The organism is Cronobacter sp. HA18003, from assembly GCF_011605905.1.
Taxonomy (GTDB): Bacteria; Pseudomonadota; Gammaproteobacteria; order Enterobacterales; family Enterobacteriaceae; genus Cronobacter; species Cronobacter sakazakii.
This window is the reverse complement of record NZ_JAANQO010000021.1, coordinates 514353-572023: the sequence shown is the minus strand read 5'-3', so window position 1 is coordinate 572023 and position 57671 is coordinate 514353. Positions and strand designations below refer to the sequence as shown.

Sequence of the window (57671 nt, the reverse complement as noted above, 5' to 3'; positions counted from 1 at the left end):
TACTCAGCCGAAACACTGGCGTCTCGGTGCCTGGGCGGATGACTCCGGCAGCAAATATACCGGGCGTTATCAGAGCGGTCTGGCACTTTATCTGGATAATCTCACCTCGTTTAACGATATGTCTTATATCGCTTATGGCGGCGGGCTTAAAAATGAGGATGGCAGGCGCAGCGATAACGTCTCGGCGTTTTACTCAGTCCCGTGGGGGTACTGGCAGCTTGAGCTGTATGGCAGCAAATACCGCTATACCCAAACTATTCATGACAGTGTCTCCCGCTATCTCTATAGCGGCATTGAAAAATACCTCAGCGCGCAGCTTAGCCGGGTTATTTACCGCAGCGCCAGCCAGAAAACCACGCTGGCGATAAAGGCTTTCCGCCGTCATTCCACCTATCTGCTTAATGATGTGGAAATTGAGGTGCAGCGGCGAAAAACCAGCAACTGGAAGCTGTCGCTGGAACATCTGGCATATCTCCCGTTCGGACAGATCAAAGGCAGTCTGGGCTACCAGAAAGCCGCGCACTGGTTTAATGAACAAGAGGATGCCGAAGAAATGGTCGGCAACGCCGATGCGCAGGCGCGCATTATTACGCTCGGCGTTGATGGCGCGTTCCCGTTCAGATTTGGCGATGTCGCGATGAGTTATGAGCCGCACTTTATGTCTCAGACATCGCCGGATCGCCTGACGCAGCCGGATAAATTCACGATCGGCAACCGCTGGACGGTGCGCGGTTTCGATGGCGAAACCACCATTTATGCTGATAAAGGCTGGTATCTGCGCAACGACATTAATCTCAATCTGCCGCAGTGGGGAATGCAGCCCTATCTTGGCGTTGATTACGGCGAAGTAAAAGGCTCGAAAAATGATTACTGGAGCGGCAAGCAACTGGCGGGCGCGGCGCTTGGCGTACGCGGCGTAAAAGGCAAATTTGGCTACGATTTCTTTGCCGGCGTGCCGCTTATGAAACCGCAGGATCTGCATACCAGTCCTTTCACGCTCGGTTTTGCCGTGCAGTGGCAATACTGACTCCATCTTGCTGGCGCGATGTGTAAAATTACAGCAGAACGCCAGCGAAATTTTGCCTTTTGCCGCTCAGCCTGCACACTTAGAAGATCACTATTTTTAAGGGGCAGCGTATGTGGTTTCAACAAACCCTGACATTAAAAGCCAGACCGCGGGGTTTTCATCTCATCACGGATGATATCATCAGCCAGCTTCCCGCGCTTTCACAGGTGAAGACCGGGCTGCTGCATCTCTTGCTTCAGCACACTTCAGCCTCTTTAACGCTTAATGAAAATTGCGATCCTTCGGTGCGTCGCGATATGGAGCGTTATTTTCTGGGCACTGTACCGGATAACGGGCATTACGAGCATGATGCTGAAGGACCAGACGATATGCCGGCGCATATCAAATCTTCCACGCTTGGCGTTTCCCTGACATTACCGGTTAAGCAGGGACGCCTGCTGCTCGGCACCTGGCAGGGTATCTGGCTTGGAGAACACCGTAACCATGGCGGTTCGCGGCGCATAGTCGCGACGCTTCAAGGAGAATCCTTATGACTAATTCTGATTTGCTGGATTACTGCATGAACAAACCGGGCGCTGAACAGAGCGAACATCGGGAGTGGAAAGCGGCGCAAATTAAAGTCGGCGATGTGATGTTTGCGATGGTGCACGAGGTTAACCAGCGTCCTGCCGTGTCACTGAAAACCAGCCCGGAGCTGGCGGAACTCTTGCGTCAGGAACACAAAGACGTGTTTCCCAGCGCACAGCTGAATAAAGCGCACTGGAGCACGGTCTTTCTGGATGGCGACCTGCCGGATTCGCAGATTTACTATCTGGTTGATGCGTCGTATCAGCAGGCGCTGGGTCTGTTGCCAGAGCATATTCGCCAGCAACTGTCGGTATGAACGCTGGCAAGCGACGCTATTTCGCGATGCCTGACAGCGCGTTATGTGATTGAGTGACTAAGGGTGCCGGTCACCAGATCCAGCAGCCTGATCGTCAGGAACTGAATGCGCGCGCGCAATGCGATCTCACTGCTGTTAGCGTGGATCTGCGCGATCGTTTTCTGTTTATTCAGCAGCGCAGTCATATCGTCTTCACTGATAAGCCCCTGCGCCCGATCCAGCAGCGCCTGAGCGGTTAACTCCGCGCTGGTTTTGATAAATGTCTCTCTGTCGCTCAGGCCCTGTTTCAGGAGGCCAAGACATTCATCCACCGCGATTTTCCCGGCCTGCTTCTGAAATGGCGGCGATGCCAGTAGCTGGCTGACGGCGTTAATTAGCGTACTCATGAACACTCTCCTCTACTCACAGGGCGAAGCGGGGCGTCTGCATTCGCCCCGGACCGCTTCGAGATAAGCCAGCCGGGCCTGATCACGCCAGAGCGCGGCCTGTGCTGGCGTAAAAGGGCGATGCTGTCTCAGTAGCCGGGCATGATCTTCCTGATAGACAGACTGCAACAGGCGCAAATTATCGGTGCGCAGCGGATCACCCAGGCTTTCGGCATACGTGAGGGCTGCAGCAAAGCGCAACTGCAGAGTGTGGTCAGCGTCTTCGAGCGCGGCGGTGTCCAGCACTCCCGAGGGCGCGGTAAAATCGTCGATAAACTGCAAATGTGCCGCCATCAGGTCAGTTAACTGCGCATGCGCGCGTGGTTGATAATTTCCTACCAGACTACACGCTGAAATGAGCACCGCCAGAAAAAGCAGCCACCCCGGAAGATAGCGCGTTAGCGTTGATATGCGCGGCATGAGATCCCCCTGCGTTTGCCCGCTCTGTATGAATTCAGCAGCAGACCGTGGCGCGCGCAAATCATCTTTGCTCACGCACTTCGCAAGAAACCTCATCAGAAATAAGTGAGGGGAAATGAGGCGCGTCGGGCCGGACGACCCGACGCGTAAGGGTTACTTCAGAAGCGGTTTCAGGAAGCGAGCGGTATGCGAGGCTTCGCACTCCGCCACGGTTTCCGGCGTGCCGGAAACGAGGATCTCGCCGCCGCCGCTGCCGCCTTCCGGGCCCAGATCGACGATCCAGTCGGCGGTTTTAATAACATCCAGATTGTGCTCAATCACCACGATCGTGTTGCCCTGATCGCGCAGCTGATGCAGTACCGCCAGCAGTTGCTGGATATCCGCAAAGTGCAGACCGGTGGTCGGCTCATCGAGAATATAGAGCGTCTGCCCGGTGCCGCGTTTTGAAAGCTCACGGGCGAGCTTGACGCGCTGCGCTTCACCACCGGAAAGCGTGGTGGCGGACTGGCCGAGACGAATATAAGTCAGACCGACATCCATCAGCGTTTGCAGCTTGCGCGCCAGCGCCGGCACCGCGTCGAAGAACTCACGCGCTTCTTCGATGGTCATATCCAGCACTTCATGGATGGTCTTGCCTTTATATTTGATCTCCAGCGTTTCGCGGTTATAGCGTTTGCCTTTGCACTGATCGCACGGCACGTAGATATCCGGCAGGAAGTGCATCTCAACTTTGATAACGCCATCGCCCTGGCAGGCTTCACAGCGGCCGCCGCGCACGTTAAAGCTAAAGCGCCCTGGCGTATAGCCGCGAGCGCGCGCTTCCGGCACGCCCGCGAACAGTTCACGCACTGGCGTAAAGACGCCCGTGTAGGTCGCCGGGTTCGAGCGTGGCGTGCGGCCAATCGGGCTTTGATCGATATCGATAACTTTATCGAAATGCTCCATGCCCTGAACGTCGCGATACGGCGCCGGTTCGGCGATCGTCGCGCCGTTGAGCTGGCGCTGGGCAATCGGGAACAGGGTATCGTTGATAAGCGTCGATTTACCGGAGCCAGAAACGCCAGTCACGCAGGTAAAGAGCCCAACCGGCAGCGTCAGAGTGACATCTTTCAGGTTGTTGCCGCGCGCACCGGTCAGCTTCAGCACTTTTTCCGGATCGGCTTTCACGCGCTCTTTCGGCACTTCAATCTTGCGCTTACCGCTCATGAACTGGCCCGTGAGCGATTCCGGCACCGCCATGATCGCGTCAAGCGGGCCTTCTGCGACGACCTGGCCGCCGTGTACGCCCGCGCCCGGGCCGATGTCGATCACGTGGTCGGCCGCGCGGATAGCGTCTTCATCGTGCTCCACCACAATCACGGTATTGCCAAGATTACGCAGGTGAATCAGCGTACCGAGCAGACGTTCGTTATCGCGCTGGTGCAGGCCGATGGACGGCTCATCCAGCACATACATCACGCCGACCAGGCCCGCGCCAATCTGGCTCGCCAGACGGATGCGCTGCGCCTCGCCGCCCGAGAGCGTTTCCGCTGAACGGGAGAGCGTCAGGTAGTTCAGACCGACATTCACCAGGAATTTCAGGCGATCGCCAATCTCTTTCAGCACCTTTTCCGCGATTTTGGCGCGCTGGCCGGAGAGCTTCATATTATTGAAGAACTCCATCGCGTGACCGATGCTCATATCGGAAATGGTCGGCAGCGCGGTGTTTTCGACAAACACGTGGCGCGCTTCGCGACGAAGACGCGTGCCTTCGCAGGTGGCGCACGGGCGGTTGCTGATAAATTTCGCCAGCTCCTCACGCACCGCGTTGGATTCGGTCTCTTTGTAGCGGCGCTCCATATTGTGCAGCACGCCTTCAAACGGATGACGACGCACGGACGTATCGCCGCGATCGTTCATATATTTGAATTCGATGGTTTCTTTGCCGGAGCCGAACAGCACCGCTTTCTGCACTTTATCGCTGAGCGTATTCCACGGCGCTTCGACGTCAAACTTATAGTGTTCCGCCAGCGAGCGCAGCATCTGGAAATAGTAAAAATTGCGGCGATCCCAGCCGCGGATGGCACCGCCCGCGAGCGACAGCTCGCCGTTCTGCACCACGCGATCCGGGTCAAAATATTGCTGCACGCCAAGACCATCACAGGTCGGGCATGCGCCAGCCGGGTTGTTAAACGAAAACAGGCGCGGCTCAAGCTCGCGCATACTGTAGCCGCAAATCGGGCAGGCGAAGTTGGCGGAGAACAGCAGCTCTTCCGCTTTTTCGTCATCCATATCCGCCACGACCGCCGTACCGCCGGAAAGCTCAAGCGCGGTTTCAAACGATTCGGCCAGGCGCTGCGCTAAATCTTCACGCACTTTGAAGCGGTCCACGACCACTTCGATGGTGTGCTTCTTCTGCAATTCCAGCTTCGGTGGATCAGAGAGATCGCACACTTCGCCATCGATACGCGCGCGGATATAGCCCTGGCTTGCCAGGTTTTCCAGCGTCTTGGTGTGCTCGCCTTTACGCTCTTTAATGACCGGCGCAAGCAGCATCAGGCGCTTGCCCTCAGGCAGCGCCAGCACGTTGTCGACCATCTGGCTGACGGTTTGTGCCGCAAGCGTAACGTCATGATCCGGGCAGCGCGGTTCGCCGACGCGGGCGTAGAGCAGACGCAGATAGTCGTGGATTTCCGTGATAGTCCCCACGGTAGAACGCGGGTTATGAGACGTCGATTTCTGCTCGATGGAAATAGCAGGCGACAGCCCTTCGATATGATCGACATCCGGCTTTTCCATCAGCGACAAAAACTGACGCGCGTAAGCGGAAAGCGACTCGACATAACGGCGCTGCCCTTCGGCGTAGAGCGTGTCGAAAGCCAGCGAAGATTTGCCGGAACCCGACAGCCCGGTCACGACGATCAGTTTGTCGCGCGGAATGACGAGATTGATATTTTTGAGATTGTGGGTGCGGGCGCCCCGAACTTCTATCTTATCCATTCACCTTTCCTGGATTTGAACGCTAATGCCTGGGTGTTTGAAGGACAACCGGTGGCCAGAAACGGTTAATTATGACACAATTTAACCTGAATGGATATCCAGTATTTATTTGCAACTGTGTATACTGTGTGAACATTTCCTGAAGCCGTCTCGCAGCTATCAACATTGAAGGCTGACGTGGTAGAATGGAATGTTTACACTATTAAGAAATGTTTTCAGGAGACACGATCATGGCCAGCAGAGGCGTAAACAAGGTGATTCTCGTCGGTAATCTGGGGCAGGACCCGGAAGTACGCTACATGCCGAACGGCGGGGCCGTGGCGAACCTGCGCCTGGCAACGTCCGAATCCTGGCGCGATAAGCAGACCGGTGAGATGAAAGAAGTGACCGAATGGCACAGCGTCGTGCTGTACGGCAAGCTGGCGGAAGTCGCTGGCGAATACCTGCGCAAAGGCTCGCAGGTGTACATCGAAGGCCAGCTGCGTACCCGTAAGTGGCAGGATCAGAGCGGTCAGGATCGCTACTCTACCGAAGTTGTGGTTAACGTCGGCGGCACCATGCAGATGCTGGGCGGCCGTCAGGGCGGCGGCGCAGGCGGCAACATGGGCGGCGGTCAGCAGCAGGGCGGTTGGGGTCAGCCTCAGCAGCCGCAGCAGCAGGGTGGCGGCGCGCAGTTCAGCGGCGGCGCACAGTCCCGTCCGCAACAGCAGGCGCCAGCGCCTTCTAACGAACCGCCGATGGATTTCGACGACGATATCCCGTTCTGATAGCGCGGCGTTCCGCACGGAATGCCTCCCTTCAGAAAGTGTTGAAAAGCTCTGCTCCGGCAGGGCTTTTTCTTTATGGTTTCGGCTGAGGCTGTTAAGTGCTTCGGGCCGATTCCCGCCAGGCACAGTTGTCTGTACCGTTGGCACAATGCTCCTCTTACTGACGATTAACGGCACCCGATTTTTCTCTGCTGGCACGATTAAACCGCCGACAAATGAAGGGCATGACGCTTTTCCGCGATGCGGCGCTAAATCTCGCCGCCGGAATGCCGATATAGGTTGCATGAAGTCTTCATACGTTCCGTACGTTTTCGGCAGGGATGATGCCCCACAGTGCAGGTTAGCCCATGTCAGAAAGAGATCGCGACCAACTCCTTAGCCAGGCGACCGACCAGTACTGGCAACACATTATTCCGATCGTCTGGCTGGCGTTGCTGATTCATGTCGGACTGATTTTCCTGTTTCTGTCGATGAGTATTCCGACGCTCGCCATTTTTAATATTTTCAGCGTGATGGTTTATATCCACTGTCTGAATGAAATAGAGCATTACCGGTATCTGTATGTCGGTACGCTGATGAGCGTGGAAATTCTGGCGCATGCCGTTGCCACTACGGCGTTGCTGGGCTGGGAGAGTAATTTTTACCTGTTTGTTTTTTCGCTGATCCCCATCGTGTCGTTCAGCTTTCAGCAGGTGCCGGTCCGGCGCGCGCTGTTCCTGGCCGCGATCGCGGTGCTTGGCACGGTGGGTTACGCGCTGCGACATTACACCGGTACGGCGTCCGGGTTAAGCCCGTCAGTGCTGAACGGCATCGGCATTGCGAACGCCGTGATGGCGATTGGGCTGTTAACGTACACCACGCTACGTTCGGTCGAATTCACCCACACGATGAAATTCGATCTCTTTAATACGGCGAGCCGCGACAGCCTGACGAACCTCTATACCCGGCGTCACTTTATGCATCAGGTTTCGCTGCTCGATAAACAGGTGGGCAGTCATAACGTAACGCTGTTGCTGCTGGATATCGATCATTTCAAGGCCATTAATGACAGTTGCGGTCACAGCTATGGCGACATGATTTTGCAGCGCATCGCGCGGGCGATTACCGACAACGTGCGCGAAAGCGACATCGTGGCGCGCTGGGGCGGCGAAGAGTTTCTGGTAATGATGCCGGATACATCACTGGCAGATGTCAGACGTGTGGCGGAGCGGCTGCTGACGCGCATTCAGGAGTGGGTTGGCCAGACGGATAAAAATCCGCGAGAAGTCACCGCGACGCTTGCGATCAGCGCTTTCGGCAAAGATGAAGAGTTTGAAAAAGCGCTCAATCGCGCTGACAAAATGTTGTACGCCGGTAAGCAACAGGGGAGAAACCGTCTGGTTATCGCCGATTAACATGCTGATTTTAAAATTAAAAAAAGCCAAAGATAACCCCGGGTTACTCCTTAGTTAGCATTTTCCTGATGGGGGTGAAGTGCCATGCTCTGCGATTCCTTCCTGTGCGACGGCGTTTATTGACGAGCCCGCCAGTTGCCGCCCGCAGGTGAATTTCACACAGGGAATGCAAGCGATGACACAGGAACCGAATCCGTTTACCGCCGCCTGGAGCCGTAACGGCAATCTGCTCTGCCACGGTCACTGGATTATTACGTTTGAAGAACGCCCGGTGACGCTGCCGCAACACTGGCAGGATAAGGCGATGAACACCTGGGGGATCTACTCGATTATCGATCCCGAGGACGAAACGTTCGCCGACGGGCTGGAAGAAGAGGAGTGGATTGTCGAGAACGTCGAGTGGCTGACAGACTGGTTTTTCGATAACCATATTCCGCTGGAGGAGCATTATTACCGCGCCTTCTGGCGGGCTATCAATAAAGCGGACTGGCGCTGTACCAGTTGCGCCGGTTGTATGTAAGGGCCTGGCAGAAAATAAAAAAGCCCCTGATACAGGGGCTTTAATGAAGACGGTGAGGTTATCAGGTCACGACCATCGGCCATTCTGGCGGCGTGTGGCTCATCACTTCCACCATTACGTCTTTCATATTGTGCCAGATGGCGTGGAAGTCGATGCTGACGCCGAGCAGGCCCGTCGCGAAGACGCAGGACGCGGCGATACCCAGCCCGCTGCTGATCACCGCCAGCGCCTGGTAGTCGGATTTGCGAAACTGAATATTAAGCGTGCTGGCAAGAAACATTAAAACCGCACCCAGAAGTTGCCAGCGCATCAGTACCATGCTGGCGGTAAGCGTAGCCATGAAACCAGTCCTTAAAAAGCGTTCTGCCGCGCGGTGGCCGGAACGCGGCAGGCCTGGCGCGGCGCTAAAATTTAACGTGACGGCAAGCATGTAAACTTGCACACTAAGTGTGAACTGTATCACATTTGTTGTTTTATTCGCCAGTCTGGCGGGCGCGCTTTGGTGAAAAAAAGCGCACGATCCACGAGATCGCCGGCAACCGTTCGCAATAAAAAATGGTCGAAAAGAAAGCAGTGAAAAAATCCACCAACGGATTTAACTAATGCATAAATTTTCATTTCGACACAAAAAAACGCCGCCCGTACATTTTTTCGGCAGCTTTGATTAATTTAACTTAAAACGCTTTCTGAAGTGGTTGATGAATTTTTAGCACGGTTATCAACGCGGATATTTCACTTAAGAAAAATTAAATAGCCATTCCCTATTTTCCTTATGGCAAATTTTAATGTTTCGCGTGAAATATTGGATGGATAACTGGAAATGGCTATTGCCAATGCGTGCTGATTGATGCAACGTAAACACCTGTTTGCGATGTGTCTCATCAGGCGATTAATGTGACACAGAAAGCAGGGATATGAGGCCATAATGAATTTCAGGGCACGACGTCAGGCGTTGCGAATCTCAGGCATAATCATGGTGGTCTTACTGCCTGTGATGCTTGCGCTTTGGGCCGCCCATCATCGCGCGGTCAACGAGACGCGGGCGCACCTGGATACCTTCGCGCAGCTGGTCCTCAACCGTACCGAGCTGGTATTAAGCCATGTCGATGAAGCCCGTAATGAAGCCGAAAAATATCAGGGCGAAATATGCTCCTCTGCGCATCAGCGTAATATGCTGGATATTTCACGCGGGCAAATTTATATCGAAGATCTCATTTACGCCCAGGGTGATGAACTATTATGTTCCCCTCTGTTCGATCAGCCTTTTATTCTCTCGCCTGCGAATTACACGCGCTCGCCGGATATCGCCATTTATTATTATCGTGACACGCCATTCTTTTCCGGTCACAAAATGGTTTATTTGCGTAAAGGGAATTATGTCGCGGTGGTTAACCCGCTCTCCTTTAGCGAAATATTATCTAATGATGACACTATCACTTATGGCGTGTATGACACCGTCACCCGGGAGTTTTTTTCGGTAAGTGACAAAGCTGACGCCCGTGCGCTCGCGCCTTTTGCGCGTTCAGAGAATACGGATTTCCAGAAAGATGGCCGTTTCTGGTCGATAGTGCTTTCTGGTAAGCGCCCGATTGCCGTCGCCGTTTCCACCAGCGACGCCTGGTTCTGGCAGGCGTGGCGGCATCAGATGTCGGTCATGCTGCCCCTTGGGCTTATCATGGGCGGTTTGCTGGTTTTTCTCGGCTCGCGCACCCGTCACCGTTTTAACTCGCCGAGCCGCCAGCTTCAGCGCGCGTTGCATAAACGCGCGCTGCGCCTGCATTACCAGCCGATTATGGATATCAAGCACGGCATGTGCGTCGGTGCGGAAGCGCTGCTGCGCTGGCCCGGCTATAACGGTCAGGTGATGAGCCCGGCGGAATTTATCCCGCTTGCCGAGAAAACCGGCATGATCGCGCAGGTTACGGATTATGTAGTGGAAGAGTTATTTAATGACCTGGGCCATTTCCTGGCGACCCACCCGCAAATTTATATTTCCATTAACCTTTCGGCATCCGATTTTCATTCGTCGCGCCTGATAGCGTTAATCGAAGGGAAAAATAACCAGCATGGCGTACGCGCGCAGCAAATCAAGATTGAAGTGACCGAGCGGGGCTTTATTGACGTGCCGCGCACCACCCCGGTTATTCAGGCGTTTCGCCAGTCAGGGTTTGAGATTGCGATTGACGATTTCGGCACCGGATATTCCAACCTTCATAATCTCTATTCGCTGAACGTCGATATTCTGAAAATTGATAAGTCGTTTATCGATACCTTAACCACCAACAGCACCAGCCATCTGATTGCAGAGCATATTATCGATATGGCCCAGAGCCTGCGGCTGAAAATTATCGCCGAGGGCGTGGAAACCGCCGAACAGGTGGGCTGGTTGTTAAAGCGTGGAGTGCAATATTGTCAGGGGTGGCATTTCTCAAAAGCGCTGCCGCGTCAGGAGTTTGTCGCCTGGCTGCAACAGGATGACGCCCGGGCGATGCCGGGCTGGCAGAACTGCGCCGTTAATCGTCAGGCGCTCTGACGATAATCGCTCGGCGTGCGGTCGAACTGACGGCGGAATATCCGCGAAAACGTCTGTTGCGACACATAGCCATAATCCATCGCAATATCAAAAATCGGTCGCCGGGTCGTACGCAACTCCTGCGCCGCCAGTTGCAAACGCCGCTTGCGAATATACTCACCCAGCGTCTGATGCATCACAGTGCGGAACATCCGCTGTAAATACCATTTCGAATAGCCCGACTTCTTTGCCACCACATCGATATTCAGTGGCTGGTCAATATGCTCATCAATCCATTGCGTCAGTGCGTGGATAATTTCCTGATGTGACATAAGCCGTCCTCTTCCTCTGTTTTGGGTTAGCCGTTCTTCTGGTCGGCGAGTATAATTCCTCAAGTTAACTTGAGGTAAAGCCCCCGATGGAAAAGAAAGCACCCAGAATCAAATCGCTGCTGACGCCGGGCGAAGTCGCGAAGCGCAGCGGTGTTGCCGTCTCCGCGCTGCACTTCTATGAAAGCAAAGGGTTGATTAAAAGCACCCGCAACAGCGGCAACCAGCGGCGTTACCGGCGCGACGTGCTGCGTCAGGTGGCGATCATTAAAATCGCCCAGCGTATCGGCATTCCGCTGGCGACGATTGGCGAGGCTATCGGCGTGCTGCCTGAAGGGCATAATCTGAGCCCGAAGGCCTGGAAGCAGCTCTCCACGCAGTGGCGCGAGGAGCTGGACCGGCGTATTAAAACGCTAACCGCGCTGCGTGACGATCTGGATGGCTGCATTGGCTGTGGTTGCCTGTCGCACCGCGATTGCCCGCTGCGCAACCCCGAAGACCGTCTGGGCGCGCAGGGCAGCGGGGCACGTCTGCTGGAAGATGAATAAGCGGCGCGCAAACAAATTCGGTGCGCCGCCGGTGGATTCTCTATAGTTAATGCAATGAAAAGCGAAAGGAAAACGCCATGCTGACGGTCCACCATCTGAATAATTCCCGCTCGCAGCGCATTCTTTTTGCGCTTGAAGAGCTTGGCAAGCCTTATGAACTGGTGCGCTACCAGCGCGAGCCGACTATGCTTGCGCCACCTGCGCTTAAGAAAGTGCATCCGCTCGGTAAGTCGCCGGTGCTGGAGGATAACGGCCAGAAAATTATCGAATCCGGCGCGATTCTGGAATATCTCCAGGAGACCTATGACACTGAACAACGCCTGAAGCCGCAGAGTGCGGAGGAGAAAATTCAGTACCGTATCTGGCTGCATTACGCCGAAGGCTCCCTGATGCCGCTGCTGTTGATGAAGCTGGTGTTTGGCAGTCTCGGGAAAAAGCCCGTTCCGTTCGGGCTTCGCACCCTCGGCAAAGCGCTCGGGCAGGGCGTTCAGAAAGCCTGGCTTAATAAGCAGCTCGCCACCCACACCCGCTTTATGGAAGATCACCTGACGCAGCATCCGTGGTTTGCCGGACAGACGTTCAGCATGGCGGATATTCAGATGAGCTTCCCGGTGATCGCCCTGCTGGCGCGCAATGATTCCGGCGAGTTCCGCCAGCTACGTGCCTGGCTGACTAATCTTCAGGCTCGCCCGGCCTGGCAGCGCGCTATCGAAAAAGGCGGCCCGCTGGAGATCCCCGGCAGCTAATCGTTATGGCCTTCCTCTGAAGGCCCTATTTTGCGCATCAACGATATCGTTTGCGCAGCCTGCGCTGAATTATTCATCAGCCAGCGCAACTTTTTGCCAAAAGGCTTAAAGTTCTGTTGAAAATCCCCGTCCTAAGGCTGGATAATCGTTTGCCTTAAAATTTTGCCGTTTTTTGCGCGTGGAGTTAAACGTTTGCTTTTGTGGCCCCTCCAAAACCACAAACAGAACGCAGGGAGTTAACGTTTGATCCGCAGCGGGTTGTTTGCCACGCGCGAGCTTTAAAAACTCACACTTTTCAGGGGATGTCTCATTATGTCTACGCCTTCTGCGCGTAACGGCGGTTCGCTCGACGCCTTTTTTAAAATTTCCGCGCGCGGCAGTAACGTGCGTCAGGAGATTGTTGCTGGTCTCACCACGTTTCTCGCGATGGTCTATTCGGTGATCGTCGTACCAGGAATGCTCGGCAAAGCGGGCTTCCCGCCTGCCGCCGTGTTTGTCGCCACTTGTCTGGTGGCAGGCGTTGGCTCCATCGTGATGGGGCTGTGGGCGAATCTGCCGCTGGCGATTGGCTGCGCCATCTCGCTGACCGCCTTTACCGCGTTCAGCCTGGTGCTCGGGCAGCACATCAGCGTACCGGTCGCGCTCGGCGCGGTCTTCCTGATGGGCGTGCTGTTTACCGTTATTTCCGCGACCGGCATTCGTAGCTGGATCCTGCGCAATCTGCCGCAGGGCGTGGCGCACGGCACCGGCATTGGTATCGGTCTGTTCCTGCTGTTGATCGCCGCGAACGGCGTGGGCCTGGTTATTAAGAACCCGCTCGACGGCTTGCCGGTGGCGCTCGGCCATTTCGCGAGTTTCCCGGTGATCATGTCGCTGATTGGCCTTGCGGTCATTATCGGCCTTGAGAAACTTAAAGTGCCGGGCGGCATTCTGCTGACCATCATCGGTATTTCCATTGTCGGCCTGATTTTCGACCCGACGGTGAAATTCACCGGCCTGTTCGCCATGCCGTCGCTGAGCGATGAGAAGGGCAATTCGCTGATTGGCAGCCTGGATATCATGGGCGCGCTCGATCCTGTGGTGATTCCGAGCGTGCTGGCGCTGGTGATGACCGCCGTGTTTGACGCCACCGGCACCATTCGCGCGGTCGCGGGCCAGGCGAATCTGCTGGATAAAGACGGCCAGATCATCGACGGCGGCAAAGCGCTGACCACCGATTCCCTCTCCAGCGTCTTCTCAGGCCTGGTGGGCGCGGCACCGGCGGCGGTGTATATCGAATCTGCCGCAGGCACCGCGGCGGGCGGTAAAACGGGCCTGACGGCGATTACCGTCGGCGTGCTGTTCCTGCTTATCCTGTTCCTCTCGCCGCTCTCGTACCTGGTGCCGGCGTATGCTACAGCGCCCGCGCTGATGTATGTTGGCCTGCTGATGCTGAGCAACGTGGCGAAAATCGACTTCGCCGATTTCGTGGACGCGATGGCGGGGCTGATTACCGCGGTGTTTATCGTGCTGACCTGCAACATCGTGACCGGCATCATGATAGGCTTTGCGTCGCTGGTCATTGGCCGCGTCGTTTCCGGCGAGTTCCGCAAGCTCAATATCGGTACTGTCGTCATCGCCATCGCGCTGGTCGCTTTCTACGCGGGCGGCTGGGCAATCTAAACCTTTCTTTAACGAAGCGGGCTGCGGCCCGCTTTTTTCCTGCTTTCAGGGCACAACCTGATTCCTTTTCCGGCGCGTCAGTGTTCTATTATCAAAGGTGAGTCTTTCATCACAGATAATAAGGAGCCGCTCAGACCGCATGGAAATCTTTTTTACCATCCTCATCATGACCCTTATGGTATCGCTCTCCGGGGTCGTCACTCGTATGCTGCCCTTCCAGATCCCGCTGCCGCTGATGCAGATAGCCATCGGGGCGCTGCTCGCCTGGCCTACGTTCGGTCTGCACGTCGACTTTAACCCCGAGCTGTTCCTGGTCCTGTTTATTCCGCCGCTGCTGTTCGCCGACGGCTGGAAAACCCCGACCCGCGAATTTCTCGATCACGGCCGCGAAATTATCGGCCTCGCGCTGGCGCTGGTGGTGGTCACCGTTGTCGGCATCGGTTTTCTGATCTACTGGATGGTGCCGGGCATTCCGCTGATCCCCGCCTTCGCGCTGGCGGCGGTGCTGTCGCCAACCGATGCGGTGGCGCTTTCCGGTATTGTCGGCGAAGGCCGCATCCCGAAAAAAATCATGGGAATTTTGCAGGGCGAGGCGCTGATGAACGACGCCTCCGGCCTGGTGTCCCTTAAATTCGCCGTCGCGGTCGCGATGGGGACGATGGTCTTTACCGTGGGCGGCGCGTCGCTGGAGTTTTTAAAAGTGGCGATTGGCGGCCTGCTCGCCGGGATCGCGGTAAGCTGGCTGTATGGCCGCTCGCTGCGCCTGCTGAGCCGCTGGGGCGGCGATGAGCCCGCTACGCAGATAGTCCTGCTGTTCCTGCTGCCGTTCGCCTCTTATCTGATTGCCGAACATATCGGCTTCTCCGGCATTCTCGCCGCTGTGGCCGCCGGGATGACCATCACCCGCTCCGGCGTGATGCGCACCGCGCCGCTGGCGATGCGTCTGCGCGCCAACAGCGTCTGGTCGATGCTGGAGTTTGTGTTTAACGGCATGGTGTTCCTGATGCTTGGCCTGCAACTGCCGGGGATTATGGAAACGTCGCTTGCCGCCGCGGAGAAAGATCCGAACGTCGAGACCTGGATGCTGTTCATGGATGTCGTTCTGATCTACGGCGCGCTGATTGGCGTGCGTTTCCTGTGGCTGTGGATCATGAAGCGCTTTAGCCTGCGTTTTCTGAAGAAAAAACCGCTGACGTTTGGCGAGTACTCGACGCGCGAGCTGCTGGTGGCGTCGTTCGCGGGCGTGCGCGGGGCGATTACGCTTGCGGGTGTGCTCTCTATTCCGCTGCTGCTGCCAGACGGCTCGCCGTTCCCGGCGCGCTATGAGCTGGTGTTCCTGGCCGCGGGCGTCATTCTTTTCTCGCTGTTTGTTGGTGTGATCCTGCTGCCGATTCTGCTGCAACAGGTCGAGACGCCGGATCACGGCCTGGCGCATAAAGAAGAACGGATGGCGCGTTCGGTGACGGCGGAAGTCGCGATTACCGCCATCCAGAAAATGGAAGAGCGTCTGGCTGCGGATACCGAAGAGAACATCGACGACCAGTTGCTAAGAGAGGTTTCCGCGCGTGTGGTGGGGAACCTGCGCCGCCGCGCCGACGGGCGCAACGATGTCGAAAACAGCGAGCTTGAGGAAAATCTTGAGCGCCGTTTCCGCCTGACCGCACTGCGTGCCGAGCGCGCCGAGCTGTATCACCTGCGCGCCACGCGGCAAATCAGTAACGAGACGCTGCAAAAAATGCTGCACGATATGGACCTGCTCGAAGCGCTGCTGATGGAGCGTAAATAACCGTAACCGCCGGAGTTTTCCGGCGGTTTTTTTTACCGTCCCGTCAGCCGTCGCACCAGTTCAAACTCGCTAAAATTCACCGGCCGCTGTTGCTGCATCGAGATATTCCCGGCAATGCCTGTGAGAATGGACATCGCGCCCGCACGGTGATCGGCGGCGCGTTGCAGCGGGTCGTCGCCCGGCTCGCCGAAGAGGTCCGCCAGCATCGCGTTGTCGCCGCCGCCGTGTCCTCCTTCGCCCAGCGTGAAATCCGCCTTCCAGGGGGCCGCGAACATCGGGTAAACCGTGATATCGCAGCGGTCGAGACTGCCCTCGGCCTCACGCAGCCCGCCGCCGTTAACGTAAGAGTTTTCCACCAGTTTCATTTCAAGCCGACCGCGGCTGCCGTTGAACACCACGTTGAGTCCCTCCTGCGGCAGATACGCATTGAGTGAATAGGTGAGCTGCGTCTGGTTCTGGTATTTCACCAGCACCGACAGCGTATCCTCAATGGTAATGCCGTCGCCAAAAACGCTCTGATCGCGAAAGTAGCTGTCCTCGTGTTCGGCATCCAGATACAGCGCTTTAAGCTGCGCGCTCTCCTCCATGTGCAGCGCGAACGGATCGTCTTTCGCCGCCGCATAGCCGTGGGCGCGCGGATAAAATTGTGAAACGCCGCGCTTTTCGGCGTTTTCACGCCCATAAAAACGCAGCGCGCCTTCGGCGTAAACCCGTTGCGGGTAGCTGCCGAGCCAGAAATTCATTAAGTCGAAATGATGGGTGGATTTATGCACCAGCAGGCCGCCGCTGTTGCGCTTCTCCCGGTGCCAGCGGCGGAAATAGTCCGCGCCATGTTCGGTATTCAGCAGCCATTCGAAATGCACCGAAAACACCTCGCCGATGGTGCCGTTCATCAGCAGTTCGCGCACTTTGCTGTGGTGCGGCGCATAGCGGTAGTTGAAGGTCACGCGCACCTCGCGGCCCGTCTCTTCAATGGCGTTGAGGATGCGCAGCGCACGCGCTTCGTCGATGGTCATGGGTTTTTCGGTGATAACATCGCAGCCCGCATGAAGGGCGCGGACGATATAATCTTCGTGGGTCCGGTCCATCGTGGTGACGATGACCGTATCGGGCCGGGTGTTGCGGATCATCGCTTCAAACTGCGCGGCGACGAAACAGGGCACTGGCGGCGCGCCTGCGTTTTCCAGCAGACGATTAGCGTAGCGCATGCGGGTCTGGTTGGTGTCGCAGAACGCGACCATCTGCGCGGTGTCGCGAAACGTCTTACCGATAGCCTCGATATACATACCGGCGCGCCCGCCGGTTCCCACCAGGGCGTATTTTTTCATCGCCATGCTCCTCTCAGCCAAAATGACATGTTGTATGCATAAAATAAAAACAATGTTTCATTTTGCTAATGTAGCGCGACCAGAGACACGGAACAGGGCGGGAGAGGAAAAGTGTGATCCCCGGCCGTAATAGCCGGGGAGAAGAGGCTTAGTGCGCGCGGCCCTGTTCGATACCAAGACCGGTTTGTGAGCGGATAAACTGCGCGCGGAACTGCTCGCGCTCCAGATTGCCCTCCGGGCTGTTGTCGGTTGCCGAGAAGACCCAGATCCCGATAAACGCCACGGCGATGGAGAATAGCGCCGGATACTCATACGGGAAGACCGGCGCGGCGTGGCCAAGCACCTGCACCCAGACGGTCGGGCCGAGGATCATCAGCACCACGGCGGTGAGCAGGCCGAGCCAGCCGCCAATCATCGCGCCGCGCGTAGTGAGCTTCGACCAGTACATCGAGAGTAAAATAATCGGGAAGTTACAGCTCGCCGCAATCGAGAACGCCAGGCCCACCATGAACGCGATGTTCTGCTTCTCAAACAGAATTCCGAGCAGGATAGCCACCACGCCGAGCACCAGTACGGTGATTTTAGAGACGCGCAGCTCATCGCGCTCGGTTGCGCCTTTGCGGAACACGTTGGCGTAGAGATCGTGCGACACCGCCGACGCGCCCGCGAGCGTCAGGCCCGCCACAACCGCCAGAATCGTGGCGAAGGCGACCGCCGAGATAAAGCCCAGGAACAGGTTGCCGCCCACGGCATCGGCCAGATGTACCGCCGCCATGTTGTTGCCGCCAATCAGTGCGCCAGTGGCGTCTTTAAACGCCGGGTTCGCGCCCACCAGCATGATGGCGCCAAAGCCGATGATAAAGGTCAGGATGTAGAAATAACCCATAAACCCGGTGGCGTAGAACACGCTTTTACGCGCCTCACGGGCGTCGCTGACGGTGAAGAAGCGCATCAGAATATGCGGCAGACCAGCGGTGCCGAACATCAGGCCGAGGCCGAGTGACAGCGCGGAAACCGGATCTTTCACCAGACCGCCGGGGCTCATGATAGCGCTGCCTTTCGGGTGAACCGCCATCGCTTCCGTAAACAGATTGTTGAAGCTAAAGCCCACATGCTTCATCACCATGAACGCCATAAAGCTTGCGCCGAACAGCAGCAGTACGGCTTTGATGATCTGCACCCAGGTGGTGGCCAGCATGCCGCCGAACAGCACATACATCACCATCAGCACGCCCACCAGCACCACGGCGATGTGGTAGTTCAGGCCGAACAGCAGCTCGATAAGCTTGCCTGCGCCGACCATCTGCGCGATGAGATAGAGCGCGACCACCACCAGCGAACCACAGGCGGAGAGCAGACGGATAGGGCGCTGCTTCAGGCGGTAGGAGGCGACGTCCGCAAAGGTGTAACGCCCGAGGTTACGCAACCGCTCGGCGATTAAAAACAGAATAATCGGCCAGCCCACCAGGAAGCCCAGCGAGTAGATAAGCCCGTCGTAGCCGGAGGTATAAACCAGCGCGGAGATGCCGAGGAACGACGCGGCGGACATAAAATCGCCCGCAATGGCAAGCCCGTTCTGAAAGCCGGTAATGTTGCCGCCTGCGGTGTAGTAATCGCTGCGCGAACGGGTGCGTTTGGAGGCCCAGTACGTGATGCCAAGCGTCAGCGCCACGAAGATCAGGAACATGATGATGGCCTGCCAGTTGGTCGGCTGGCGCTGCACATCACCGGTCAGCGCATCGGCGAGAGCGGCGGGCGAAAGCAGAGTCAACAGCGGGAAAAGCACCTTTTTCATGATGACTGCACCTCTTTCAGCACGGCGTTATTCAGCCGGTCAAATTCGCTGTTGGCGCGCCAGACGTACACGCCGGTGAGAATAAACGAAATCACTATCACGCCGATGCCGATGGGAATACCGCGCGTCACGCTGCTGCCGGGCGAGAGCGGCGTACCGAGCCAGCCCGGGGCGAACGCGATAAGCAGGATAAAACCGACGTAAATAATCAGCATGATGAAGGAAAGGGTGAAGGCAAACCGTTGCCGCTTATGCACTAACTCCCTGTAAGGCGCACTGCTCTCTATCTGCTGACAAATATCGTTATTCATCATCGCAGTCTCCAGAAGTAAGGTAGGGGTTGTTATTATTCCCTCTCCCTTTGGGGGAGAGGGTTAGGTCGAAAGGTCAGTATGCAGGCGTGGTTATGATGGCATCGCGATGGACTGCTTCTCTTCGAGCAGTTTTTCCACCACACCCGGATCGGCGAGCGTTGAGGTATCGCCAAGGTTGCTGGTATCGCCCGCCGCGATTTTGCGCAAAATACGGCGCATGATTTTGCCGGAGCGGGTTTTCGGCAGCGAATCGGTCCAGTGCAGCACGTCCGGCGTCGCCAGCGGGCCAATCTCTTTACGCACCCAGTTACGCACTTCGCTGTACAGCTCGGCTGACGGCTCTTCGCCGTGGTTCAGCGTCACGTAAGCGTAGATAGCCTGGCCTTTGATGCTGTGCGGAATGCCCACCACCGCGGCTTCGGCGATTTTCGGGTGCGAGACCAGCGCAGATTCAATCTCGGCAGTGCCAAGACGGTGCCCGGAGACGTTGAGTACATCGTCCACGCGCCCGGTTATCCAGTAGTAACCGTCTTCGTCACGGCGCGCGCCATCGCCGCTGAAGTACATGTTTTTAAACGTTGAGAAATAGGTCTGCTCGAAACGTTCGTGATCGCCAAACAGCGTACGCGCCTGGCCCGGCCAGGAGTCGGTAATGACCAGATTGCCTTCCGTCGCACCCTGTTGCGGATTGCCTTCGTTATCCACCAGCGCTGGCTGCACGCCGAAGAACGGACGCGTGGCGGAACCGGCTTTTAGCTCGGTCGCGCCTGGCAGCGGCGTAATCATGAAGCCGCCGGTTTCGGTCTGCCACCAGGTGTCGATTACCGGGCATTTTTCATTACCGATTTTCTTCCAGTACCACTCCCACGCTTCCGGGTTGATAGGCTCACCGACCGACCCGAGAATGCGCAGTGAGGAACGGTCAGTCCCGTCGATAGCCTTATCGCCTTCCGCCATCAGCGCGCGAATGGCTGTCGGCGCGGTATAGAGAATATTCACTTTGTGTTTATCCACCACCTGCGCCATACGGTTAGCGGAAGGCCAGTTCGGGACGCCTTCAAACATCAGCGTGGTCGCGCCGCAGGCGAGCGGCCCGTAGAGCAGATAGCTGTGGCCCGTCACCCAGCCCACATCGGCGGTGCACCAGTAGATATCGCCAGGATGGTAGTCAAAGGCGTAGAGGAATGTGGTGGCCGCATAAACCAGATAGCCGCCCGTGGTATGCAGCACGCCTTTCGGTTTACCGGTCGAGCCGGAGGTGTAGAGAATAAACAGCGGATCTTCGGCGTTCATCTCGACGGGCTGATGGTGCGCGCTGGCTTTCTTCACCAGCTCGCTCCACCAGAGATCGCGTCCTTCATGCCATTCGATGTTTCCGCCGGTGCGCTTAAACACCACCACATGCTCCACGCTGGTGACGCCGGGGTTTTTCAGCGCGTCATCGACGTTTTTCTTCAGCGGAATCGCACGACCAGCGCGCACGCCTTCATCCGCGGTGATAACGAGACGCGCGCTGGAGTCGATAATGCGTCCGGCGACGGCTTCCGGCGAAAATCCGCCGAAAATGACCGAGTGCACCGCGCCAATGCGGGCGCAGGCGAGCATCGCAACGGCGGCTTCCGGCACCATCGGCATATAGATAGCGACCACGTCGCCTTTCTTAATGCCAAGAGAGGTCAGTGTGTTTGCAAAACGGCAGACGTCGCGGTGGAGTTCGCGGTAGCTGATGTGTTTGCTCTGGGTCGCGTCATCGCCTTCCCAGATAATGGCGGTCTGATCGCCGCGCTCGCTCAGGTGCCGGTCAAGACAGTTTGCTGCCAGATTTAGCGTGCCGTCTTCATACCATTTAATCGAGACATTGCCAGGCGCGAAAGAGGTGTTTTTCACCGTCTGGTAAGGCGTGATCCAGTCGAGGATTTTGCCTTGTTCGCCCCAGAAGGCGTCAGGGTCATGCACGGATTGCTGATATTTCGCATCATATTGTTCCGGCGTAATCAGGCAACGTTCCGCAATCGCTGCGGGAATAGGGTGTTTATGGATTTGGCTCATGGCTTTTTTCTCCTTTTAGATGTTAATGATATGTCACGCAAAAGTTAAGAACAGGCTTGCGAATAGCTTTGTTTACTTTTTGGGCGGCAGATCACGCATTGCCGAAACTGCATGAAAATTCATCAAACGAATCTTTCAAGGAAAATAATTGCTGTTAAGTATTATTTGCTGACTCGATTTTATAATGTCTTAAATAACATTAACTTATAGATGATTAGCGCGATAAATTAGGGTTATTAAGGCAATTTTCAGTGAATATGCCTGTTCTTTAAGGGTTGCGCATGATGCCGTGCAAGTGGTACTGATTAAACGCGTTAAAAAACCCCACAATATCACCCAACGTTTGTCATACCCCTTTCAGCTTGCGTCGTTCTCATTCGAGCACGCGTGGGAATGGCGCTGTAATTTAGGAAGTAAAGTCGTTATGAAAAACAGTAAAATCAGCCTGGCCTGGCAGATCCTGCTGGCCCTGGTGCTGGGTATTCTTCTGGGCAGTTTTCTCCATTATCAGACGGATAGCCGCGAATGGCTGGTGACCAATCTCCTCTCGCCCGCTGGCGACATTTTTATTCATCTGATTAAAATGATCGTGGTGCCGATTGTTATCTCCACGCTGGTGGTGGGCATCGCCGGTGTCGGCGACGCCAAACAGCTCGGGCGCATCGGCGCGAAAACCATCCTCTATTTTGAAGTGATCACAACCGTCGCAATTGTCATTGGCATTACGCTTGCGAACGTGTTCCAGCCAGGGAGCGGCATTGATATGTCGCAACTGGCTGCCGTGGATATTTCAAAATATCAGCACACGACCGAAGAGGTGCAGAGCCATGCACACGGTCTGATGGGCACGATCCTCTCACTGGTGCCGACCAACATTTTCGCCTCGATGGCGAAAGGCGAGATGCTGCCGATTATCTTCTTCTCGGTGCTGTTCGGATTGGGGCTTTCTTCGCTCCCGGCCACGCACCGTGAGCCGCTGGTGACCGTCTTCCGCTCTGTCTCCGAAACCATGTTTAAAGTCACCCATATGGTGATGCGCTATGCACCGGTGGGGGTGTTTGCGCTGATCTCCGTGACGGTGGCGAATTTTGGTTTCGCCTCGCTGTGGCCGCTCGCGAAACTGGTGATTCTGGTTTATGTGGCGATTCTGTTCTTCGCGCTGATCGTGCTGGGCGCGGTGGCGCGGATGTGTGGGCTGCGCGTCTGGACACTGATCCGCATTCTTAAAGATGAGCTGATTCTGGCGTACTCCACGGCCAGCTCTGAGAGTGTGCTGCCGCGGATTATCGAGAAAATGGAAGCCTACGGGGCGCCTGCGTCTATCACAAGTTTCGTGGTGCCGACCGGTTACTCCTTTAACCTCGACGGCTCCACGCTCTACCAGAGCATCGCGGCGATTTTTATCGCGCAGCTCTACGGCATTGAGCTGTCGCTGGGGCAGGAGATTATCCTGGTGCTGACGCTGATGGTGACCTCGAAAGGGATCGCGGGCGTGCCTGGCGTGTCGTTCGTCGTCCTGCTCGCGACGCTTGGCAGCGTCGGCATTCCGCTGGAAGGCCTGGCGTTTATCGCGGGCGTGGACCGTATCCTCGACATGGCGCGCACTGCGCTGAACGTGGTCGGTAACGCGCTGGCGGTTCTGGTGATCGCCAAGTGGGAACACAAGTTTGACCGCAAAAAAGCGCAGGCTTACGAGCGGGAAATGCTGGGCCGTTTTGACAGCACCGCCAATAACTAATCTTCTGCGCATCTGTAGGTGTACAAACCCCGCTTCTGGCGGGGTTTTTTATGGCGACGGTGTAAGCCATGCGCCGGAAGCCGTAAAAAACGGGTGCGTTAAGCACTCAACGCCAGCAAGTCGGGCGGAGCGAACCCCGCCCGGAGAGCGTTACCGGTCAGAGCAGGAAAGCCGTGCCGCCACCTCCTTATTTCCTTGCTTTATCGTTAACTCACATAACGTGCCGTGGTTAATTAAAGCGAAAATTAATATCGTGACGCAAAATACAACAAAACATGCGAAAAGATATTTCAGTGGCTTCATGCCTTTTACTCCTTGCCTTTCGGCGAGTAAGCGGCTAATCTCAACTTGTGTGGAGTTGAGGGATAGCCTCGGGTTAATAGGAATATTGCCCGGGGCTTTCTTCTTTCTGTCCCTCGCGTCGGCTTAAGACAGAAAGTCTTAAGCACCCGGCGCTTATCATAATCATCTCTTATTAAAATGAGAATAAAAATCCCAATGTAATTTTCGTTGAGTTTGTTGCATTGGGTTGGCTTATAAATTAAATAATGCCGTTTGGTAATATGAATATTTAAAGCGTAAGGGGAAATAAATACTCGAAAGGGAAAAAGGATTGGGTGCGTTAAGACCTCCACTCCTGGCAAGCCGGGCGAGGAAACCCCGCCCGGGAGAGCCTTACTTGCCGGTACAGGCAAGCTTAGCCGCCACCTCCTGACTGCCGCTTCTGATGGTGAGCTCGCATAACGTACCCTGATTCATTAATGCAAAAATCAAAATAGTGATGCAGACCATGAATAAACAGGCCAGTAAATAATGCAGTGGCTTCATGCCTTTTACTCCTTGCATTCTGAAGAGTAAGAGGCTAATCTCAACTTGCTGGAGTTGAGGGATAGCCTCGGGTTAATAGAAATATTGCCCGGGGCTTTCTTCTTTCTGTCCCTCACGTTTGCTTAAGACAGAAAGCCTTAAGCACCCGCGCTTATAATAATCCTTTCGCCAAAAAATTAAATAAAAAGCCTGATGTAATTCATTTGTGATTTTTACATTAATTATGGAACCCTTCTCGCGAATTTCTGCGTTTAAATAACGAAAGCTGTAACAGGTAAATATAACGCTTTCCATTAATATGGGATTGAATGTCTCTTTTTTCTTTCTGCGCGCGCAGCAACGCCCGGGTTGTGTATCCTGATAATGAGAGAAAGCGTGACGGGCGCTGATCACGCCCGAAAACTATCGGGAATGATAGTATACCCGGCCGCCGTACACCCTTATCATCTCTCCCTTATGCCTGCGCGACAGTGAGCACGTACACGCGCCATCCGGGCAGGCTACCGACAACCACAGCCGGAATATAAAGAGAGTCACAGTGGATAACCTCATTAGCGCGCCATTAACAGGACAACACGAAACGCCGGTGAACCTGCCGGGGTTGATGCAGGTGCTCAGTAAACACCTTTACTCCACGCCGATGGTCGCCATCCGTGAGCTGGTGCAGAACGCGCACGACGCGATTGTCAGACGTCGACTGGAAGAGGGGGCGACGGGCCAGCTTGCGGAGATCCGCGTCACGGGCGATACCCAAACCCGTACCATCGTCATTCACGATACCGGCTCTGGCCTCACGGAGCAGGAGATCCACGATTTCCTGGCGACCGTCGGCGTCGGCTACACCCGCCATCTGCGCCAGCAGGACGATGAAACCGGGCTTATCGGCATGTTTGGCCTGGGCTTTCTTTCCGCTTTTGTGCTGGCGGAGCGGGTAACGGTACACACCACCTCCTGGAAAACGCCGGAGGAAGGCTGGCTTTACGCCTCCGCCAGCGGCGAAACCTACAGCGTCACGCCGGCAAGCCCGCGCGAGCCAGGGACGACCGTCACGCTGCATCTCAAAGACGAGTTTTTATATCTCGCCAACAACAAGTTGCTGGGCGATGTGCTGGGCCGCTACTGCATATTAATGAAAGAGCCGCTGTTTGTGGGTCAAGAGCAGACGGCGGTAAATCACCTGACGCCGCCCTGGCGTGTAACGTCGCAGGATGGCGTGGCGCTGCACCCAGCGCTGCGTCAGAAGCAAAATATTGAATTCGCCAGCCGCTTCGAGCGCGCGTTTACGCCGCTCTGTACCTTGCTGGTGGAGCCCTCGGGCGACAGCGACGCGGTGGGCATGCTCTGGCTTCAGGACGGCGCGACGTATGGCACCAGCGATAACCGTAATCTGTCGCTGTTTCTGCGCGGTATGCTGCTTGACGATCAGGCGCGCGAGCTGCTTCCGCCGTGGGCCGGGTTTGTCGGCGGCGTTATCGAATCGAATCGTCTTACGCCGACGGCCAGCCGCGAAGATTTACAGCGCGATGTCACCTGGTATGCCACGCAGGCGGCGCTTACCGAGGCGCTGATTAACGGCCTGGCCGATCTCGCGAAGCAGCAGCCTGCCGTCTGGCGTCGTGTGCTGGTGCGCCATAACGAAGCGCTGCTCGGCGCGGCCATCTGCGACGATCGCCTCTTCGATCTGCTGAAAGATGAACTGTTGATCCCGACGTCTCAGGGCGATCTGCCGGTTAAAGCGTTGCGCCAGAACAACACGCTGAACGTAATGCTCAGCGAAGAGGGCGGTTTTGAAGAGATGCTGTTCCGGCTTTCGGGCCGTCCTGTCGCGCTGGGCTATCGCTACGCGGTGGTGCCGTTCCTGCGACGCTGGGCGACGCTCTACGGCGCGCGGCTGGTGGAAGTGGGGACGTCAGCGGGTAACGAACAACTCTTTGCGCTGCATGACGTCAGCGCCGAAGAAGAGGCCTGGTGGAGCGAACAGCTGCGCGACGACGAAGAGTGCGTGATGTCCTCCTTCGAGCCTGCGACGCTGCCGCTGGTGATGGTGGTCAACCGTGACGCCGAGCTTAAAGCGCGTCTTGAGCAGGACGACGCCGATCGCCGCATGAGCACCGCCGCGCTGATGCTCGCCCGCCAGTTTGCCAGCAAAATCGAGCAGCAGGCACCGGTGCGCCTCTACATCAACTTTAACAATCCTGCGGTAAAAGCCTTATCACAGGCCTGGCGTGCCGGGCAGCCCATCGCGCCCGCCGCTACACAGTTACTGAAAAGCCTCAAAATTATTCTTGCTCTGGCCACGGGGGATTCCCGTGAGTACGACTTTCGCCAGGCGCTGGACACATTCAGTTGCATCACGGCGCAACTTATTACACCGACAACAGAAGGAAGCAACTAATGGATATCTGGGCATGGTATGAGCAATATGAGCGTGACCTGGCAGAAGCCGGTAAACCCTGGATCACGCAGCATGTTAATAAGCTTATCGAGTCTGTTGTTGAAGTGCAGACCGGTAAAACCGAAGCGCTGCTGCCGGAAGCGCGCGCGCTGAAAAAGACCGCGGGCAACCCGTGGATTGACGTGATGGTCGGCCACTGGGAGATGCGTCACCGCATCGGTAACCTTGGTGAAGGCGAAAAAGCGCTGGGCGATGTCGTGGCGCTGTTTGAGCGCGCTCACCAGGCCGATGCCGCAGAGTGCCCGCAGTCGATTTGCGTGACCCAGGATCTCAGCGCCTGCTACAGCAATGTGGACGGCCCGGGCTGGGCGGACGAGCGTATCGCCGTTTGCCAGGAGACGCTTTCGAAAATCACCCCGCTGCGCAGCTGCTTCCTGTGCCTTTCTGAAGAGCAGTTCTTCGCGATGGTCGATAAAGGCCAGGTTGAAGAGGCGCTGGCGTTTGTGCATCAGCAGATGGAGAAGCGCCGCGCGGCAGGCGAAGAGGACGTCAATGGCCTCAAAGAGAACGAAGCGCAGGCGCTGATGCTGCTTGGCCGTTATGACGAGGCGCTGGCGATTATTGATAAGCTTCATGAAGACGAGCTGGAAAACAGCAGCGAGCAGGTCCGCCAGGTCATGATGATGATGAAGGCGGAAGTGCTGGCGCTGATGGGGCGTGAAGAAGACGCTCGCGAATGGCTGCTGCCGTGGGATCGTCTCACCGCCTATAATCGTATGCGCTGGGTGCGCGTGGTGGAGCAACTGGTGCGCCTCAACCCGGCTTACAACAACTGGCAGACCGGCAGCGCGCTGCAGCTGATTCTGGAACAGCGTGTAGAAGCGCAGGCGTGGCGCGAAGCGGTGATGGTCGCGAAAAGCCATATTCGCCTCGCGCTGGCGCGTGGTGCTACCTGGGTCGCCCGTCGTGCCCTGATGCAGGCGAAACAGTGCGCAGCAAAACTGCGTAACCCGCACGATGAAGACGCCGCGCTGGCGGAATTCGCAAGCCAGTTAGCGGGCATGGAAACGCAGGTTGAGCTGCCGGTGCCTGCCGAATCGCTGATGGCATGGCTGGAAGAGCGCGGCCAGCAGGAAGGCGTGACGCGCGATCCGGAACAAGAGGCCCAGTGGCTGCTGCTCGCTTCCGCGCAGCGCCCTGATGATGAAGAACTGCTGATGCTGGCAGGTGCCGCGCTGGAAGCGTGCCAGGCGCAGGGCGAAGCGACGGATCTCCTGCTTGGCTGGCAGAAACGCCACCCGCAGGAAGAGGCCGCGCCGCTGTTCCATCTGCTCTCTGCGCTCCTGAACGCGCGCCGTTACGACGACATCTTAGCGCTCGCCGAAAGCTATCGCGACGCGCTGCCGCACGTGGCGCTGTGGTTTGAAGCTCAGGTGGCGCAGGCGCAGGAAGACTGGGAAAAACTGGAGTCCGTAAGCCAGGCGCTGCGCGCCACGCCGCAGGGGCAGCAGAAGATCGCGCCGCTGATGCTGGCGGGCCAGGCGGCAATGCGCCAGAAAGCCTATGACCGCGCCACGGCGTACCTGAAAGACGCGGTGGCGATGCTGGACGCGCGCGAAGAAGACGCCAGCAATGTTCTGTGGGATCTGCTGACCGCCGCCAGCGCCAGCGAAGACTGGTTGACCGTGCGCGAAGCCGGCGCGCGGCTAGGCATGAAGTTCAGCACCGATGAAGGCCCGGTTGAAGAGCAGTGGGGCACCGTTCGTCTGCGTTTCTTTGAAAACCACGACGAACATTATTACTTCGCTCAGCGTACCGGCCCGGTGACGGCGCGCGTGTTCCAGCCGTCCTGGCGTAAAGCCTTACAGCATATGAACGAGTCGGTGGTCTTTGACGCCAATCTGCTGAACACCCCGCCGGAAGATGAAAAAGAGCGCGAGAACTTCATCCCCGTGCATAACGTGGTGAAAACGCTTGAGCCGAGCGAATATGCGCCGAGCTGGTTTATCGACGGCGTCGATCCGGGCGAGGAGACCTTCAACGCGTTTGTGAATGGCGTGCGCCAGCGTGGCGGTGCCGTCTGGGTGCACTGCGAAGCTGATTATCAGGTGACGGACAGCGAAAGCGGCGAAACGCTGCCTGGGATCTACTTCATGCTGGCGATGCCACAGTCGGTCTCGCCGCTGGAAGTGGACGCGATGCTGCGTGAATTCACCCAGGGCTGGAAACACCCGATCCACTGGCTGGATGTTGCCATGACGGGCGGTCTTGATGAAACGCGTCACCGTCAGGTGATGGCGCGCTATCAGCTCTAGTCTTAAAACACGGGCGGCGTTCATCGCCGCCCGATTTGAGAATCCTCCGCTGTCTGCCTCTCTTCGCCCTCATTACTTTAAGACCAGTCAAACACAGGGCTGGCATTATGAAATCATCTCTTCGCGCTTTGCTTTTCGCCACACTTTCTCTTTCCAGCAGCCACGTGCTGGCAGATGGCCTGGATTCTGTCTTTAACGACACCATTAACTCGGTAACAGAAGCGATCAACGAGGCTTACCATCCGGATAGCAGCGAGGCGTCGGATGACCGTCGCTATGATGATGAAAGCCGCACGCGCTACGACGAGCGGCGCAGACGTCTGGAAGAGCGCCACCGGCAACTCGATGAGCGCCAGCGTCGTCTGGATGAAGAACGCCGTCGCCTGGAGGAAGAAGAGCAACGGCTGGAGGACGACGATTATCGTTAACGGCCGCTGTCGGCGATCTCGACATGCGTAGTGCGGGGGATAGCCAGCAGACGATCGCCGCAGGTCAGCAACAGATCAATGCCAAGCGATCCGGCATGCAGGCGATCGGCCAGTTGCGCAATCAGACACTCCGGCAGCTGTGGCGCTATCATGCGTTCCTCCGCAATACCTGTGCCTGTCAGGCGCAGCATACGCCCGCCGCTCAGACTGTTGACCTGTAACACCAGCGTGGCGCTGTGTTCTGGCGCGATCACGCTGCCGTGCGCCAGTCTGTCGGGAAGTAACGGATTCAGGTGTTGATCGGCAATGGCGAAAACTGCCTCGTCCGGCGTATCAGCAATCCGCGTGCCGGTGTGAAAGCGCAGATTAGAGCGCACGATATCATTTGCCAGCGAAGGCGACAGCCAGACGGGCGTATCGTTGTCGACAAGCGTAAGCAGCACGCTGGTGGTCGCCACGCCAAGCGGCTGCCAGCCATGGCGGAGCAACTGCAGTGAGACAATCACGCCGGGCTCGCTCATGGCTTTTAGCAGGCGACGAAAGCATTGCTGTGCATCATGCACGGGTGAATCAAAGGCGGTGTTTAACGTCATCAGAATCTCCATACTGCTGCGCAACGCGGCGGTACGTCCTGGACGTCGCCGGATGCAGGTTGCGGCACATCCTGACGGTCTAATATGACCTTGCTGTTAAACAAACATGACAGCCAGATGAAATGTGGCGCAATAAAAGGAGGAGATGAGCGGCCAGGCTTTAACGGAATCATCGATGAAAGAGGTTAATATTGGGCTTAAGTCAGGTAAGAAAAGAGGTGATATTTTTACGATAATAATCTTTTTATCCTGATAAAGATTATTATTACAGCGCGATTTTTTGTGTTTTTGATTTTGGGTTGTTATTTCTTTAATTATATTTATTGCCGGCGAGTTATATTTTATTTTGCGCTGATTAATAATATTCCTAAAAGAAACTGGCGAAAAGTTAAGCAGCGCTTAATTCAAGTGTAGTTATTATTTATTTCATTGATTTTTAAGGGTATTTATCTGGATTAACGCTCTGAATTCTATTTTACGCTGCTTTTCGTTTTTGTTTTAATCTTTTTTTAAAAGAAGCACAAAAATAAGCGTGAAATCACGTTAACGAAGCGTCATACCGGCAGTGTCGCCCATAAAAAACACAGGGGTAAATCGATCGAGCACGCTATTTTATTCTGAGCAGAGCTCCGTCCAGTTAGCGGGCAGCCGGACGGCCTGACGCTGGCAGCGCAGGCTGCCAGCCCAGGAAAAATGCGCCTTGTGGCTCCGTCAGCTTTTTTTGACGAACTCCGACTTGAGCTTCATCGGGCCAAAGCCGTCGATTTTGCAATCAATGTTGTGATCGCCTTCCACCAGACGGATGTTTTTCACTTTTGTGCCAATCTTCAGCATCGATGAGCTGCCTTTGACCTTGAGATCCTTAGCAATTGTGACGCTGTCGCCATCGGCCAGCAGGTTGCCGTTGGCGTCTTTAACGACCAGGGCGTCGCTCTCAACACCGGTTTCGCCTTCGCGCCATTCGTGGGCGCACTCCGGGCAGACGTAAAGATTATAATCCAGATAAGTATATTCTGAGCCGCATTGCGGGCAGGCTGGCAGTGACATGGTTTCTCCTTAAAATGAACCAACAGGGCAGCAAAAGAGGGCTGCAAAAGAAGCGGTCGCTTACGCGGCGCGCATGAAAGGCGGGATTATACCCTAAACCCTTACGTTTTACGGGCTTGTCTGTGGCGCAAACGCGCAGGCACCCGAAGCCGATAAACTTTTTTACTGCCAGGGATAAAACATATATCGTGATTTATTGCCAGGCGGTGTTATTCTGGAGTGGTTAATGTTGATCTGAATTATTAAAACCATCCCCTGAAGTCGGAACATTTTTGTCAAATGACCGATGTGAGGATATATTCTTTCGCTCTGAAAAATCGATCGGCCCACTGGTCTTACAGCGTGATTATTTGGTTTTTGACGAACAGGAAGGTTTGAAACGTTTCTCGTCGTCTCATACATATTTTACCACAACGATGGTATGGCATTTTTACGCCACTTTTCGTCATGTAGCCTCATGACGCGCAGGATATTTTCCACACGTAATTATAAAAGCCGCATTGAGCTAATAAAAAGATAAGGCAAAAGGTCATTTAATTTGTGTTAAGGAAAGATTTTTCATGCACACACAGACTGTATTTGAAATGAATCAGGAAGCGGAGCGGCTTCTTCAGTTGGCTCTGTATAATCTCAGCGCCCTGAAACAAATGCCGCTGGCGGTGCAGGATGACTGTGGGAACGTTGCCAGCCGCCAGACCGCCGCCGTGCATCCGCTTCATTTTTCCTTACGCGGCCTTGAGGCGCAGCAAGAGATGCTGCAGGCCGAATTGCGAAAAACCACCCAGCAGGAGATGGTCGTGGCGATTGTCGGCACGATGAAAGCGGGGAAATCGACCACGATCAACGCTATCGTCGGTAAGGAAGTTCTGCCAAACCGCAACCGCCCGATGACGGCGCTGCCGACGCTGATTCGCCACACGCCGGGCCAGAAAGAGCCGGTACTGCATTTCACCCACGCCGGACCCATAGAAACGCTGATGCAGGCGCTGCGCGCGCGATTAGAGAACGCTTCCCGCGAAAGCCTGGCGCTGCGTCTCGAAATCGATCGCGATATGGACCTCCTGCTGGCGCGCATTCTTAACGGCACCTCGTTTGAAAAACATTATCTCGGCGCTCAGCCCATTTTTCACTGTCTGAAAAGTTTAAACGATCTGGTACGGCTCTCGGCCGTGCTTGACGTGCCCTTCCCGTTTCGCGCTTACGCGGCCATTGAACATATTCCCGTGATAGAAGTGGAGTTTACTCACCTCGCGGGTATGGAGAGAGGGCTTGGCCAGCTTACGCTACTGGACACGCCAGGGCCGAACGAAGCCGGACAGCCGCACCTGCAAAAGATGCTGCAGGAGCAGATTGCCCGCGCCTCCGCCGTGCTGGCGGTGATGGACTATACCCAGCTGAAATCGACCTCCGATGAAGAGGTGCGTCTGGCCCTCGCGGCGGTGGGCGAATCCGTGCCGCTCTACGCGCTGGTCAATAAATTCGATCAACTGGATCGCAACAGCGACGACGAAGATCAGGTGCGCGCGCTGATCGCCGGCACGCTGATGAAAGGCGCTATCGATCCGACGCATATTTTTCCGGTTTCTTCCATGTGGGGCTATCTGGCTAATCGCGCGCGTCAGGAGCTTGACGAGCACGGCGCGCTGCCGCCGTATGACCAACAGCGCTGGGTGCAGGATTTCGCTGAAGCGGCGCTGGGTCGTCGCTGGCGAAACGCCGATTTCACCGACGCCGCGCATCTGCGCCACGCCGCCGACCTGCTGTGGGAGGATTCCCTTTTCGAAGCGCCTGTTCGGGCGATTCTGCACACCGCGCATGCCCACGCCTCGCTCTACGCGCTGCGCTCGGCCTGCGCAAAATTAACTCACTCTGCGCAATGCACCCGAGACTACCTGGACTTCCGCTGTCAGGGGCTCGATATCGCAAATGACCAACTGGTGGAGAGTATCTCTCAAATGAATAATGACATCGCACAGCTAAAACGTTGCCAGGCAGACGCCAGCAAAGCCATTCAGGAAGAGGTTGTTAAGGCGCTCGGGCGCGCGTCGGAAACTATTGCGGGTCATGAACAGAAAGTGCTGGCGGATATCGCCTGTTATTTTGATACCGGCAAAGTGCCCTCGCTGTCGCTCAGCAGCCCGGTGCGCCGCGCGGTGACCTGGGGAAGCGATTTTGACGCAGGCAGCGAGCAGCTGATTCTGGATCAGGAGAGCGACGCGCGGATGCTGCTGCACAAAATTCGTGCTTCCTGCGAGCTGATCCTGCTGTCGGTACAGGAAATTCTGACCCGCGATCTGGCGGCGCATTTCAGCGAGCTGGAAACCGCACTGGGAGATATCCTGCGCGCGGCCCTGGCGCCGCTTGAGCAGCGCGTCACGGAAGGTCTGCGTCGCACCGGTTTTCGCGCGCACATTACGCTGCCGGTGTTTCAACGCAGCCAGCTTAATTTCAACGCGCATCAGCTGTTTAACGACATTATTGAAGAAGAGAGCGTGCCGGTCGCCAGCGCCCCGCGCAGCGACGGCGTGCGCGGCACCGTGGCCCGCTGGCTTAACAGCAAAGATCTCGGCTGGGACGACTGTACGGCGATGCGCTCCCGCTATGTTATCAATCTGCTGCAACTGAAGCAGACGCTCAGCCGTTACGTCAGCCGCTTCTGCGCGCAGATCCGCCAGGCGATGAACGCGCAGGTGGATATCTCTGTTACGGCGGGCATGGCGACGTTTTTCGCCGAATTCCAGATGGCGATGGCGGCGATTGAGGCGAACCTTCAGCAGAGTCTTGCGGCGCGCCAGCAGAGTGAGTCGGCGCGTAACGCGCTGCGTGAGAAGCTGCAGCAGTGCGCCCGCACCGCGCGCGATATTAACGAAGACGCCCGTGCGCTGCGTGATGACATCCAGACGCTGTTTTCCGTGGAGCACTGAACGCCATGAACGGGTCACTGCTTGAAGGGCCGGGCCGACATTTACGCGCGCTGCGCGGGCGACTGATGGTGGATCTGGCGAAGGGCGAAGACGAAGAACGTTACGGTCGTTCGCATCCGCAGCATCAAAACATGCGAGAGCGGCTGCAAAAATCGCTGGCCGTCACGCGTGCGGAACCCATTGCGGCCACCCCGGAGGTAGCGGCGCTGCATCTGCTGGAGTCGCTCTCTCGCCAGAGCCCGCCGGGGCATCTGGCATTAAGCCTCACCGCGCAGGCGCTGGCGCGTCGCAGCCAGCGTCTTGCTGAGAAAGGCGTTTGCGCGCCCTTTGCACAAGCGCTTGAGGTGACGGCCGGGCAGTATCAGCACAGCGCCGCGCGGCTTGAGGCGCAACTGCGTCAGGGCGATTTACTGGCCGCGGCGCAGCGCCACGCCAGCGAGGTTATGGCGCGCTGGCAACGCGGTGAATTTAACGGCTGGTCGCCTGTCGGGCGCTGCTACGTGGCGCTTCAGGAGCTGCACTGGGGGGCGTTCGGCGATGCCCTGCGCTTAGGTGAACCCCAGTACAAAACCGCGTTGTTACCGCCGGTGTATGACGACACCGCCAGATTACTTGCGCACAGCGTTAACGCCTCGCCCGACACGCGGCATTTCTACCACCAGTGGCTGCATACGCCGCCACAGCCGGGCCTGCTTGAGCATAAAGATATCCTCTGCTGGCTGGGCGCGATGCATGACAGCGAGCGTCAGCCGGTCAGCTGGTCGGTGACGCAAACCTGGCAGAGCGTCTCGCTCGGGATGCCGCGGATCTGTTCCGCAAGGCGGCTGGTGAACGCGCTGGTGGAAGAGATTTTCCTGCTCTGAACGCCCAACCACACCCCGCCGATGCGGGGTGCTTTCTTCTTTACACGGACTTTACCGGTGCAGCGTGCTCGTACTGACGCTTTCAGCGTGTGCTACCGCTGGTGCCTGTTTCGCCACATGGCGGGCATAGAGCGCGGTGATGATGGGCACCAGAATCGCCGTCACGATAACGCTCGCGGCGACCAGGGCTGTGGCTTGCGCGGCCACCGGCTCAAACGCGGGGTTGATTTGCGCGATGATAACCGGGTTCGCGACCGCCGCCCCCGCCGCGGAAGAGGCCGCCACGCCAGCCGTACCGTTACCGCCGCCCAGAAACTTATCTGCCATGATCAACGGAATACCGGTAATAATGATGACGGCGACACCCAACACAATCCCCAGCAGGCCCGTTTCCAGAATCACGCGCAAATTAATGGTATTGCCGAGCGCGAAGCCAAAGAACGGGATCAGCACCGGCGTGGCTTTGCTGAAGAACGCGCGCAGATCGTGGTCAAGATTGCCGAGCGCGAAGCCTATCAGAAACGGCAGCACCGCGCCGATGAAGTGATGCGGCTCGAAAGAGGCGAGACCGGCAGAGCCCAGAATCACCATCGTCATCAGCGGGCCAGATTCCAGCGACATTAGCACAAACGCGCCGGACTCTTCCTTCGTGCCGTACTGATTCATCAGGCTGGCATACAGCCCGCCGTTGGTCATGTCCATCGCGGAAACGATAGCCAGTACCGACAGCCCGGCGAAAAAGCCGGTCTGAATGCCGGTGTCGGGAATAAACGAGGCCGCAATCATCGCGACAAGCCAGGCCACAGCGATTTTGGTCAGTACCAGCGTGCCAGATTTACGCAGTACCGTACCGGTCGCGCGTAAATCAATGGACGCGCCAATACAGAAAAACCAGACGGCGAGAACAGGTACCGTTCCGCTAATCATGCCTTTCGTAAACGAACCGAAATAATTCCCGGTTTCCGGAGCCAGCGTATTTAAAATGGCGCCAAGTAACAGCGGGATAAGCATCATCCCCCCGGGGATGCGTTCCATCGTAGCTTTAATCTTCATCATAAACCTCAGCGGTTTTATTCAGCCCAGGCTGAATTAAGGTTATAAGTGCCCACCGATAAAAATGATTATTTTTCATCGGGTTATGTTGGTGTTTTTTGTGGGGCAGCCGTGGCGAGGCAGCGGCGGCTGGCATCTTCGGTATAAGAATTGAGACTGGTCTGTGTGCGACTTATCCCGTTATTGAAGCGACTGGCGCTACTATTACTCTTGTGGAATAATGATTCAATAGAAATGAAACGATGTTTTAGTTACATCGATCACATTATTGATTCACGTGTTTGATAGCATCAAACGCAGCGAAAATTTATGTAAATCCACTGTTATTTAATTGGGGTTTTTACGCTTATCTGATACCGGGACTCGATCCCCGTAACGTCACGAGGAGTCAGAATGGACGTTCGTCAAAGCATTCATAGCGATCACGCGAAAACCCTGGATACCGCCGGGCTTCGCAGGGAATTTTTAATCGAGACGATTTTTGTGGCTGACGAGTACACCATGACGTACAGCCATATCGACCGCATCATTGTGGGCGGCGTGATGCCGGTAAACCGCACGGTGAGCGTGGGCAGTGAGGTGGGCAAGCAACTGGGCGTGAGCTATTTTCTGGAGCGCCGCGAGCTGGGGGTCATTAATATCGGCGGGCCAGGGCTTATCACGGTGGACGGCACGCGCTATGAAATGAACAGCCGCGACGGGCTGTATGTCGGCAAGGGCGCGAAAGAGGTGGTGTTTGAAAGCGCCGACGCGGCGAATCCCGCGCGTTTTTACTATAACTGCGCGCCGGCGCATACGACATTTCCAACCAAACGCGTGACGCCTGCGGATGTTTCGCCGGTGCATCTTGGCGAGGATGTGACCAGCAACCGCCGTACCATCAATAAATATTTTATTCCTGACGTACTGGAGACCTGCCAGCTCAGCATGGGCCTGACGGAGCTGGCACCGGGCAACCTGTGGAATACGATGCCGTGCCACACGCACGAGCGGCGCATGGAGGTCTACTTCTATTTTGGACTGGAAGAGAACAGCTGCGTCTTTCACATGATGGGCCAGCCGCAGGAGACGAGGCACATTGTGGTGCAAAACGAGCAGGCGGTCATTTCACCGAGCTGGTCGATTCACTCAGGCGTCGGGACGCGCGCGTATACGTTTATCTGGGGAATGGTGGGCGAAAACCAGGTCTTCGACGATATGGATCACGTTGCGGTGAAGGATTTGCGCTAACCGCACACGCATAAAAAAAGCCTCGTCAGTGACGAGGCTTTTTTGTTGGCTTACGCGCCGCGCTTGTCTTCGATATTACGCTCGAAATCAGAGGCGTCGTGGCGCTCGTGAAGCTGCTCGTTGAGCGGCCCCCAGGTGCGGTTAACGATGCGCCCGCGCTGCACGGCCGGACGTTGTGCGACCTCTTCGGCCCAGCGCTTCACGTTTTTGTATTCATCAACCTGCAGGAATTTACTCGCCTCATACAGCCCGCCGATAATCAGGTTACCGTACCACGGCCAGATGGCGATATCGGCAATCGAATAGGCGTCGCCCGCGATAAAACGGTGCTGCGCGAGCTGTCTGTCCAGCACGTCGAGCTGGCGTTTGGCTTCCATCGTGAAGCGGTTAATCGCGTACTCGATTTTCTGCGGCGCGTAGTGGTAGAAGTGGCCGAAACCACCGCCGAGATAAGGCGCTGACCCCTGTAACCAGAACAGCCAGTTCAGCGCTTCGGCGCGTCCGGCGTAATCTTCCGGCAGGAACTGGCCGAACTTATCGGCGAGATAAAGCAGGATCGCGCCGGATTCAAATACGCGCACCGCGGGCGTGACCGAACGATCCAGCAGCGCCGGGATCTTGGAATTAGGGTTCACCTCAACGAAGCCGCTGGAGAACTGATCGCCTTCACTGATGCGGATCAGGTGCGCGTCATATTCCGCGCCGCTGATGCCAAGCGCCAGCAGCTCTTCCAGCAGGATAGTGACTTTCTGGCCGTTCGGCGTGCCGAGCGAATAGAGCTGTAACGGGTGTTTGCCGACCGGCAGCGTTTTTTCATGCGTCGGCCCCGCGATGGGACGGTTAATGTTTGCAAAGGCACCGCCAGACTGCGGTTCCCAGGTCCAGACTTCAGGTGGCTGATATTCGTTTTGAGACATAATGTTATCCCGCGCGATGAGTAAGGAAGTAAACCGGCCGTCCGGTTCGCGTTTTCGAGTGTAGCAGGCGAGGGCGTACTCGCCTGTTATCCGGTTGTGGCATTACCCCACTCAACAGCCCGCGGCGATGTAGTCGCCGTTCTGGCTGACAGGAATCACCGTGAGGAAGAGAACGACCGCGAACAGCAGTAGCGCCAGCCCGCCTGCAATCCGCAGCAGCGCAGCGATACGCTGCGCCTGAGCGGCCGTGGTTTGCGTGCCAAAAAGCCGTGTGGTGGTGCGCCGGGCATATTGCACGCCAAGCGACAGCGCCATAATCGAGAGCGCCGTACCGAGCGCCATCGTCATCACCGCCGCCATTCCCCAGCTCGCCATGCCCAGCGCATTGGCAAACAGCATAATCATTATCGCGCCGCTACAGGGCCGCGCGCCGATAGCGGCGATAACGCCAAGCCGGGCGCGCCAGTCGCCACCATGATTTTCACGGCCGACACCATGATGGCCGCAGCCGCAGTTTTCCGGGTGCGATTGCACAGGCGTCAGCGAATGGATTTTCAGGCGCGGCGCACGCAGGCTTCTCGCGGCGCGCAGAATAAGAAACAGCCCGAACGCGCCGATAAGCAGCGCGCTTACCTTTTCGAGATACCAGCGGCTTTGGCTCAGATCGCCAGACGCCAGGTTAAAGCCGACCGCCAGGATAAACACAAACGCGATGGCGCTGACGCCCTGCATCAGGCTGCCCGCGAGCGGCACCACTCTTGCCGCGAAAAGGTTTTCGCGGTGGGTGGCAAGATACGCGCTGACGATAAATTTGCCGTGCCCTGGCCCGATGGCATGCAACACGCCGTAAATAAACGCGCCGCTGATAAGCCAGAGGCCGCCGGTGTACTGATGGTTATTGAGCTGCAACAGATAAAGCACCAGATAGCGGTGCAGCGCGATTTGCAGGCTGAACGCCCATTGTAAAAACGCGCCCCAGTGGCTGTAGAAGAAAAACGCCACGCCCAGCGCAAAGAGCGTTAACAGCAGCGCGCCGGGACGATGCCAGCGGCGGTTCAGGATGGCAGTCGACATGCAGTTATCCCGTGAATGAGCATTAAGCAAGTATAACGATGAAAGCGTTAGGGAGCAGCGGGACAAACAGGTGCAGCAATACCAACAATCGTTACCGCTTTCCGGTGGTATACAACTTACGTCATTCTTACACGGCCATCATTGTTGTTGAGTAATTATTCATAAAGCAAATGTGAAATAATAATACACTTACTAAATTAATATTCATTAAGCCATTTTAGACGACATTCTCCTCAGCGATTGATATCACCAATAATAAAGGTGCGCTTATGGTAAAGGAAAATTCATGTGCGGTTCGAAAATGTCCATGATGCCATATAAGTTTGTAGACTAAAATCGATGGCGTTTTCAAGGCGCTAATGGCAGCGCTTTATTGATGTTCGTTGGCGGGAGGCATTGGATACAGGCATTGTACATGTGCGTCTGTCATTATTAATATTACCCGGATGTCATTCTCTTACGTGCGAATGGTGGGTTTTATCTTCATATTGATGGGGATAGAAATTTTTGTGATGTAACTCTCTGAAATTGATTAATAAAAAATTAATTCCTTTATCTCTCTTTAATAAGCTAATTATATTAAACTATAAAATATATACCGGTAAATTATTCATTGTATGAATTTATATCGCTGGGGAACGATGCGCCATGAAATGGCAGGATAGATTTCCTGATATCAGTCAATATCAGATAAAATGCTGTTGTGAGAAAGTGAAGTTTCTTATCGATCATTATTTGTTACCTTTGAATTCATTGATCTGTTTTTAAAGTGGAATAAGCTTGGCGAAAACAGAACGCAGCACAGGATGTGACTTATTTTGGATTCACTCGCCCATTCATCTTATTTTTTATCTTCAGCCTCTGACGCCAGTGCTTATATAGATACCCTGCTGCAGGATACGTACCTGTTCGTGATGGATGTTCATCATCAGCCTGCGCTGGTACGTGACGAGGCGCTGTATCGCCGCGCGGTGAAGCTGGTGGAGGCTGTGCAGGAAAAACTGAACGCCAGAAAGGAAAGAGACGTTTTCATTCACCACGTTATTTATGCACAGTGCGCCATGATGGATGACGCGGTACTGAACAGCGCCTCTTCTGAGGATAACTACGTCTGGCTGCGAAACCCGCTGCAGGCGCTGTTTATCGGGCAAATGCGGGCCGGAGAAGTGATGCCAGAACGGACGCGGGCGCTGCTGCGGGAGGCCGCGCCAGATCCGCGTCTGCTGGTGCTCTACCAGCGTCTGTATGGCATGGGCTACAGCCAGCGGTGGATGGAAATATCTCCGGATCATGCCTTTCGGGAGAATACGGCTGAACTCACCGAGTCCCTGAATACGCTGGTGCCAGCCGGTGAACAGCCCTTGTCTGCTGCGCTGGTGGTGGAGCGCCACCCGACGATACGCGGCCGGTTACTCCGTTCCCGCATGGTCCATATCACGCTGGCATTTTTGCTGACTGCCGGGCTGATAGCGCTCCTGCAATCTTCATTACAACATTTACTTCAGTCAGCCCTGCCGGGCTGAGTATCGTCTATCCCGGCAAGGAACGCATCGGGTGCCGGGTCAGCATAAGGAAGCCATGATGACGACTACATCCCCTGTTCTGGATGCGCTAAGCCTCAATCGCTACCACCTCAAAATTAAGGGCTGCACTGCGCCGCTGGACGTGGAGTCATTTGAAGGTCGCGAAGGGTTAAGCACCCGTTATCGTTATGACGTGCGACTTACCAGCAGCGATAAGGATATCGATCCGGCGATGATGCTGATGAAGAATGTTACCTTCATCATGCAGACTCTGCCGCAGACGGCGTTTCGCCGTACCCTTGCCCCGGAAGTCCAGCGGACGCTGTATGGCGTAATCACTCACTTTTCCCGCCTTTCCGTTTCGCGTGATGAAGCCACATACAGCCTGACGTTTGAACCGCGCCTTTCGCTGCTTGATAACAGCCGCCGTAGCGCCATCTACCAGAACCTGTCCGTCCCGGAAGTGGTGGAGAAAATTCTGCGTGAACACCACAACTGGCCGGGTTGGCTGTTTGAGTTTCGCCTGAGTAATACGTATCCGTCGCGGGAAATTATTACCCAGTTTATGTTGTCGGATGCAGAGTTTATCGACCGTCTGCTCTCGGAAGTGGGCATCTGGTATAACTTTACCCAGGACATCGAGACCGGGCATGAAATGGTGGTGTTCGGCGATTCAGACCGGGGCTGGCAGTATGGCGTCACTGTTCCGGTGGTGAACCTGGCGGGCATGCACGATAACCGCGCGGAATCGGTGTGGAATTTACAGGCACACCATCAGGTGACGGAGCGCTCGGTCAGTACACACGATTACAACTACCGTACCGCTGATGTCATCATGAATGCGGATGCCGACCTGACTCACGATGACGACAAAACCACGTACGGTAATGACTACCACTATACCGATGGTTTTCTTAGCGAAGGCGAGCAGTACGCCACGGCGGGGAACCAGAGTGCTGAAAGCGGGTATTTTTATGCCCGCCTGCGCCACGAACGCCAGCTGAACCGCCAGCACCGCCTCAGCCTTGAAAGCAACTCCACGCTTATTGCCCCGGGCCAGGTGCTGAAGGCCCAGGGCGACAATTCCCGCGCCTTTGCCGAGGGCATGCTGGTGACCGCCATAGAAACTTCCGCCAGCCGGAGTTCGCACTATCGGCTTAAAGCTAAAGGGATAGCGTACCGGAGTACGGTCTGCTTCCGCCCGGTCCATCAGCCCCGCGCCCGTATTACCGTTCCGCTGACGGCGCGCATCACCAGTTCGCAGGCGGGTGATATCTACAGCCATATCGATAAACAGGGCCGCTACCGGGTTCGCTTCGATTTTGATAAGGACAGCTGGCCGCAGGGCGGTGAAAGCCCGTGGCTCAGACGCGCCCGCGATTACGCCGGAGATAACTTCGGGCTGCATCTGCCGCTGATACAGGGCACCGAAGTGGCGGTGATGTTCGACGGCGGTCACCCGGACTGGAAAATCTCCGCTGACCCGCAACTGGTCTCCATCACACGCAGCGCGCTGCTGCGCCTGATTGGTCAGCGTAACGCGGAATCGGCGCTTTATCAGAAGATGCTGCAACAGGTATCGCATAACTACGCCGATATGCGTCTCTCCGACATGACCGGCGATACCGATGCCTCGCGTCTGTTTACCACGGATGAAGTGGTGCCAGGGATGTTCACCCGCGACGCCTGGGACAACGCCGTACAGCCTGCCATTGATAAGGTGGTGAATGAGCGCCGGGATGAAATCGACTGGGTACTGACCGACAGCAAACACCAGGTGGCCTCTGATATTTCACCGGCGGCGCTTAAGGCCCGCCTGACAGAGCGCTACTTTACCGATTACGCCGGAGCCTGGCTTGATTTCCTCAACAGCCTGCACTGGCAGAATGCCGCCACGCTCTCGGATGCGATTGACCAGCTGACATTGCTCGCTGACGTGCGCCAGTCACCGCTGGTGGCGCTGATGAACACCCTGAACGTGCAGGGCCGTGCCGGTCAGACGCAGGAAGCGCTTTCTGATTCACTGGTGAAATCGGCACAAAACCTGCTGCACAGCGATGGCGCAAAGGCCATCGACCAGCAGGCGGGACCGCATGGGCCGCTGGAAGCGACCTTTGGCCCGACGCTTGCGCTACTCAGCAACCAGAACGGTGGCAGCGACAGCCTGAGCCTGCAGACCTTCCTCACCCGCGTGACCCGCGTTCGCCTCAAACTTCAGCAGGTAACCAATACTGCTGACCCGCAGGCGATGATGCAGGCGCTGGCGCAGACCGTGTTCCAGGGCAAATCGGTGGATGTGACCGACACCCGCGATTACGGCAGCCTGGTAGCGGCCAGCCTCGGTCAGGAGTGGGGCGGTTTTGGCCAGGCGCTGTTTGTTCAGCCGATGGAGCAGGCCTGGCAACAGGTGTTAGCCCCGACGGCAGAGAGCATTAACAGCCAGTGGCAGCAGACCATTGTGAACGACTGGGAACATGATTTTAACGACCGCTGGCCGTTCTCGCCTGACAAACAGAGTGAGGCTTCGCTGCCGCTGCTTTCGCAATACCTGCGTAACGACACCGGGCGTATCACTCAATTTGTGAAAACCAGCCTCGGCGGTGTGCTGCATAAAGAAGGCCGTCGCTGGGTGCCGGATGCCATCAGCAGCCAGGGGCTGCACTTCAATCCAGAATTTCTGGATGCGCTGAATGCGCTCAGCGAACTGGCTGATGTGGTGTTCACCAGCGGCGATGCCGGCGTGCATTTTCAGCTGATGGGTAAACCGGCCCGTGACGTGATGCAGACCACGCTGTTCCTCGACCAGCAAAAACTGGATTACCACAACCAGGTAGAGAGCTGGCAGCCGTTTGTCTGGCCGGACAGCCAGTGGAAGCCGCGCACCACGCTTACCTGGACCAGTGTGAACACTGGCGAGCGTATTTACGCTGATTACCCCGGAAGCTGGGGCTTTATCCGTCTGCTGGATAAGGCGCAGGTGAAGGCAACGGACAACAGTACCTATGTCCTGCGCTGGAAAACAGCAGACGGCGACACGCTGAACATGATACTGCGCACGGAGGCGGGCGTTGGCCCGCTGGCGCTGCTGAGACTGAAAGGGTTCAGGCTGCCGCAGCAGGTGTTTGAAACCACGGGCGCAATGGCAACCCGCCATACAGAGAGCGATGCCGGAAGTGAGGAGTAAATGGAAGATTTAACCCTCCGCTACTTTGACACCGAAATGCGCTATCTGCGCGATGCGGCACGGGAGTTTGCACAACAGCACCCAGAAGAGGCCCGCCAGATGGGGCTCATGAAGAACGGGGCGATGGACGAATCGGTTGAGCGCCTGTTCCAGGGTTTTGCTTTCCTGATGGGGCGAGTGCGTCAGAAACTGGACGACGATTATCCGGAACTCACCGAAGGGGTTATCAGCCTGCTGTGGCCGCACTACCTGCGTCCGCTGCCGTCGATGTGCGTGGTGGAAATCGCACCGGACCCCGATGCGCTTAAGCACAGTGACATCATCCCTGAACATACCGAAGTGATTTCTGCGCCAGTGGGAGACAATCACGTACGCTGCCGCTACCGCACCACACGACCGCTGACCCTGCAGCCACTCCTGATTGAGAAAGCGGGTATCTTTACCGAGCCGGACGGCGAGAATACCCTGCGCCTGCGCTTTCAGTGCGGTAACACCGCCGACTGGCAACAACTGGATCTTTCGGCTCTGCCGGTCTACCTGAATGGCGATGCGCCGCTGGCCTCGCTGCTGCATCTGTTTCTGACCCGGCTGGTGGGACAGGCATATATCCGCTTTCCTGGTAACGTGGATCGCCATCCTCTGTCGCTGCGTTTTCGCGCCAGCGCCTTTGATGAAGACGCGCATCTGTGGGATGTGGAGAAGAGTGAGTACAGCGGCTATCAGCATCTGCTGGAGTATTTCACTTTCCGCGAAAAGTTTATGTTCGTCTCCCTGGAAGGGCTGGAGCAGGCTGACTGGCCGGAAGCGTTGCCGTGGTTTGAGCTGGAGCTGCGCTTCACACGGCCCTGGCCGCATGATTTTAGCGTCAGCGAAGAGAACCTGCGCCTGCACTGCGTGACGGCGGTGAATCTGTTCCGCCTTGATGCACGTCCGCTGGCGATTAATTCAGAGCAGACCGAATACCGCTTACAGCCGCTGCGTGATGACGACCCGCATACTGAAATCTTTGCGGTTGAATCCGTGGCGGCCTCGTCTGAAGAGGATGCGCCGCGTTACACGTCGTTTCGCCTCTTTGAACAGCGTGGCGGGATGCTGCGGCGTGAACGGCCGCCCCGGTATTTTCATACCCGCGTGCTGCGTGGCCCCTCCGGGCGCACGGAAACCTGGTTGATTCCCGGCGGCGAAGCATTTGAGCGGGAACGTCAGCAGCCTGATGAAGCACTGGTGCTGAGCCTCACTGGCACCAATGGCAGTCTGCCGCGCAAAACCCTGCAGAGTATCCTTCTCAATCAGCTTGCCGGTACGCCGCAAACCCCGGTTCGCGTGCGTAACCTTTGTCGGCCATCGATGCCCTGTTACCCGCCCAACGAAAACCGCTTTCACTGGAAACTGTTAAGTCAGCTTGGGAGTCGTTTCCTGTGGATGATGAACGATGCAGAGATGCTGCGTAACGCGCTGGCGCTTTATAACTGGACAGAGGACGACACAAATCGCCGTCGGTTAAGCGGCATTATTAAAGTTCAGCACCATCGCCTTGAATACTGGAAACGCGGCCTGCAGCGTGGTGTGGATATTGAGGTTACGCTCGACACCACGATGTTCGCCGGAGAAGGCGATGTCTGGCTGTTTGGCAGCCTGCTGAACCGCTTTTTCGCGCAGTACGCCGATATGCACCTGTTTAACCGACTCACCCTGATACTACAACCGACAGGACACTGCCTGCGATGGAAAGAAAACCATCAGTCAGCTTCACGCGGCTGAATGACGCGTTCGGCACACGCCTGCCGTACAGCAGCTTTTACCGCTTTCTGCAGTGGCTGGAAAAAACGCACCCGGAATACCCGCCGCTGGGGAGCTCCTGGCGTATCAGCGATGACCCGCTGCGACTGCGCCCGTATGCCGGGATGGGTTTTCCGGCGAGCGAGTTTAAAGGCATCGAACCTCATTTTGATGAGAGCCAGGACTCGCCGCCGACGGTCAGAACCACCTTTATGGGGCTGTACGGTATTACGTCTCCGTTACCCACAGCCTATATCGATGATATTGCGCAGCGGCGTGACGGCCATGAAACGGTAGAGCACTTTCTCGATATCTTTAACCACCGCCTGATAACGCAGTATTACCGTATCTGGCGCAAGCACAGTTACCCGGCGTCGTTTGAGGACGGCGGTACGGACAGGATTTCGCAGTGCCTGCTGGGGCTGGCGGGGCTCGGTATTCCCGGTACGGCAGAGCATCTGGATACGCCGTTGTCGCGTTTTCTTGGGATGCTCCCGGCTCTGCAACTGCCGGGCCGGACCGCAGAAGGGATTGCCGCCGTGGTCAGCATGGTTACGCCGGATACATCGGTGACGGTGAGACCGCGCTATCAGCGGAAAGTGGATATCCCGGAGCTGAGCCTGAGCGCGAACGGGGAAGGTTTTTGTCTGGATGACCGTCCGGTGATGGGCGGTTTCGCCTGGGATATGAACAGTACCATTGAAATCCGGCTGTATACCGAAAGCAAGGCTGATGTACGGGGCTGGATGCCGCCGGGATACACGCTGTATCACGATTTACTCTCACTGCTGCGTGTCTACCTGGGCTGGCGCTATGACGCGTGTATCTCCCTGACGTTTCCGCGCAGGCTGCTGCCCGCACCGCGCCTGACCGCACGTGACCACAAGGACAGCGTATACATGGGGTACTCGTTCCTGCTGGGGCACGACCCTGACGATACGGGGCCGGACCCGGAAATGCCGGACGAAGTGACGATTAAACTCGGCAGATACGAAGGACTGAAAAAGAACCCCGTTCGCCGCGAGGTAACAGAGGTTGAAGACTGAAAGGACAATGATGAAACGACTTACTCTATTACTGTTACTGGCTTTTATGCTAACGGGCTGCGGTCTGACGCAGCGGGTCAGCGACAGTACGACTTCAGTGGCAAAAGCCATTTTCTACAAACAGGTCAAAACATTGCATCTTGACCTTACTGCCCGTGCGGCACTGAACCCTGATGAAGACGGCATGCCACTGGCGACTGACGTATGGGTGTATCAGCTGAAAGACCGACAGGCGTTTGAGAAAGCGGATTATGCAGCACTGCAGTCCGACGCTGACACTGTACTGGGCGCTGATCTGGTGGCTGAAAAAGAGGTGTGGATACGACCGGGCACCACCGTATCGCTGGATATGCCGCTCGATGAAGAGACGCAGTACGTGGCGCTGGTGGCGCAGTTTCGCTCACCGGATGCGCGTAAGAACGACTGGCGACTGGTGCTGATGCGGGATGATCTTGACCCGGATAAACCGCGCACTGTGCTGCTGAAAGGGCATTCGATGACACTGAAATCAACAGAAGATAAATGAGGGACTCGAAACGGAGTGTAGCCGGAATTTGCTGAACAACTGCTGATAAATATAGAGGAAGAATGGGCTCTTTTTGCTCACTTACCAGGTGAACTGCAACTGGATGATTCCGAAGGCGTATAAACATACGCCTGTGAACATGAAAGCGGGGTGTATCAAATTTAGAGGATGTCACGGACCCGGACTAACGCCGTGTGCGGCGAATCATGGAACGCAGTTCGATGAAGAGTCCGTCTCTCCAAAAGCAAAAAACCAGCCCGTAGGCTGGTTTCTTTAAATTAGTGGTGCCCGGACCGGACAAAAACGCCGGGAGCGTTTTTGCACAGCGCTGCACTCAGGGCGAGTCGCAGGGATGCGACGAGTGAATCGAACGCAGTTCGATGGAGAGTCCGGTTCGCCAAAAGCAAAAAACCAGCCCGTAGGCTGGTTTCTTTAAATTAGTGGTGCCCGGACTCGGAATCGAACCAAGGACACGGGGATTTTCAATCCCCTGCTCTACCGACTGAGCTATCCGGGCAACGGGGCGCATTAAACCGTAAAGGCCCGAAGGCGTCAACGGCTTTGTCATAAAAAATCCGTCAATCTGTGCTGACTGGCTGATTTTCAGACAAAAAGGCACCCGTTAATGGGTTGTCAGGTCAGCGCGCCACCCTGACGGCACTGGGCGAATCGCAGGATATCTTCGGCGAGACGGCGCGCGGTATCCACATCCGCCTGGCTGCGTTTGACCAGCAGGCGGCTCAGACAGCCTTCCAGCACCAGTTCCATCTGCTCGGCGACCATCGCCGGATCGTCCACTTCGAGCTGCGTTAACAGCTCATGCGTGTAGTGATACGCCGCGCGTTTTTGCTGATCCGCCAGTTGATTAATCGGGTGCGACGCCTCGGGGTAAAACGTACAAGCGGCGATAAACAGACAGCCCGGGTAGCGATCCTGGCTGACGCAATCCGTCAGCGCCTGATAGCGCGCCATGAGCTTTTGCTCGGCGCTTAGCTCTTCGTTGTAGATCAGCTGGCGGCGCCAGGCGTCCACACGCTGGCTCAAATAGCGCAATGCGTCATACAGCAGTGCCTCGCGATCCGGCCAGTAGCGCTGGATCTCTTCCGTCGGACACTGTGCCGCGGCGGCCACCATTTCCGGTGTGGTATTGGCAATCCCTTCCCGTTCAAGGACATGCAGGGCTTGCTCCAGAACTTCTTCACGTTGCACGGTCTACTCCTCTCCGTTTAGCCCAACGGTTTCTCCCACCCAAGTGTTGTTTACCGCAGGCGATTGTGCAAATGCGTTGCAAACGCGGGGGCGTCCATAAAACCGGTGACGCGGCCATTTGGGATCTCGTTACCCTGCGCATCGAAGAAAATAATCGTGGGCAGCCCGAGCACATTAAGGCGCTTCAGCAATGCCACATCGGCGGCGCTGTTGGCGGTGACGTCGGCCTGCAACAGCACCGCGCCATCAAGCGCGCGCTGCACCTCTGGCGCGCTGAACGTGTATTTTTCAAACTCTTTACAGGCGACGCACCAGTCGGCGTAGAGATCGAGCATCACCGGCTTGCCTTTGGCCTGCGCCAGCGCGCGGTCGAGATCGTCCACCGTGGCGATGCGGGTGAAGGCCAGATGCGCCTGGGATTCCGCGACAGGCGCGCCGAAAACCCAGTCCTGCAACGGACGGGCGCAAATCATTGCCGCACCCAGCAGGACGATTTGCACCGCGCGCATCCAGGAGCGGGTGGCGTTCAGGCTCGTGACAAACGCCCAGCCGAAGAACGCGACGCCAAGCACGCTCCAGAGACGCACTCCCCACGGCTCGCCCAGCACGCGCTCCAGCAGAAATACCGGTAGCGCCAGGATAACAAAGCCGAACGCGGTTTTTACCTGCTCCATCCACGGGCCGCTTTTTGGCAGCAGTCGGTTGCCGAAAACGGTAACCAGAATCAACGGCAGGCCCATGCCGAGCGCGTAGAGATACAACGTACCGCCGCCGAGCCACAGGTTCCCGCTCTGGGCGATATAAAGCAGAATGGCGCTGAGCGGCGCAGTGGTGCAGGGCGAGCAGATAAGCCCTGCAATCGCGCCCATCGCAAACACGCCGCCCGGCGAGCCGCCGCGCTGGCGGTTGCTCATTAGCGTCAGGCGCGTTTGCAGCGACGCGGGCAGTTGCAGCGTAAAGAGCCCAAACATCGAGAGCGCCAGCAGAACAAACACCGCAGAGAGCGTCACCAGCACCCACGGGCTTTGCAGCGCCGCCTGAAATTGTAGCCCCGCGGCGGCGACCACCAGCCCGAGCGCGGTGTATGTGAGCGCCATCCCCTGTACGTAGATAAACGCCAGCAGCAACGCGCGGCGGGTGGAAAGGCGTTTGTCGCCGCCAAGCACGATGCCGGAGATAAGCGGGTACATGGGGAGCACGCAGGGGGTGAAAGCGACGCCGATGCCGATGAGCAGCGCCCAGAACGCGGAGAAGGGCAGGGTGGCGGAAGGCGAATCGCTGTTAACGCGGGTTTGCTCGCCAGTGGCGGCCGAAGGCGTAGCGGCGTTGGCTTTAACACTCTCTGTCGGTTCGACGGCGCTCAGCGGCACCGTGCGGGTTTCCGGCGGGTAACAGAAACCGGCTTCAGCGCAGCCCTGGTACGTCACGCTCAGCGTCGCGCCCGGTGCCGCCTGCTCTACCGTGACCGGCACGCTGAGCGCGTCACGGTAGATTTCGCTTTTGCCGAAGAACTCATCTTCATGCGGCTCGCCAGTGGGTAGCGCAGGCGGCGCCACGCTGGCATTCGCAGGCGTTACGCGAATTTGCTGGCGGTAGAGATAGTAGCCGGGCTTAATCTGCCAGTTCAGCGTCAGCTGATGTTGCTGCTGCTGAAAATCAAAGGCAAAAGCCTGGTCTGCCGGCACAAACTGCGAGGCGTTTTGCTGGCCGAAGAGCGAGGCCGAAGCATGAGCGCTGCAAAACAGCAGGATCAGCGTAAGGATGCGGTGAGCCATGAGAGGTAATCGTTGTCTCCATGAATGACGGGGATCACAAGCAGTTCGGGTGTCTGGTACGGGTGATGGCTTTTAAGACACGTCAGCAGCGCCTGCTGACGCGCGGTATCGCTTTTTAACACCATCTGCACCTCGTACTCTTGCTCCAGTTTGCCTTCCCAGTAGTAGAGCGACGTGGCACCCGGCAGCAGCGTCACGCAGGCGGCGAGATTTTCCGCCAGCGCTTTGGCCGCCAGATCCTGCGCGGTGGCTTCGTCCGGCGCGGTGCAAAGCACAACGACGGCGTCCGGCGCGGCGTGAGTAACGGTATTTTCATCCAGCATAAAGCCCTCCTGCCTGAAAAGTGTGAACGGCTACTATACAACGGCAGAAGCGGGCGCGTTAGCCGTTGAGCACAGGTGTGAGGGGTTGTGACGTAAAAAGGGGCGCCGCAGCGCCCCGGAAGATCACAGCATGACGCTGCCCAGCAGGAAGCCAAAGCAGACGGAGAGCACAACGCCGAGCGTGCCCGGAATAAAAAACGGGTGGTTAAAGACGAAGCGGCCAATACGCGTGGTGCCGGTATCGTCCATCTGTACGGCGGCAACCAGTGTCGGATAGGTCGGCAGAATAAACAGGCCGGAAACGGCGGCAAAAGAGGCGACGGCTGTCAGCGGGGAGACGTTCAGCGCCAGCGCCATTGGCATCAGCGCTTTGGCGGTCGCCGCCTGTGAATAAAGCAGCGCGGAGGCGATAAAGAAAATCAGCGCCAGCAGCCACGGGTGGCCCTGAATCACGCTGCCCGCCGTGGCTTTGATCCAGTCGATATTGGCGGAAACGAAGGTGTCGCCAAGCCACGCCACGCCGAGGATACAGATACAGGCGCTCATCCCCGCTTTAAAGGTGCTGGAGTTCAGAATGGTGTCGGTTTCCACGCGGCAGAGAAGCGTGATAAGCGTCGCGACGCTCAGCATGATGATGAGGATAGCGCTGGTGGTGTTCATCAGCGGTTTTGCCACAAGACCGAGGCTCGGGCTGTTGATAATCGCATATGCAACAACGCAAACCACGCCCAGCAGGAACAGCCACACGGAGGTTTTGGCGCGCGGTTTGATGTCAATTTGCTTATCGCCGCGCAGCTCGATTAACCCCTCTTCAAGACGTTTGAGGTACACCGGATCATCGGAAAGCTTCGAGTTAAACAGGATGGAGACGAGAAAAGACATCACCAGCACCGCCGCGAGCGTAGAAGGGATAACGACCATCAGCAGATGAATGTAGCTGACGCCGTGACCTTCCATCACCGAGGACATATACACCACGGCGGCGGAAATCGGCGACGCCGTGATGGCTATCTGCGCGGCGACCACGGCGGTAGAGAGCGGACGGCAAGGTTTCACGCCCTGTTCTTTCGCCACTTCAGCGATAACCGGCAGCGTGGCGAGCGAGATATTCCCGGTACCGGCGAAAATCGTCAGAAAGTAGGTGACGATGGGAGCCAGTATCGTGATGTATTTCGGGTTTTTGCGCAGCAGCTTTTCCGTCTGGTTGACCAGGAAATCGAGCCCGCCCGCGACCTGCATGGCGGAGATAGCGGCGATCACCGCCATAATGATTGAAATAACATCAAAAGGGATATTGCCGGGTTTTACCCCGATGGCGGCGAGAACCAGCACCCCCAGCCCGCCGGCGTACCCAATCCCGATTCCTCCAAGCCTGGCGCCAAGAAAAATGGCCAGTAAAACGATGATAAGTTCGACGACTATCATGATGGCTTCCTTGATGGTTAATTGTTGGATAATTAAAAGTTATAATTTGGTATCCATTAAACGAAAAAGGCACGTCCGAAGACGTGCCTTTTCAGTGTACCGCGAAAGGGGATTACTGTTCGCTTTCATCGGTATAGCGTTTTGCTTTGTAGGCCGGATGCATCAGGTTCTGGACAGAGAAAATGTCGTCCAGCTCCGCTTCCGTCAGCAGACCGCGCTCCAGTACGACTTCACGCACGCTCTTGCCGGTTTCAGCACAAATCTTCCCGACGATATCGCCATTGTGGTGGCCGATGAACGGGTTGAGATAGGTGACGATACCGATAGAGTTGTAGACGTAGCCTTCGCACACTTCTTTATTGGCCGTAATGCCGTTGACGCATTTTTCCAGCAGGTTGTAGCAGGCGTTGGTCAGGATATGAATCGACTCAAACATCGCCTGGCCGATCACCGGCTCCATCACGTTCAGCTGCAGCTGGCCGGCTTCAGACGCCATGGTCACGGTGGTGTCGTTGCCGATGACTTTAAAGCAGACCTGATTTACCACTTCCGGCACAACCGGGTTCACTTTGGCTGGCATGATGGACGAACCCGCCTGCAGCTCTGGCAGGTTGATTTCGTTTAAGCCCGCGCGCGGACCGGAAGAGAGCAGACGCAGGTCGTTACAGATTTTGGAGAGCTTAACGGCCAGACGCTTGAGCGAACTGTGCACCATAACGTAAGCGCCGCAGTCGGAGGTCGCTTCGATCAGGTCTTCCGCCGGAACGACCGGCAGATTGCTCACTTCCGCGAGTTTCTGCACGGCCAGTTGCTGATAACCATCCGGGGTGTTCAGACGCGTGCCGATAGCGGTCGCGCCGAGGTTCACCTCAAGCAGCAGCTCCGCCGTACGCAGCAGGTTTTTGGTCTCTTCGTTCAGCAGCACGTTAAATGCGTGGAACTCCTGGCCGAGCGTCATCGGCACGGCGTCCTGAAGCTGGGTGCGGCCCATTTTCAGGATGTTTTCAAATTCCACGGCCTTGCGCTGGAAGCCTTCGCCCAGCTCTTTAATGGCGTCTACCAGTTTAACGATGGACGCGTAAACCGCGATGCGGAAGCCGGTCGGGTAGGCGTCATTTGTGGACTGGCATTTGTTCACATGATCGTTGGGGTTGAGGAACTGATATTCCCCTTTCTGGTGGCCCATCAGCTCAAGGCCAATGTTCGCCAGCACTTCGTTGGTGTTCATGTTAACGGAAGTGCCCGCGCCGCCCTGGTACACATCGACCGGGAACTGATCCATGCATTTTCCATTATTCAGCACTTCATCGCAGGCGGCGATAATCGTGTCGGCAATTTTGCGCGGGATGGTCTGCAACTCTTTGTTGGCCAGCGCCGCCGCTTTTTTCACCATCACCATGCCGCGAACAAACTCAGGGATGTCACTGATTTTGCTGTTGCTGATGTAAAAGTTTTCAATCGCTCGCAGAGTGTGAACACCGTAGTAGGCATCCGCTGGAACTTCCCTGGTACCCAACAAGTCTTCTTCGATACGAATGTTGTTTAACATGTGAACCTTCTTACTTAAGCTGACTAAGAATGCACCAAACTCACAGGATATATGTGGTTATGGAGGTAAAATGACCGACATTTATGTCCTTAATCGGTCTGGTGCCCACGATCATATGCTGATGATAGCGAAATGCAGTAACCTGGATCACTTATTCCCGGCCGCGTCTGATGACAATTATTAAACTGTGAAATGGGTCACCGCTTAAAAATTTCCAGAAAAAATGTCCGTGCAAAGTGATTGAACTTTGACTAAGGCGCCTCCATCTCAGTGTATATGCGTTCGCACATCCATTTCTAAGGCGCCAGAAGGCGCCTGCTTTTTACAGGAGAACCCGGTGCGCTGGATACCCTTTATCGCCTTCTTTCTTTACATCTACATTGAAATTTCCATCTTTATTCAGATGGCGCATGTGTTCGGCGTTTTTCTGACCTTAGTGCTGGTGATTTTCACCTCGGTCATCGGGATGTCGCTGGTGCGTAACCAGGGCTTTAAAAACCTGATGCTGATGCAGCAGAAAATGGAAGCGGGCGAAAGCCCGGCGGCGGAAATGCTAAAAAGCGTGTCGCTGATTATCGCAGGCCTGTTGCTGCTGTTGCCTGGCTTCTTTACCGATTTCCTCGGCCTGCTGTTGTTGCTACCGCCGGTGCAAAAACTCATCACGCTGCGCCTGATGCCGCACCTGCGCTTTGGGCGGATGCCGGGCGGTGGTTTTGGGGCTTCATCGCAGGGCGGCAACACCTTCGACGGCGAGTACCAGCGTAAAGACGACGGCCCCAAACGCCTTGAAGACCACGATCGCGACTCGCGATAAAAAATCCAAAAAATTTTTTTCTTTTCCCCCTTGAAGGGGGAAAACCCCAACCCCATCTCTCTGGGCACCAGCCGGAAACCTTCACGGGCCGGCTCAATCCCTAACTGATACGGACTTTCTCAAAGGAGAGCTATCAATGAATATTCGTCCATTGCATGATCGCGTGATCGTCAAGCGTAAAGAAATTGAATCTAAATCTGCTGGCGGCATCGTTCTGACCGGCTCCGCTGCGGGTAAATCCACGCGTGGCGAAGTGCTGGCTGTTGGCAATGGCCGCATCCTTGAAAATGGCGAAGTGAAGCCGCTGGATGTGAAAGTGGGCGACATCGTAATTTTCAACGATGGCTATGGTGTAAAAACCGAGAAGCTGGACGATCAGGAAGTGCTGATCATGTCTGAAAGCGACATTCTGGCAATTGTTGAAGCGTAATCTCACGCGCGAACAAAACTGAACGTACGAATTTAAGGGAAATAACGATATGGCAGCTAAAGACGTAAAATTCGGTAACGACGCTCGTGTGAAAATGCTCCGCGGCGTAAACGTACTGGCAGACGCAGTGAAAGTCACCCTGGGCCCGAAAGGCCGCAACGTGGTGCTGGATAAATCTTTCGGTGCGCCGACCATCACCAAAGACGGCGTGTCCGTAGCACGTGAAATCGAACTGGAAGACAAGTTCGAAAACATGGGCGCGCAGATGGTGAAAGAAGTGGCCTCCAAAGCGAACGACGCGGCAGGCGACGGTACCACCACTGCAACCGTACTGGCGCAGGCTATCATCACCGAAGGCCTGAAAGCTGTTGCGGCAGGCATGAACCCGATGGATCTGAAACGCGGTATCGATAAAGCGGTTGTTGCCGCTGTTGAAGAGCTGAAAGCGCTCTCCGTACCGTGCTCTGACTCTAAAGCTATCGCTCAGGTCGGCACCATCTCCGCTAACTCCGATGAAACCGTAGGTAAACTGATTGCCGAAGCGATGGAGAAAGTGGGTAAAGAAGGCGTTATCACCGTTGAAGAAGGCACCGGTCTGCAGGACGAGCTGGATGTGGTTGAAGGTATGCAGTTCGACCGCGGCTACCTGTCTCCGTACTTCATCAACAAGCCGGAAACTGGCGCTGTTGAGCTGGAAAGCCCGTTCATCCTGCTGGCTGACAAAAAAATCTCCAACATCCGCGAAATGCTGCCGGTTCTCGAAGCCGTGGCTAAAGCAGGCAAACCGCTGCTGATCATCGCTGAAGATGTTGAAGGCGAAGCACTGGCGACCCTGGTCGTGAACACCATGCGCGGCATCGTGAAAGTGGCTGCGGTGAAAGCACCGGGCTTCGGCGACCGTCGTAAAGCTATGCTGCAGGATATCGCAATCCTGACTGGCGGTACCGTTATCTCTGAAGAGATCGGTATGGAGCTGGAAAAAGCGACCCTGGAAGATCTGGGTCAGGCGAAACGCGTTGTTATCAACAAAGACACCACCACCATCATCGATGGCGTGGGCGACGAATCCGCAATCCAGGGCCGTGTTGGTCAGATCCGTCAGCAGATCGAAGAAGCGACCTCTGACTACGACCGTGAAAAACTGCAGGAGCGCGTAGCTAAACTGGCTGGCGGCGTTGCGGTTATCAAGGTTGGCGCTGCGACCGAAGTGGAAATGAAAGAGAAGAAAGCCCGCGTTGAAGACGCCCTGCACGCAACCCGTGCTGCGGTGGAAGAAGGCGTGGTTGCTGGTGGCGGTGTAGCGCTGGTGCGTGTTGCTGCGAAACTGACCGAACTGACTGGCCAGAACGAAGACCAGAACGTGGGTATCAAAGTTGCGCTGCGCGCAATGGAAGCTCCGCTGCGTCAGATCGTGTCCAACGCCGGTGAAGAGCCGTCTGTTGTCGCGAACAACGTGAAAGCTGGCGACGGTAACTACGGTTACAACGCGGCGACCGAAGAATACGGCAACATGATCGACATGGGTATCCTGGATCCGACCAAAGTGACCCGTTCTGCACTGCAGTACGCGTCTTCTGTGGCTGGCCTGATGATCACCACCGAGTGCATGGTTACCGATCTGCCGAAAGAAGATAAAGCCGACTTAGGCGCTGCAGGTATGGGCGGCATGGGCGGCATGGGCGGTATGATGTAATTTAATCTTCATACTTCAGGCCCAGGGCGTAGGCTGCATTCATTCACTCCCGTCACTTACTGAGGTAAGCGCCTGGGATTCATGAACTTGCCGCCTGCCTGCAACCTGAATTATTCGATTAAAAACAGAAAACCCCGGTCAGGAATGGCCGGGGTTTTTCTTTTGGTCATCTTTTTAGTATAAGGTCTTACCGGGCTTACGCAGCCCAGGCTATCACCAGCTATTCATAATGGGGAACAACATGCGCTTGAAAGTCACTACAGGAATGGTTGTCGCAGCGCTGCTGCTGGCGGGATGCAGCAACGGTAACTCACTCTCTGCCGCAGGCCAGAGCGTGCGTTTTGTTGAAGAGCAGCCAGGTAAAGAGTGCCGCTTACTGGGCACCGCGACCGGCGAGCAGAGCAACTGGCTTTCTGGTCAGCACGGCGAAGAGGGCGGCTCCATGCGCGGTGCGGCAAACGATCTGCGTAATCAGGCCGCAGCGATGGGCGGCAATGTGCTTTATGGCGTAAGCAGCCCGACACAGAACCTGCTTTCAAGCTTTGTTCCGACATCCAGCAAAATGGTCGGTCAGGTATATAAATGCCCGAACTGAAAGTGATATCACGCATTAACGGTTTTGAAAGATAAAAAGGCGGGTGCGCTGCGCTTACCCGCCCTACGATTTTAACGCCGCGCTGGGTTTGACTGTGGCGGGTGCGCTGCGCTTACTTGCCCTACAGGTTTTAACGCCGCTTTTGGTTTGACTGTGGCGGGTGCGCTGCGCTTACCCGCCCTACGATTTTAACGCCACGCTGGGTTTGACTGTAGCGGGTGCGCTTCGCTTACTTGCCCTACAGGTTTTATCGCCGCGTTGGGTTTGACTGTGGTGGGTGCGCTTCGCTTACCCGCCCTACAGGTTTATCGCTGCCGCTTTTTCTGCGTAGGGCGGGTAAGCGCCAGCGCACCCGCCGCCTCGCCATTCACGATAAAATCAATTCTGTCGCAGCTGCAAATCCAGCGGCGTTTTGCTCGGCTCGCCACCAATTTCACGCGCCAGCTTCGGCACCAGATAACCGGAAACCCGCGACAACAGCTCGCGCATAATCGCCCGCGCCTCGTCGTCGCTCACCATAAAATGCGCCGCACCTTGTACTTTATCCAGCACATGCAGGTAATAGGGCATCACGCCCGCATCAAACAGCGCATTGCTGAGCGCCGCCAGCGTCGCCGCGTTATCGTTCACGCCTTTCAGCAGCACGCTCTGGTTCAGCAGCGTAACGCCCGCCGCGCGTAGCTTCGCCATCCCCTCGCGAAACGCGTCGTCGATTTCCTGAGCGTGGTTGATATGGTTTACCAGGAGCACCTGCAAACGCGTCTCGCCGAGCAGCCGGACCAGCGCATCGGTAATACGCGCCGGGATAACAATTGGCAGACGGCTGTGGATGCGCAGGCGCCTGATATGTGGGATCGCCTCAAGATGCGCGACCAGCCATTCCAGCTCGTGGTCTTTCGCCATCAGCGGGT

49 protein-coding genes and 1 tRNA gene (2 of these 50 cut by a window edge) are annotated in these 57671 nt (G+C 56.4%); 27 read left to right on the top strand and 23 right to left on the bottom strand.

Going from position 1 to position 57671, the window contains the following annotated elements; all coding sequences use genetic code 11:
- The 3 genes from G6041_RS13845 to G6041_RS13835 all read left to right on the top strand — a co-directional run.
- A protein-coding gene (locus G6041_RS13845; protein ID WP_166491664.1) for a ShlB/FhaC/HecB family hemolysin secretion/activation protein crosses the window boundary here: on the top strand, window positions 1-1027 show its 3' portion. Its footprint begins 656 nt before the window's first position; only the last 1027 of its 1683 coding nucleotides appear in the window; its start codon lies off the left edge, out of view; it ends in the stop codon at window positions 1025-1027.
- A 110-nt stretch (window positions 1028-1137) separates the two neighbouring features.
- On the top strand, window positions 1138-1560 hold the full coding sequence (locus tag G6041_RS13840) for a secondary thiamine-phosphate synthase enzyme YjbQ (RefSeq protein ID WP_012123629.1): 423 nt from the start codon (window positions 1138-1140) through the stop codon (window positions 1558-1560).
- Complete coding sequence (locus G6041_RS13835; protein WP_007893292.1) at window positions 1557-1910, top strand: MmcQ/YjbR family DNA-binding protein; 354 nt, start codon at window positions 1557-1559, stop codon at window positions 1908-1910. The genes G6041_RS13840 and G6041_RS13835 overlap by 4 nt, the downstream gene beginning before the upstream one ends.
- A 41-nt stretch (window positions 1911-1951) precedes the next feature.
- Here G6041_RS13835 and G6041_RS13830 read toward each other — a convergent pair whose 3' ends face one another.
- The 3 genes from G6041_RS13830 to uvrA all read right to left on the bottom strand — a co-directional run bounded on the left by G6041_RS13830 (window position 1952) and on the right by uvrA (window position 5734).
- Window positions 1952-2296, bottom strand: coding sequence for a hypothetical protein (locus tag G6041_RS13830; RefSeq protein WP_012123630.1), 345 nt, complete (start codon window positions 2294-2296; stop codon window positions 1952-1954).
- A 12-nt stretch (window positions 2297-2308) separates the two neighbouring features.
- On the bottom strand, window positions 2309-2755 hold the full coding sequence (locus tag G6041_RS13825) for a hypothetical protein (RefSeq protein ID WP_041460354.1): 447 nt from the start codon (window positions 2753-2755) through the stop codon (window positions 2309-2311).
- 153 nt (window positions 2756-2908) lie between these two features.
- Window positions 2909-5734: an excinuclease ABC subunit UvrA gene (gene uvrA, locus G6041_RS13820; RefSeq protein WP_004386200.1), complete on the bottom strand. Its 2826-nt coding sequence runs from the start codon at window positions 5732-5734 to the stop codon at window positions 2909-2911.
- 230 nt (window positions 5735-5964) lie between these two features.
- Here uvrA and ssb1 point away from each other — a divergent pair, with 230 nt between their 5' ends.
- The 3 genes from ssb1 to G6041_RS13805 all read left to right on the top strand — a co-directional run bounded on the left by ssb1 (window position 5965) and on the right by G6041_RS13805 (window position 8415).
- Window positions 5965-6501, top strand: a complete 537-nt coding sequence (gene ssb1 / locus G6041_RS13815) for a single-stranded DNA-binding protein SSB1 (RefSeq protein ID WP_004386202.1) — start codon at window positions 5965-5967, stop codon at window positions 6499-6501.
- Window positions 6502-6848: 347 nt separating this feature from the next.
- Entirely contained in the window at window positions 6849-7895 is a 1047-nt protein-coding gene (locus G6041_RS13810) for a GGDEF domain-containing protein (protein WP_012123633.1), read from the top strand.
- A gap of 175 nt (window positions 7896-8070) precedes the next feature.
- Entirely contained in the window at window positions 8071-8415 is a 345-nt protein-coding gene (locus G6041_RS13805; protein ID WP_004386204.1) for a hypothetical protein, read from the top strand.
- 61 nt (window positions 8416-8476) lie between these two features.
- On the opposite strand, the gene G6041_RS13800 is transcribed toward G6041_RS13805, so the two are convergent.
- On the bottom strand, window positions 8477-8755 hold the full coding sequence (locus G6041_RS13800; protein ID WP_004386205.1) for a YjcB family protein: 279 nt from the start codon (window positions 8753-8755) through the stop codon (window positions 8477-8479).
- Window positions 8756-9340: 585 nt separating this feature from the next.
- On the opposite strand from G6041_RS13800, the gene G6041_RS13795 reads away from it, so the two are divergent.
- Complete coding sequence (locus G6041_RS13795; RefSeq protein ID WP_012123637.1) at window positions 9341-10948, top strand: EAL domain-containing protein; 1608 nt, start codon at window positions 9341-9343, stop codon at window positions 10946-10948.
- Here the strand turns inward: G6041_RS13795 and soxS are convergent.
- On the bottom strand, window positions 10936-11259 hold the full coding sequence (soxS, locus tag G6041_RS13790) for a superoxide response transcriptional regulator SoxS (RefSeq protein ID WP_004386206.1): 324 nt from the start codon (window positions 11257-11259) through the stop codon (window positions 10936-10938). The two genes, G6041_RS13795 and soxS, sit on opposite strands and share 13 nt — an antisense overlap.
- A gap of 86 nt (window positions 11260-11345) precedes the next feature.
- Here soxS and soxR point away from each other — a divergent pair, with 86 nt between their 5' ends.
- The 4 genes from soxR to G6041_RS13770 all read left to right on the top strand — a co-directional run bounded on the left by soxR (window position 11346) and on the right by G6041_RS13770 (window position 15998).
- Complete coding sequence (soxR, locus tag G6041_RS13785; RefSeq protein ID WP_004386207.1) at window positions 11346-11804, top strand: redox-sensitive transcriptional activator SoxR; 459 nt, start codon at window positions 11346-11348, stop codon at window positions 11802-11804.
- 77 nt (window positions 11805-11881) lie between these two features.
- Complete coding sequence (locus G6041_RS13780) at window positions 11882-12550, top strand: glutathione S-transferase family protein (RefSeq protein ID WP_012123638.1); 669 nt, start codon at window positions 11882-11884, stop codon at window positions 12548-12550.
- A gap of 312 nt (window positions 12551-12862) precedes the next feature.
- Window positions 12863-14212 (top strand): guanine/hypoxanthine transporter GhxP, encoded by a 1350-nt coding sequence (gene ghxP, locus G6041_RS13775; protein WP_004386209.1) that lies wholly within the window; start codon window positions 12863-12865, stop codon window positions 14210-14212.
- A gap of 139 nt (window positions 14213-14351) precedes the next feature.
- Window positions 14352-15998, top strand: a complete 1647-nt coding sequence (locus G6041_RS13770; RefSeq protein WP_007778478.1) for a Na+/H+ antiporter — start codon at window positions 14352-14354, stop codon at window positions 15996-15998.
- 32 nt (window positions 15999-16030) lie between these two features.
- Here G6041_RS13770 and G6041_RS13765 read toward each other — a convergent pair whose 3' ends face one another.
- The 4 genes from G6041_RS13765 to acs all read right to left on the bottom strand — a co-directional run bounded on the left by G6041_RS13765 (window position 16031) and on the right by acs (window position 21484).
- Window positions 16031-17326 (bottom strand): Gfo/Idh/MocA family protein, encoded by a 1296-nt coding sequence (locus tag G6041_RS13765; RefSeq protein ID WP_041460356.1) that lies wholly within the window; start codon window positions 17324-17326, stop codon window positions 16031-16033.
- A 148-nt stretch (window positions 17327-17474) separates the two neighbouring features.
- Window positions 17475-19124: a cation/acetate symporter ActP gene (gene actP / locus G6041_RS13760; protein WP_063265186.1), complete on the bottom strand. Its 1650-nt coding sequence runs from the start codon at window positions 19122-19124 to the stop codon at window positions 17475-17477.
- Window positions 19118-19432: a DUF485 domain-containing protein gene (locus G6041_RS13755; protein WP_041460674.1), complete on the bottom strand. Its 315-nt coding sequence runs from the start codon at window positions 19430-19432 to the stop codon at window positions 19118-19120. Before G6041_RS13755 ends, actP begins: the two co-directional genes overlap by 7 nt.
- 93 nt (window positions 19433-19525) lie before the next feature.
- Window positions 19526-21484 carry an acetate--CoA ligase gene (gene acs, locus G6041_RS13750; protein ID WP_012123641.1) on the bottom strand — a complete coding sequence of 653 codons (1959 nt, stop codon included), beginning with the start codon at window positions 21482-21484 and terminating at the stop codon, window positions 19526-19528.
- Window positions 21485-21908: 424 nt separating this feature from the next.
- On the opposite strand from acs, the gene gltP reads away from it, so the two are divergent.
- Complete coding sequence (gene gltP / locus G6041_RS13745; protein WP_012123642.1) at window positions 21909-23222, top strand: glutamate/aspartate:proton symporter GltP; 1314 nt, start codon at window positions 21909-21911, stop codon at window positions 23220-23222.
- Between the two features lie 150 nt (window positions 23223-23372).
- On the opposite strand, the gene G6041_RS13740 is transcribed toward gltP, so the two are convergent.
- Window positions 23373-23525 (bottom strand): Hok/Gef family protein, encoded by a 153-nt coding sequence (locus tag G6041_RS13740; RefSeq protein ID WP_015742631.1) that lies wholly within the window; start codon window positions 23523-23525, stop codon window positions 23373-23375.
- 372 nt (window positions 23526-23897) lie between these two features.
- Window positions 23898-24050 (bottom strand): Hok/Gef family protein, encoded by a 153-nt coding sequence (locus tag G6041_RS13735; protein ID WP_032988058.1) that lies wholly within the window; start codon window positions 24048-24050, stop codon window positions 23898-23900.
- 538 nt (window positions 24051-24588) lie between these two features.
- On the opposite strand from G6041_RS13735, the gene G6041_RS13730 reads away from it, so the two are divergent.
- The 3 genes from G6041_RS13730 (at window position 24589) to yjdP (ending at window position 29188) form a co-directional block, all read left to right on the top strand.
- Window positions 24589-26445, top strand: coding sequence for an ATP-binding protein (locus tag G6041_RS13730; protein WP_041460358.1), 1857 nt, complete (start codon window positions 24589-24591; stop codon window positions 26443-26445).
- Window positions 26445-28760 carry a hypothetical protein gene (locus G6041_RS13725; protein ID WP_012123646.1) on the top strand — a complete coding sequence of 772 codons (2316 nt, stop codon included), beginning with the start codon at window positions 26445-26447 and terminating at the stop codon, window positions 28758-28760. Before G6041_RS13730 ends, G6041_RS13725 begins: the two co-directional genes overlap by 1 nt.
- 107 nt (window positions 28761-28867) lie before the next feature.
- Window positions 28868-29188 (top strand): DDRRRQL repeat protein YjdP, encoded by a 321-nt coding sequence (gene yjdP, locus G6041_RS13720; protein ID WP_041460359.1) that lies wholly within the window; start codon window positions 28868-28870, stop codon window positions 29186-29188.
- On the opposite strand, the gene phnH is transcribed toward yjdP, so the two are convergent.
- Complete coding sequence (phnH, locus tag G6041_RS13715) at window positions 29185-29781, bottom strand: phosphonate C-P lyase system protein PhnH (protein ID WP_014727976.1); 597 nt, start codon at window positions 29779-29781, stop codon at window positions 29185-29187. The two genes, yjdP and phnH, sit on opposite strands and share 4 nt — an antisense overlap.
- A gap of 711 nt (window positions 29782-30492) precedes the next feature.
- The gene (locus tag G6041_RS13710; protein ID WP_012123651.1) at window positions 30493-30828 is read right to left on the bottom strand and encodes a zinc ribbon domain-containing protein YjdM; all 336 of its coding nucleotides are present in this window, start codon (window positions 30826-30828) and stop codon (window positions 30493-30495) included.
- Between the two features lie 560 nt (window positions 30829-31388).
- Between G6041_RS13710 and crfC the strand changes: the two genes are divergently transcribed.
- Both crfC and G6041_RS13700 read left to right on the top strand, forming a co-directional pair.
- Complete coding sequence (crfC, locus tag G6041_RS13705) at window positions 31389-33752, top strand: clamp-binding protein CrfC (protein WP_012123652.1); 2364 nt, start codon at window positions 31389-31391, stop codon at window positions 33750-33752.
- Between the two features lie 5 nt (window positions 33753-33757).
- Window positions 33758-34615, top strand: coding sequence for a diguanylate cyclase regulator RdcB family protein (locus tag G6041_RS13700; RefSeq protein ID WP_004388188.1), 858 nt, complete (start codon window positions 33758-33760; stop codon window positions 34613-34615).
- Window positions 34616-34666: 51 nt separating this feature from the next.
- Here the strand turns inward: G6041_RS13700 and kdgT are convergent, their stop codons facing one another.
- Complete coding sequence (kdgT, locus tag G6041_RS13695) at window positions 34667-35668, bottom strand: 2-keto-3-deoxygluconate transporter (RefSeq protein WP_041460360.1); 1002 nt, start codon at window positions 35666-35668, stop codon at window positions 34667-34669.
- A gap of 393 nt (window positions 35669-36061) precedes the next feature.
- Here kdgT and kduI point away from each other — a divergent pair, with 393 nt between their 5' ends.
- Complete coding sequence (gene kduI / locus G6041_RS13690; protein WP_012123656.1) at window positions 36062-36898, top strand: 5-dehydro-4-deoxy-D-glucuronate isomerase; 837 nt, start codon at window positions 36062-36064, stop codon at window positions 36896-36898.
- 50 nt (window positions 36899-36948) lie between these two features.
- Here the strand turns inward: kduI and yghU are convergent, their stop codons facing one another.
- A complete protein-coding gene (yghU, locus tag G6041_RS13685; RefSeq protein WP_012123657.1) occupies window positions 36949-37815 on the bottom strand; it encodes a glutathione-dependent disulfide-bond oxidoreductase in 867 nt (288 codons plus the stop codon).
- A 111-nt stretch (window positions 37816-37926) separates the two neighbouring features.
- Window positions 37927-38889 (bottom strand): nickel/cobalt transporter, encoded by a 963-nt coding sequence (locus G6041_RS13680; RefSeq protein WP_012123658.1) that lies wholly within the window; start codon window positions 38887-38889, stop codon window positions 37927-37929.
- 818 nt (window positions 38890-39707) lie between these two features.
- Here G6041_RS13680 and G6041_RS13675 point away from each other — a divergent pair.
- From G6041_RS13675 to tssJ, 5 genes are read left to right on the top strand one after another with little or no spacing between them, the layout of a single operon-like run.
- Window positions 39708-40412 (top strand): DotU family type IV/VI secretion system protein, encoded by a 705-nt coding sequence (locus tag G6041_RS13675; RefSeq protein ID WP_041460361.1) that lies wholly within the window; start codon window positions 39708-39710, stop codon window positions 40410-40412.
- Window positions 40413-40470: 58 nt separating this feature from the next.
- Window positions 40471-43596 (top strand): type VI secretion system tip protein VgrG, encoded by a 3126-nt coding sequence (gene vgrG, locus G6041_RS21460; protein WP_227003023.1) that lies wholly within the window; start codon window positions 40471-40473, stop codon window positions 43594-43596.
- Window positions 43597-45357 carry a type VI secretion system baseplate subunit TssF gene (tssF, locus tag G6041_RS13665; protein WP_012123662.1) on the top strand — a complete coding sequence of 587 codons (1761 nt, stop codon included), beginning with the start codon at window positions 43597-43599 and terminating at the stop codon, window positions 45355-45357.
- Window positions 45321-46421: a type VI secretion system baseplate subunit TssG gene (gene tssG / locus G6041_RS13660; RefSeq protein ID WP_012123663.1), complete on the top strand. Its 1101-nt coding sequence runs from the start codon at window positions 45321-45323 to the stop codon at window positions 46419-46421. Before tssF ends, tssG begins: the two co-directional genes overlap by 37 nt.
- A gap of 7 nt (window positions 46422-46428) precedes the next feature.
- A complete protein-coding gene (gene tssJ, locus G6041_RS13655) occupies window positions 46429-46947 on the top strand; it encodes a type VI secretion system lipoprotein TssJ (RefSeq protein ID WP_012123664.1) in 519 nt (172 codons plus the stop codon).
- A gap of 441 nt (window positions 46948-47388) precedes the next feature.
- Here tssJ and G6041_RS13650 read toward each other — a convergent pair.
- From G6041_RS13650 to aspA, 6 genes are all read right to left on the bottom strand, one after another.
- Window positions 47389-47464 (bottom strand) — tRNA-Phe (locus G6041_RS13650).
- A gap of 116 nt (window positions 47465-47580) precedes the next feature.
- Window positions 47581-48156, bottom strand: coding sequence for a transcriptional regulator (locus tag G6041_RS13645; RefSeq protein WP_166491665.1), 576 nt, complete (start codon window positions 48154-48156; stop codon window positions 47581-47583).
- A gap of 50 nt (window positions 48157-48206) precedes the next feature.
- Window positions 48207-49931 (bottom strand): protein-disulfide reductase DsbD, encoded by a 1725-nt coding sequence (locus G6041_RS13640; RefSeq protein WP_012123666.1) that lies wholly within the window; start codon window positions 49929-49931, stop codon window positions 48207-48209.
- On the bottom strand, window positions 49907-50254 hold the full coding sequence (gene cutA / locus G6041_RS13635) for a divalent cation tolerance protein CutA (RefSeq protein WP_004387013.1): 348 nt from the start codon (window positions 50252-50254) through the stop codon (window positions 49907-49909). The genes G6041_RS13640 and cutA overlap by 25 nt, the downstream gene beginning before the upstream one ends.
- Window positions 50255-50377: 123 nt before the next feature.
- Window positions 50378-51679, bottom strand: coding sequence for an anaerobic C4-dicarboxylate transporter (locus G6041_RS13630; RefSeq protein WP_007887530.1), 1302 nt, complete (start codon window positions 51677-51679; stop codon window positions 50378-50380).
- Window positions 51680-51791: 112 nt separating this feature from the next.
- Window positions 51792-53228, bottom strand: coding sequence for an aspartate ammonia-lyase (gene aspA / locus G6041_RS13625; protein WP_004387015.1), 1437 nt, complete (start codon window positions 53226-53228; stop codon window positions 51792-51794).
- Between the two features lie 337 nt (window positions 53229-53565).
- Between aspA and G6041_RS13620 the strand changes: the two genes are divergently transcribed.
- From G6041_RS13620 to G6041_RS13605, 4 genes are all read left to right on the top strand, one after another.
- Window positions 53566-54042 carry an FxsA family protein gene (locus G6041_RS13620; protein WP_012123667.1) on the top strand — a complete coding sequence of 159 codons (477 nt, stop codon included), beginning with the start codon at window positions 53566-53568 and terminating at the stop codon, window positions 54040-54042.
- Window positions 54043-54178: 136 nt separating this feature from the next.
- Entirely contained in the window at window positions 54179-54472 is a 294-nt protein-coding gene (locus G6041_RS13615) for a co-chaperone GroES (RefSeq protein WP_004387018.1), read from the top strand.
- 49 nt (window positions 54473-54521) lie between these two features.
- The gene (gene groL / locus G6041_RS13610) at window positions 54522-56165 is read left to right on the top strand and encodes a chaperonin GroEL (protein ID WP_004387019.1); all 1644 of its coding nucleotides are present in this window, start codon (window positions 54522-54524) and stop codon (window positions 56163-56165) included.
- Between the two features lie 241 nt (window positions 56166-56406).
- Window positions 56407-56760, top strand: a complete 354-nt coding sequence (locus tag G6041_RS13605; RefSeq protein WP_032975127.1) for a DUF4156 domain-containing protein — start codon at window positions 56407-56409, stop codon at window positions 56758-56760.
- A gap of 378 nt (window positions 56761-57138) precedes the next feature.
- On the opposite strand, the gene epmB is transcribed toward G6041_RS13605, so the two are convergent.
- On the bottom strand, window positions 57139-57671 hold the 3' portion of the coding sequence (gene epmB / locus G6041_RS13600; protein WP_012123669.1) for an EF-P beta-lysylation protein EpmB. The gene runs 496 nt beyond the window's last position; the window shows 533 of its 1029 coding nt (coding positions 497-1029); its start codon lies off the right edge, out of view — the gene reads right to left on this strand; the stop codon is at window positions 57139-57141.

Bases quoted from the DNA above. Each gene is read 5' to 3' on its own strand.
- G6041_RS13710 (WP_012123651.1), bottom strand. From the start codon at position 30,828: ATGTCACTGCCAGCCTGCCCGCAATGCGGCTCAGAATATACTTATCTG.
- G6041_RS13615 (WP_004387018.1), top strand. From the start codon at position 54,179: ATGAATATTCGTCCATTGCATGATCGCGTGATCGTCAAGCGTAAAGAA.
- aspA (WP_004387015.1), bottom strand. From the start codon at position 53,228: ATGTTAAACAACATTCGTATCGAAGAAGACTTGTTGGGTACCAGGGAA.
- gltP (WP_012123642.1), top strand. From the start codon at position 21,909: ATGAAAAACAGTAAAATCAGCCTGGCCTGGCAGATCCTGCTGGCCCTG.
- G6041_RS13805 (WP_004386204.1), top strand. From the start codon at position 8,071: ATGACACAGGAACCGAATCCGTTTACCGCCGCCTGGAGCCGTAACGGC.
- crfC (WP_012123652.1), top strand. From the start codon at position 31,389: ATGCACACACAGACTGTATTTGAAATGAATCAGGAAGCGGAGCGGCTT.
- G6041_RS13640 (WP_012123666.1), bottom strand. From the start codon at position 49,931: ATGGCTCACCGCATCCTTACGCTGATCCTGCTGTTTTGCAGCGCTCAT.
- tssJ (WP_012123664.1), top strand. From the start codon at position 46,429: ATGATGAAACGACTTACTCTATTACTGTTACTGGCTTTTATGCTAACG.
- ghxP (WP_004386209.1), top strand. From the start codon at position 12,863: ATGTCTACGCCTTCTGCGCGTAACGGCGGTTCGCTCGACGCCTTTTTT.
- soxR (WP_004386207.1), top strand. From the start codon at position 11,346: ATGGAAAAGAAAGCACCCAGAATCAAATCGCTGCTGACGCCGGGCGAA.
- G6041_RS13755 (WP_041460674.1), bottom strand. From the start codon at position 19,432: ATGAATAACGATATTTGTCAGCAGATAGAGAGCAGTGCGCCTTACAGG.
- vgrG (WP_227003023.1), top strand. From the start codon at position 40,471: ATGACGACTACATCCCCTGTTCTGGATGCGCTAAGCCTCAATCGCTAC.
- G6041_RS13795 (WP_012123637.1), top strand. From the start codon at position 9,341: ATGAATTTCAGGGCACGACGTCAGGCGTTGCGAATCTCAGGCATAATC.
- G6041_RS13780 (WP_012123638.1), top strand. From the start codon at position 11,882: ATGCTGACGGTCCACCATCTGAATAATTCCCGCTCGCAGCGCATTCTT.
- uvrA (WP_004386200.1), bottom strand. From the start codon at position 5,734: ATGGATAAGATAGAAGTTCGGGGCGCCCGCACCCACAATCTCAAAAAT.
- G6041_RS13830 (WP_012123630.1), bottom strand. From the start codon at position 2,296: ATGAGTACGCTAATTAACGCCGTCAGCCAGCTACTGGCATCGCCGCCA.
- yjdP (WP_041460359.1), top strand. From the start codon at position 28,868: ATGAAATCATCTCTTCGCGCTTTGCTTTTCGCCACACTTTCTCTTTCC.
- yghU (WP_012123657.1), bottom strand. From the start codon at position 37,815: ATGTCTCAAAACGAATATCAGCCACCTGAAGTCTGGACCTGGGAACCG.
- phnH (WP_014727976.1), bottom strand. From the start codon at position 29,781: ATGACGTTAAACACCGCCTTTGATTCACCCGTGCATGATGCACAGCAA.
- G6041_RS13630 (WP_007887530.1), bottom strand. From the start codon at position 51,679: ATGATAGTCGTCGAACTTATCATCGTTTTACTGGCCATTTTTCTTGGC.
- G6041_RS13700 (WP_004388188.1), top strand. From the start codon at position 33,758: ATGAACGGGTCACTGCTTGAAGGGCCGGGCCGACATTTACGCGCGCTG.
- G6041_RS13835 (WP_007893292.1), top strand. From the start codon at position 1,557: ATGACTAATTCTGATTTGCTGGATTACTGCATGAACAAACCGGGCGCT.
- G6041_RS13605 (WP_032975127.1), top strand. From the start codon at position 56,407: ATGCGCTTGAAAGTCACTACAGGAATGGTTGTCGCAGCGCTGCTGCTG.
- kdgT (WP_041460360.1), bottom strand. From the start codon at position 35,668: ATGAAGATTAAAGCTACGATGGAACGCATCCCCGGGGGGATGATGCTT.
- G6041_RS13810 (WP_012123633.1), top strand. From the start codon at position 6,849: ATGTCAGAAAGAGATCGCGACCAACTCCTTAGCCAGGCGACCGACCAG.
- G6041_RS13765 (WP_041460356.1), bottom strand. From the start codon at position 17,326: ATGAAAAAATACGCCCTGGTGGGAACCGGCGGGCGCGCCGGTATGTAT.
- G6041_RS13800 (WP_004386205.1), bottom strand. From the start codon at position 8,755: ATGGCTACGCTTACCGCCAGCATGGTACTGATGCGCTGGCAACTTCTG.
- G6041_RS13840 (WP_012123629.1), top strand. From the start codon at position 1,138: ATGTGGTTTCAACAAACCCTGACATTAAAAGCCAGACCGCGGGGTTTT.
- acs (WP_012123641.1), bottom strand. From the start codon at position 21,484: ATGAGCCAAATCCATAAACACCCTATTCCCGCAGCGATTGCGGAACGT.
- kduI (WP_012123656.1), top strand. From the start codon at position 36,062: ATGGACGTTCGTCAAAGCATTCATAGCGATCACGCGAAAACCCTGGAT.
- ssb1 (WP_004386202.1), top strand. From the start codon at position 5,965: ATGGCCAGCAGAGGCGTAAACAAGGTGATTCTCGTCGGTAATCTGGGG.
- G6041_RS13825 (WP_041460354.1), bottom strand. From the start codon at position 2,755: ATGCCGCGCATATCAACGCTAACGCGCTATCTTCCGGGGTGGCTGCTT.
- G6041_RS13740 (WP_015742631.1), bottom strand. From the start codon at position 23,525: ATGAAGCCACTGAAATATCTTTTCGCATGTTTTGTTGTATTTTGCGTC.
- cutA (WP_004387013.1), bottom strand. From the start codon at position 50,254: ATGCTGGATGAAAATACCGTTACTCACGCCGCGCCGGACGCCGTCGTT.
- soxS (WP_004386206.1), bottom strand. From the start codon at position 11,259: ATGTCACATCAGGAAATTATCCACGCACTGACGCAATGGATTGATGAG.
- G6041_RS13680 (WP_012123658.1), bottom strand. From the start codon at position 38,889: ATGTCGACTGCCATCCTGAACCGCCGCTGGCATCGTCCCGGCGCGCTG.
- G6041_RS13735 (WP_032988058.1), bottom strand. From the start codon at position 24,050: ATGAAGCCACTGCATTATTTACTGGCCTGTTTATTCATGGTCTGCATC.
- tssG (WP_012123663.1), top strand. From the start codon at position 45,321: ATGGAAAGAAAACCATCAGTCAGCTTCACGCGGCTGAATGACGCGTTC.
- G6041_RS13725 (WP_012123646.1), top strand. From the start codon at position 26,445: ATGGATATCTGGGCATGGTATGAGCAATATGAGCGTGACCTGGCAGAA.
- G6041_RS13770 (WP_007778478.1), top strand. From the start codon at position 14,352: ATGGAAATCTTTTTTACCATCCTCATCATGACCCTTATGGTATCGCTC.
- tssF (WP_012123662.1), top strand. From the start codon at position 43,597: ATGGAAGATTTAACCCTCCGCTACTTTGACACCGAAATGCGCTATCTG.
- groL (WP_004387019.1), top strand. From the start codon at position 54,522: ATGGCAGCTAAAGACGTAAAATTCGGTAACGACGCTCGTGTGAAAATG.